The 57671-nt window shown below is 63.0% G+C and carries 44 protein-coding genes, 2 pseudogenes and 1 riboswitch (2 of these 47 running past the window's edge); of the genes and pseudogenes, 18 read left to right on the top strand and 28 right to left on the bottom strand.

Annotation, left to right across the window (positions count from 1 at the left end):
• A pseudogene (locus HV742_RS13030) lies at window positions 1-319 on the bottom strand (hypothetical protein) (its annotated part extends 87 nt beyond the left edge of the window); the annotation flags it as partial.
• A gap of 180 nt (window positions 320-499) precedes the next feature.
• On the opposite strand from HV742_RS13030, the gene HV742_RS13025 reads away from it, so the two are divergent.
• The gene (locus HV742_RS13025; RefSeq protein ID WP_175145493.1) at window positions 500-1219 is read left to right on the top strand and encodes a hypothetical protein; all 720 of its coding nucleotides are present in this window, start codon (window positions 500-502) and stop codon (window positions 1217-1219) included.
• A gap of 227 nt (window positions 1220-1446) precedes the next feature.
• Here the strand turns inward: HV742_RS13025 and HV742_RS13020 are convergent, their stop codons facing one another.
• Both HV742_RS13020 and HV742_RS13015 read right to left on the bottom strand, forming a co-directional pair.
• Complete coding sequence (locus tag HV742_RS13020; RefSeq protein WP_175145492.1) at window positions 1447-1926, bottom strand: hypothetical protein; 480 nt, start codon at window positions 1924-1926, stop codon at window positions 1447-1449.
• Window positions 1923-2912, bottom strand: a complete 990-nt coding sequence (locus HV742_RS13015) for a helix-turn-helix domain-containing protein (RefSeq protein ID WP_175145490.1) — start codon at window positions 2910-2912, stop codon at window positions 1923-1925. The genes HV742_RS13020 and HV742_RS13015 overlap by 4 nt, the downstream gene beginning before the upstream one ends.
• Before the next feature lie 70 nt (window positions 2913-2982).
• Between HV742_RS13015 and HV742_RS13010 the strand changes: the two genes are divergently transcribed.
• The 3 genes and pseudogenes from HV742_RS13010 to HV742_RS13005 form a co-directional block, all read left to right on the top strand.
• Complete coding sequence (locus HV742_RS13010) at window positions 2983-3822, top strand: site-specific integrase (RefSeq protein WP_254601103.1); 840 nt, start codon at window positions 2983-2985, stop codon at window positions 3820-3822.
• A complete protein-coding gene (locus HV742_RS32280; protein WP_254601101.1) occupies window positions 3819-4154 on the top strand; it encodes a site-specific integrase in 336 nt (111 codons plus the stop codon). Before HV742_RS13010 ends, HV742_RS32280 begins: the two co-directional genes overlap by 4 nt.
• A 276-nt stretch (window positions 4155-4430) precedes the next feature.
• Window positions 4431-5609 (top strand): annotated as a pseudogene (locus tag HV742_RS13005) (tyrosine-type recombinase/integrase); the annotation flags it as partial.
• A 120-nt stretch (window positions 5610-5729) separates the two neighbouring features.
• Here the strand turns inward: HV742_RS13005 and HV742_RS32525 are convergent.
• Genes HV742_RS32525 through HV742_RS12990 form a run of 4 tightly spaced genes read right to left on the bottom strand, consistent with a single transcriptional unit; the run spans window position 5730 to window position 8071 of the window.
• Window positions 5730-6374 carry a PD-(D/E)XK nuclease family protein gene (locus HV742_RS32525; RefSeq protein ID WP_367647936.1) on the bottom strand — a complete coding sequence of 215 codons (645 nt, stop codon included), beginning with the start codon at window positions 6372-6374 and terminating at the stop codon, window positions 5730-5732.
• A complete protein-coding gene (locus HV742_RS13000) occupies window positions 6272-6745 on the bottom strand; it encodes a CFI-box-CTERM domain-containing protein (RefSeq protein WP_175145486.1) in 474 nt (157 codons plus the stop codon). Before HV742_RS13000 ends, HV742_RS32525 begins: the two co-directional genes overlap by 103 nt.
• 7 nt (window positions 6746-6752) lie before the next feature.
• The gene (locus HV742_RS12995; protein ID WP_175145484.1) at window positions 6753-7031 is read right to left on the bottom strand and encodes a hypothetical protein; all 279 of its coding nucleotides are present in this window, start codon (window positions 7029-7031) and stop codon (window positions 6753-6755) included.
• Window positions 7028-8071, bottom strand: a complete 1044-nt coding sequence (locus tag HV742_RS12990) for a PRTRC system protein D (RefSeq protein ID WP_175145482.1) — start codon at window positions 8069-8071, stop codon at window positions 7028-7030. The genes HV742_RS12995 and HV742_RS12990 overlap by 4 nt, the downstream gene beginning before the upstream one ends.
• A 1198-nt stretch (window positions 8072-9269) precedes the next feature.
• Here HV742_RS12990 and HV742_RS12985 point away from each other — a divergent pair.
• Window positions 9270-10472, top strand: coding sequence for a phage integrase N-terminal domain-containing protein (locus tag HV742_RS12985; protein ID WP_175145479.1), 1203 nt, complete (start codon window positions 9270-9272; stop codon window positions 10470-10472).
• 277 nt (window positions 10473-10749) lie between these two features.
• On the opposite strand, the gene HV742_RS12980 is transcribed toward HV742_RS12985, so the two are convergent.
• From HV742_RS12980 to HV742_RS12945, 8 genes are all read right to left on the bottom strand, one after another.
• Window positions 10750-12201, bottom strand: a complete 1452-nt coding sequence (locus HV742_RS12980) for an argonaute/piwi family protein (RefSeq protein WP_175145525.1) — start codon at window positions 12199-12201, stop codon at window positions 10750-10752.
• Window positions 12201-13943 (bottom strand): SIR2 family protein, encoded by a 1743-nt coding sequence (locus HV742_RS12975; protein ID WP_175145477.1) that lies wholly within the window; start codon window positions 13941-13943, stop codon window positions 12201-12203. The genes HV742_RS12980 and HV742_RS12975 overlap by 1 nt, the downstream gene beginning before the upstream one ends.
• A 261-nt stretch (window positions 13944-14204) precedes the next feature.
• Window positions 14205-17714 (bottom strand): DEAD/DEAH box helicase, encoded by a 3510-nt coding sequence (locus HV742_RS12970; protein WP_175145475.1) that lies wholly within the window; start codon window positions 17712-17714, stop codon window positions 14205-14207.
• A gap of 116 nt (window positions 17715-17830) precedes the next feature.
• Window positions 17831-18475: a Hachiman antiphage defense system protein HamA gene (locus HV742_RS12965; RefSeq protein WP_254601099.1), complete on the bottom strand. Its 645-nt coding sequence runs from the start codon at window positions 18473-18475 to the stop codon at window positions 17831-17833.
• 460 nt (window positions 18476-18935) lie between these two features.
• Complete coding sequence (locus HV742_RS12960; protein ID WP_175145473.1) at window positions 18936-19796, bottom strand: hypothetical protein; 861 nt, start codon at window positions 19794-19796, stop codon at window positions 18936-18938.
• A 32-nt stretch (window positions 19797-19828) separates the two neighbouring features.
• Window positions 19829-20353, bottom strand: a complete 525-nt coding sequence (locus HV742_RS12955) for an RES family NAD+ phosphorylase (protein WP_175145471.1) — start codon at window positions 20351-20353, stop codon at window positions 19829-19831.
• Window positions 20350-20754 (bottom strand): MbcA/ParS/Xre antitoxin family protein, encoded by a 405-nt coding sequence (locus HV742_RS12950; RefSeq protein ID WP_175145469.1) that lies wholly within the window; start codon window positions 20752-20754, stop codon window positions 20350-20352. Before HV742_RS12950 ends, HV742_RS12955 begins: the two co-directional genes overlap by 4 nt.
• Window positions 20755-20989: 235 nt before the next feature.
• The gene (locus HV742_RS12945) at window positions 20990-22987 is read right to left on the bottom strand and encodes a ParB/RepB/Spo0J family partition protein (RefSeq protein ID WP_217482390.1); all 1998 of its coding nucleotides are present in this window, start codon (window positions 22985-22987) and stop codon (window positions 20990-20992) included.
• Window positions 22988-23273: 286 nt separating this feature from the next.
• Between HV742_RS12945 and HV742_RS12940 the strand changes: the two genes are divergently transcribed.
• Together HV742_RS12940 and HV742_RS12935 are read left to right on the top strand one after the other, a co-directional pair.
• Window positions 23274-23954, top strand: a complete 681-nt coding sequence (locus HV742_RS12940; RefSeq protein ID WP_175145467.1) for a GGDEF domain-containing protein — start codon at window positions 23274-23276, stop codon at window positions 23952-23954.
• A 651-nt stretch (window positions 23955-24605) separates the two neighbouring features.
• Complete coding sequence (locus HV742_RS12935) at window positions 24606-29513, top strand: helicase-like domain-containing protein (RefSeq protein WP_254601097.1); 4908 nt, start codon at window positions 24606-24608, stop codon at window positions 29511-29513.
• An 87-nt stretch (window positions 29514-29600) separates the two neighbouring features.
• Here the strand turns inward: HV742_RS12935 and HV742_RS12930 are convergent, their stop codons facing one another.
• Genes HV742_RS12930 through HV742_RS12910 form a run of 5 tightly spaced genes read right to left on the bottom strand, consistent with a single transcriptional unit; the run spans window position 29601 to window position 36497 of the window.
• The gene (locus HV742_RS12930) at window positions 29601-30770 is read right to left on the bottom strand and encodes a ribonucleotide-diphosphate reductase subunit beta (protein ID WP_217482389.1); all 1170 of its coding nucleotides are present in this window, start codon (window positions 30768-30770) and stop codon (window positions 29601-29603) included.
• Window positions 30771-30811: 41 nt separating this feature from the next.
• Window positions 30812-31483, bottom strand: coding sequence for an anaerobic ribonucleoside-triphosphate reductase activating protein (locus HV742_RS12925; protein WP_175145463.1), 672 nt, complete (start codon window positions 31481-31483; stop codon window positions 30812-30814).
• Window positions 31476-31655 (bottom strand): anaerobic ribonucleoside-triphosphate reductase, encoded by a 180-nt coding sequence (gene nrdD, locus HV742_RS12920; protein ID WP_175145461.1) that lies wholly within the window; start codon window positions 31653-31655, stop codon window positions 31476-31478. Before nrdD ends, HV742_RS12925 begins: the two co-directional genes overlap by 8 nt.
• Window positions 31656-31680: 25 nt before the next feature.
• Window positions 31681-33732 (bottom strand): ribonucleoside triphosphate reductase, encoded by a 2052-nt coding sequence (locus tag HV742_RS12915; protein WP_175145459.1) that lies wholly within the window; start codon window positions 33730-33732, stop codon window positions 31681-31683.
• Window positions 33729-36497, bottom strand: coding sequence for a ribonucleoside-diphosphate reductase subunit alpha (locus HV742_RS12910; protein ID WP_254601096.1), 2769 nt, complete (start codon window positions 36495-36497; stop codon window positions 33729-33731). Before HV742_RS12910 ends, HV742_RS12915 begins: the two co-directional genes overlap by 4 nt.
• Window positions 36498-36662: 165 nt before the next feature.
• A riboswitch (cobalamin riboswitch) is annotated at window positions 36663-36863 on the bottom strand.
• A gap of 845 nt (window positions 36864-37708) precedes the next feature.
• Here HV742_RS12910 and HV742_RS12905 point away from each other — a divergent pair.
• Window positions 37709-37933 (top strand): hypothetical protein, encoded by a 225-nt coding sequence (locus tag HV742_RS12905; RefSeq protein WP_041224349.1) that lies wholly within the window; start codon window positions 37709-37711, stop codon window positions 37931-37933.
• Here HV742_RS12905 and HV742_RS12900 read toward each other — a convergent pair.
• Complete coding sequence (locus HV742_RS12900; protein ID WP_175145456.1) at window positions 37904-38134, bottom strand: hypothetical protein; 231 nt, start codon at window positions 38132-38134, stop codon at window positions 37904-37906. The two genes, HV742_RS12905 and HV742_RS12900, sit on opposite strands and share 30 nt — an antisense overlap.
• Before the next feature lie 127 nt (window positions 38135-38261).
• On the opposite strand from HV742_RS12900, the gene HV742_RS12895 reads away from it, so the two are divergent.
• The 3 genes from HV742_RS12895 (at window position 38262) to HV742_RS12885 (ending at window position 40088) form a co-directional block, all read left to right on the top strand.
• Window positions 38262-38777 carry a hypothetical protein gene (locus HV742_RS12895; RefSeq protein ID WP_175145454.1) on the top strand — a complete coding sequence of 172 codons (516 nt, stop codon included), beginning with the start codon at window positions 38262-38264 and terminating at the stop codon, window positions 38775-38777.
• 284 nt (window positions 38778-39061) lie between these two features.
• The gene (locus HV742_RS12890) at window positions 39062-39304 is read left to right on the top strand and encodes a hypothetical protein (protein WP_175145452.1); all 243 of its coding nucleotides are present in this window, start codon (window positions 39062-39064) and stop codon (window positions 39302-39304) included.
• Between the two features lie 112 nt (window positions 39305-39416).
• A complete protein-coding gene (locus tag HV742_RS12885; protein WP_175145450.1) occupies window positions 39417-40088 on the top strand; it encodes a hypothetical protein in 672 nt (223 codons plus the stop codon).
• An 81-nt stretch (window positions 40089-40169) separates the two neighbouring features.
• Here the strand turns inward: HV742_RS12885 and HV742_RS12880 are convergent, their stop codons facing one another.
• Window positions 40170-40385, bottom strand: coding sequence for a hypothetical protein (locus HV742_RS12880; RefSeq protein WP_175145448.1), 216 nt, complete (start codon window positions 40383-40385; stop codon window positions 40170-40172).
• A gap of 475 nt (window positions 40386-40860) precedes the next feature.
• Between HV742_RS12880 and radC the strand changes: the two genes are divergently transcribed.
• The 5 genes from radC to HV742_RS12855 all read left to right on the top strand — a co-directional run bounded on the left by radC (window position 40861) and on the right by HV742_RS12855 (window position 45504).
• A complete protein-coding gene (gene radC, locus HV742_RS12875; protein WP_175145446.1) occupies window positions 40861-41442 on the top strand; it encodes a RadC family protein in 582 nt (193 codons plus the stop codon).
• A gap of 117 nt (window positions 41443-41559) precedes the next feature.
• A complete protein-coding gene (locus HV742_RS12870) occupies window positions 41560-42792 on the top strand; it encodes a tyrosine-type recombinase/integrase (RefSeq protein WP_175145444.1) in 1233 nt (410 codons plus the stop codon).
• Window positions 42785-43756 carry a tyrosine-type recombinase/integrase gene (locus HV742_RS12865; RefSeq protein ID WP_175145442.1) on the top strand — a complete coding sequence of 324 codons (972 nt, stop codon included), beginning with the start codon at window positions 42785-42787 and terminating at the stop codon, window positions 43754-43756. Before HV742_RS12870 ends, HV742_RS12865 begins: the two co-directional genes overlap by 8 nt.
• Window positions 43753-44784: a site-specific integrase gene (locus HV742_RS12860; protein ID WP_175145440.1), complete on the top strand. Its 1032-nt coding sequence runs from the start codon at window positions 43753-43755 to the stop codon at window positions 44782-44784. The genes HV742_RS12865 and HV742_RS12860 overlap by 4 nt, the downstream gene beginning before the upstream one ends.
• 411 nt (window positions 44785-45195) lie before the next feature.
• Window positions 45196-45504, top strand: a complete 309-nt coding sequence (locus tag HV742_RS12855) for a DUF5983 family protein (RefSeq protein ID WP_175145438.1) — start codon at window positions 45196-45198, stop codon at window positions 45502-45504.
• Window positions 45505-45571: 67 nt separating this feature from the next.
• Here HV742_RS12855 and HV742_RS12850 read toward each other — a convergent pair whose 3' ends face one another.
• Window positions 45572-45808, bottom strand: a complete 237-nt coding sequence (locus HV742_RS12850) for a hypothetical protein (RefSeq protein WP_175145436.1) — start codon at window positions 45806-45808, stop codon at window positions 45572-45574.
• A gap of 34 nt (window positions 45809-45842) precedes the next feature.
• Between HV742_RS12850 and HV742_RS12845 the strand changes: the two genes are divergently transcribed.
• Window positions 45843-46910, top strand: a complete 1068-nt coding sequence (locus tag HV742_RS12845; protein WP_175145434.1) for a site-specific integrase — start codon at window positions 45843-45845, stop codon at window positions 46908-46910.
• Between the two features lie 62 nt (window positions 46911-46972).
• On the opposite strand, the gene HV742_RS12840 is transcribed toward HV742_RS12845, so the two are convergent.
• The 4 genes from HV742_RS12840 to HV742_RS12825 form a co-directional block, all read right to left on the bottom strand.
• Window positions 46973-49462, bottom strand: coding sequence for a DNA repair protein (locus HV742_RS12840; RefSeq protein WP_175145432.1), 2490 nt, complete (start codon window positions 49460-49462; stop codon window positions 46973-46975).
• 51 nt (window positions 49463-49513) lie between these two features.
• Entirely contained in the window at window positions 49514-51958 is a 2445-nt protein-coding gene (locus HV742_RS12835; RefSeq protein WP_217482387.1) for a DNA repair protein, read from the bottom strand.
• 87 nt (window positions 51959-52045) lie between these two features.
• Window positions 52046-53356, bottom strand: coding sequence for a metallophosphoesterase family protein (locus tag HV742_RS12830; RefSeq protein ID WP_175145431.1), 1311 nt, complete (start codon window positions 53354-53356; stop codon window positions 52046-52048).
• The gene (locus HV742_RS12825; protein WP_175145429.1) at window positions 53353-54681 is read right to left on the bottom strand and encodes a recombination directionality factor; all 1329 of its coding nucleotides are present in this window, start codon (window positions 54679-54681) and stop codon (window positions 53353-53355) included. The genes HV742_RS12830 and HV742_RS12825 overlap by 4 nt, the downstream gene beginning before the upstream one ends.
• 139 nt (window positions 54682-54820) lie before the next feature.
• Between HV742_RS12825 and HV742_RS12815 the strand changes: the two genes are divergently transcribed.
• The gene (locus HV742_RS12815) at window positions 54821-57175 is read left to right on the top strand and encodes a heavy metal translocating P-type ATPase (RefSeq protein WP_217482386.1); all 2355 of its coding nucleotides are present in this window, start codon (window positions 54821-54823) and stop codon (window positions 57173-57175) included.
• Between the two features lie 36 nt (window positions 57176-57211).
• Here HV742_RS12815 and HV742_RS12810 read toward each other — a convergent pair whose 3' ends face one another.
• Window positions 57212-57671, bottom strand: the end of a protein-coding gene (locus HV742_RS12810; protein ID WP_175145428.1) for a heavy metal sensor histidine kinase. It continues 857 nt past the right edge of the window; 460 of the gene's 1317 nt are visible here — the last part of the coding sequence; the start codon falls outside the window, past its right edge; the stop codon is at window positions 57212-57214.

The following is a 57671-nucleotide window of genomic DNA, read 5'->3' as shown; positions in this document are numbered from 1 at the left end:
GGTTAAGCCACTCGGAAACGGCGCAGGCGCTCTCGGCACCTTCCAGGCCCGTCCCATACTGCGTCCGCAAGATGTGGAAGCCCACGCTCTCGCCCAGCGTCCGCTCCATCAGCTTGACGATGAACACGGCCTGCGCATGCCACTCATGCGGCGTCAGCCCTGATAGGGCCTTGCGTTCATACTCCACGTCGAACCGCTCGCGCAGGGCCTCGCAGACCAACTGCGTCGGATTCTTCGGCTCGATGGGCAGGGCCAGCATCAGGTAGGCCACGGCAATCGCGTGCTCGGGGCACGAAAACGTTCCGGCTTCACGCGGCATTCTTTACTCCTTTCAAATTCTCCAACTCACAGCCTGGCTGTATCGGCCCGGTATAGAGCTGGCGCCCCGGCATGCGCATACCGAGCGGGAACACACCGACGCCGACCAGGCGGTCCATGTTCAGGCGCTCACCAATTCGGTTACATTCCCTGCGCACAGGGATAACTGGGAGAACCCAGAATGAGAGAGCAAAACTCGTGGTGGCGGCGCATGGGAGCCCGCTACATTTCGTGGAGCCCTTGGCTTGCAGGCATCTTTGCGGCCGCTTTTGCGGGTTTTTTGGCGGCGCGCATATCCGACGGCGTGAAGCAGTTCTTGAAGGATCCAGCGACGATCGGATGGATAAGCGCCGCGGCGACTTTCTCGGCTGCGGTTGTGGCATTGCGCATTGCGAACCACGCCGACCAAACTAATCGCGCTCGAGAGGCGCAACGTGGGCAGTTGGTTGCTGCGGTCACACGCTCGAAGATCCCTGTCATTGGCGACTTGTTGGCGAAGGCCGAATCCGCGCTGAGCGACTCGAACCTTATGGCCGTGGATAGGGTGAAAGCGGCTGTGCCCATGCTCCAAAAGTCGATCGATGTCGTTCTGGCTGTGGATCATGCGAAGATCTATGCGTATAACCCCCACCTCGCAGCCGAGCTGGTCAATATCGCAGACATGCTCAGCATCTGCGTGTATTCGGCAACGAAAGAAGATGCCGATCTCCAGGGACTGCAGGAAATATTGCGAAACGCCGTGATCGGCCTTCGTGCACGCAATCGCCGAATCGATGCACTGACCCAATCTGCGAGAGGCGAAGCGATCGACCCCTGGCTTGAACAATTGAATCAAGACGGGTCTGTTGCAGGTCCCGTAGAACCCAGCGGCGAGCGTCCTTCCCCAGGACGAAAGGCCTGATTGCCTCACTCGGTTTTGCGCACATACCGTCAGGATCCCAGTCATGCTTTGCACTCCTGCGCCACGGCCCAGTGCAGGATTGCCGGGGCTTCGTTGTCGGACTAGGCGCAGAAGCCGCGAGCGCGCGCTCGGGCCTCCATCGCAGCCACGGGCTTTGCATTGCATCGCCATCCAGGCCAGCGTGTCGCCCATTGGGTCGTAGGCGCCCATGAGGTTCTGTGAAGTCTTCATGCCAGGTCACTCACCAGATCCACGGCCCTGAACCAACTGCCAAGTCCGGCACCGGCCGATGCTCCCGCCGTGTCTCCGCGCGGCTGCGGTGACGCGCATTCGTCGCCAAGCACCCGCAGCATCAACGCCCCCAGCGCCTGCGCGGTCACGTTCCCGCTCGCCGCTTCCGCGAAGTCCTCGCGGTTGTGCCGACGCAGCCAAGGAATCACGCTGTCAGGCACAGGCTGGCCAGGCAGCGCCGCCTTCAGGCGCCCAGCCAGGATGAACAGGCTTCGGCGGTTGTGCATGCGAGCCGTGATGCCCGCCTGCTCCGCGTAGGCCGTGCCGTGGTGCAGGTGGCAGTACCAGTCGGACACACCGGTCGTGGTGTCGGCGATAGACCCGGGCAGCATGCAGCCCCTGACGCAGCACATGCCGTAGCCCTGGACCGGATGCTGATGGCGGGTCACCGCCGCGGATGCTTCGGCGTAGCTCATGCGTCTCGCTCCTGCTCGTCACGCCGGCGACGCAGCTCGGCGAAGATCCGATCACGGTAGCTGGCGTAGGTCTCGCCGCCCCGGGCGAACATGCCCAGTTCGCGGCCAACGCGGTCCGTCGCCGCATCGGACTTCCACCAGTCACCCCAGTCCTGGCCCGTCTCGGCACGAGGCCCCGCTGCGTTCAGCACGACGGGAGCGCGAGCTGTTCGCACACGGTTTCGCCATGTCGCCAGCCAGTCGAGCTTGCAGCCCTTCGCGCCTGGCACGGCGGTCCAGTAGTCCCGGAATTCGTCGGCCAGCACGCGCACCTGCTCGGCGGACAGGTCGGGCCGCAGGTCAAGCGCCGCCTTGCCCCAGGACATCGGCAGAACCCAGTCGGCAGGCAGGCGAGATCCACGCTTCGTGGTGCTGACAGTGTTACGGCTTTTGGAGGTATTACCTACGAAGATAGGTATTACCTCTTTCTTATGTTTTATTTCTGTAGGGAAAACTGGTACTGCTTCGGGTTTACCCAGGTGTCCCAAATTTGGTACTGCTTCGGGGTAAGCGGTACCAGTTTTGGGACTGCTTCCCTCAAAATCATCGGAAGGTGTCCCACTTTCGGTACCGCTTAGCTGTCCCAAATCTGGTACTGCTTGGGCTTCGGAAGCTGTCCCGTTTTCGGTACCGCTTTGCTGATCCGAAGCTGTACCAGAATTGGTACTGCTTGCAGGTTCGCACAGCCGGAACACGACCACCGACTTAGTAGCCCCTGCCCGCTCGCCGCTATCGACCAGGAAACCTGCGTCGATCAGCCGGCGCAGATTGGCAAGCACCGTCTTGCGGTCTTGCCCAGTCTGCTGCGCGATCAGGGTGGTGGATGCAAATGCGCTCCATGGCGCTTGCTTGCCGTGCGCATAATGCGCCAGCACCACCAGGATGAATTTGGCGGGAGAATGGCAAACAGGCTGGGCCAAGGCCCAAGCGACAGCTTGAGCGCTCATCAGCGTCCCCCAGGGGCCACAACCCTAGCCCTCGCAGCGAGCGCCGCCATAGCAATGGAGCATCAAGCTTATGGGGCAAAAAACAATCACCGGCCTCACGCTCAAAGACGGCCTCTGGCACATCGACAAAGTCGTCCGCGGGGTTGGCCGAATTCGAGGCAGCACTGGCACAAGCACGCGCGCAGACGCGGAGCAATTCCTCCTCTCGCGCGTCGCCGAAGCCCAGGCGGCCCAAGCCGCGAAACGCCACGGCCGCCGCACCTTCCGTGAAGCCGCGACCCGCTATTTGAAGGAATATGCGCAGCAGCCATCAATTTGGCATACCGGCATCTATCTCAAACAGCTCGACCCGTACATCGGCGAGCTGTACCTGGATGAAGTGGACGACGAAGCCCTGCAGCCCTATATCGAGGACCGGCTGGAATTGGGCCGAGCACCGCGGACGATCAATATCGCGTTGCAGCGCGTCGTGAGGGTGCTGAACGTCTGCGCCAGGAAATGGCGCGACGAAGACCGCAGGCCTTGGCTATCAGTTGTACCCATGATCGAAATGCTCAGTGAAAAATCGCGCCGGCAGCCCTACCCCTTGTCGTGGGAGGAACAGGCAACGCTTTTCAAAGAGCTACCCGACCACCTTCAGGCCATGGCCTTATACAAGGTGAATACCGGGTGCCGCGAGCAGGAGGTCTGCAAACTGCAATGGGAGTGGGAAATCAAGGTGCCTGAGCTGGAAACCAGCGTCTTTCTGATCCCCGCTGACTTTGGCGGGCGGTTCGAAGATTCAGGCATCAAGAACGGCGAGGCGCGCCTGGTGGTGCCGAACGACGTGGCCAGGTCGATCATTCGCAAACAGCGCGGCCTGATCCCGAATGGGTGTTTCCCTACGAGGGCCGCGCGCTGCACAGGATGAACGACACGGCCTGGCGCAGTGCACGCAAGCGCGCCGCGGAAAACTGGAAGACGTCGCACGGCGTGCCAGCGCATCCGGGCTTTGGACGTGTCCGCGTGCATGACACTTTCGGTCGTCGATTGCGCGCCGCTGACGTGCCGGAGGAGGATCGCAAGGCACTGCTGGGCCACACCGATGGAAGTATCACTTCGCACTACTCGGCGGCCGAGCTGACCAAGCTGATCGAGTATGCAAATCGCATCGCAGCAACCGACACGCGCAGTCCGGCGTTGACGGTGCTCAAGCGAGGGGCGGCTTTAATCGGGAAGTCCCCGCAAAAGTCCCCAGAATGAGAAAGGGGGTTAGTGATTACTATCACTAACCCCCTAGGGTATTGCTGGTCGGGACGGCGGGATTCGAACTCGCGACCCCTTGCACCCCATAAACGTGAAGCGACGTATCAGCCGGTCTCATCGCGCCCCACCCAAGCTAAACACCACATTGTTTACAAACAATTATTTAGTTTGAACAACTTCATGACGTGTCATAGTATATCATTAAAGCGCACGCTAAGTGTTCCCCCAATCGTTCCCCCGATTTTACTCGTTTGACATCATCGAGGTGGTCCAATGGCTCTGCACGAACTCAGCGACAAGGAAGTCCGGAACTCCAAGCCCATGGAGCGAGAGTACCTGCTAGCGGACGGTGGCGGGCTCTTCCTGCGAGTGCGCCCAACGGGTGCAAAGGACTGGCTGCTCGTCTATACATTTGCCGGGAACCGCAGAAAACTGGGGCTGGGTAGCCTGGAGTCGGTACCGCTGGCTGCGGCGCGCAGTGAAGCCGCCAAGGCGCGGGAGTCAATCAAACAGCAAATCGACCCCCAGGTGCAACGCAAGCTACGGCAAGCCGAACAGGAAGCACAGCGCAAGATACTGGAGGCTGCCCAGGCACGCCAAACGGTCAAGGATCTTTTCGAGCGATGGGCCGAGGTGGACCTGGTGCGCCGCAAGGATGGTGGGAAGGAAATCCGCCGCATGTTCGAAAAGGATGTCCTCCCAAAGCTTGGCTCCCTCGCCGCGCAAGACGTCAAGAAGGGGAACATCACATCGGTGACTGACCCGCTCCTCGCCCGCGGCGTCAATCGGATGGCAAAGGTCGTCTTCTCGCTGATGCGGCAAATGTTCAGATTTGCCGTCGATCGCGACATCATTGAGGCGGACCCCACGGCCAGCATTCGCAAAGTCAAGATCGGCGGACCGGATGGCGAGCGCGATCGAGTACTGAGCGAAGCGGAAATTGGAGCACTTTGCCAACAGCTACCGAGCGCGGGACTGATGCCGACAACTAAGGCTGCCGTCTGGATTGCCCTCTCGACCCTTTGTCGGATAGGAGAGTTGCTGGGCGCGCGGTGGTCCGACGTCGATCTCGACAACCACCTATGGCGAATCTCTGACACCAAGAACGGCAAGCCACACAACGTCTATCTGTCTGATTTTGCCGTGAAGCAGTTCCGCAAGGTAAAGGAGCTCAACGGCGAAGGGACGTGGGTCTATCCTAGCCGCAATGGCAAGAAAGCAGTCTCCAGCAAGACAATCACCAAGCAACTTGGCGACCGGCAACGGCCCAGCGGGTCGATGAAGCGGCGTAGCAAATTAATTGCGACACTGACGTTGCCAGGTGGCAAATGGGGGCCACATGACTTACGAAGGACCGGTGCCACCATGATGACTCGCTTGGGCGTATTGCCCGAGGTCGCTGACCGATGCTTGAATCATGTCGAGGAAAATAGAACGAAGAGAATCTATCAGCGGCACACCTACGAAGCAGAGATGCAAGAGGCTTGGCGGTTGCTGGGCAACCGTTTGACGTATCTTACGAAGGATTTTCCTGACAACGCTGCTGCCAATTCGACTAACGAGAACCGCCGATCAATGCGAAAACCCGCTGCAGCGTCCCCGAAACGAACAGGTATCGCACGTTCGCAGGGACAAGGGCCGTCGAGGCAAGAGGCGCCCGGCGAGAAGATCATCCCGGCGCCTGATCAAGGCAATAACTTGGTCGTCTGACATCAGTTCGACACAATGTGCGGTCGGCAAACTCCGCCCAGCCTGAGTCTTCACCATTACATATGCGTGGGATGCCACGGCCTGCCCCGTCTGCCCCATCACCGCCATCCGCTGGGCGGACAACTGGATCACATCCGACAGGCACGGCTGGTTGCTCGAGCGAGTCTTGAACTCCACCAACACGAGCAGACCGGAGGGCAGGCGGTATGCCCGGTCAAGTTTCGCCACCAGTCCGACGGGCGTGGAAATCCGGAACAGCTTTTCCAAGTAGACCAATTCGGCGTCCCGCAGCGCTGCCGGTCGCGAGGCCTGCTCAGCCCGTACGGCATGCGTCTCAAGTGATCGCCACCGCGCCACGGCCAGCAAGAAGCCCACGACGGCAACGGCGCAACCGACGCCCCACGCTAGCGCCGACACTTGCCGCCTCCACGCAAACCTGACCACCAGCGAAGTCCGGTCGCGATCGCCCCCAAGACCATGCGCATAGGAACCTGCAACGAGGGCCATCGGCGCAGGACGACGCAGATACCGGGTGCACCCCGATAGTAGAGGCGGATCACCCGGCGTCCCCAAGCGCTGGGTCGCAGCGCCTCGTCCCTGAACCGGCGCAGCACCTCCCTCTGCCAGGCCTCGCCGAACACGCAGGTGGCGATGAAGCAACGCCCCTTTCGGGCGGCCTGCGCGGATGCCGCCAAACCTTCCCTATAGAAGTGCTCATGCTCGACCAGCCCGCGTGCCCGGGCTTGTTGCTGCCAAACCGTACGCCGGCTTCCATGGAGATGCTCGAACACCACCAATCTCTCGCAGCGGCCCATCTGCGCCAGGTCCGAGGCGCTGACCATCCGGCCGCTCACCGGCCGGCGCGATCGCTTGTCCATGGCCGGCTCACGCGTCGATCGCCGGCGCGAAGAGGTCGTTGGTAATGGCGCCATTGCCCTCCTGCGCGCTACTTGCGGAAGGCAGATGAGGCAAGCCGCGCCCTATCCCGGCGAAGACACCGCTCTGCGCCAGCAAGCCATCGTAGGCCAGCAACCGCAGGCGATTGATTCGTTTAACGCCCTTCTGAAACTGGATCAGATCGTCGTACAGACGGGGATGGTCGGCACGCGCCAAGACGAAGACCAGGCGAATGGGCGCGGCGTCCTTCACGGTATCGCTGCTCATTCGAGTTCTCCCGATGCCCCCTGAACTTGCTCCTTACCGGTGGCGGTCATCTTGCTGCTCGCGTAGTTCTGCCCGGCCAGCTGAAAGCCCCGCACATTGGCGAACATTGGTTCCTTCACCTCATGGATGCGGTGCTTCGGGAACGCTGCCTTGACCGCCTTGCGGAACAGGAACGCCCCACCACCGACCAGGATGATGTTCTGCAGGCTGTGCGGTGCCTCGATCCACTCCTTCATCGTCGACACAGCCTGCTCGGCGACGGTCTCGGCCAGGGGCAGCAGCCGCTTCATGTCGTACGGCTTCTGGAAAATCATCGGCTGCTTGCCCGTGCGCAGCGCCAGGTCGATGGCGTCGTAGTCCCGGTACGGCGAGCCGATATCCTTGGTGATCTCGGCCGCCAGCAGGCGCAGTACATCCGACATGCCGCGGTTGAAGGAGTAGCTCTGCTTCTGCACGAGGCGCATGCCCCGGGCCACCAGCCAGTCGAAGGTACGCGAGCCGGGGTCGATGATCAGGCTCTGCTCATTGCCAATGATCGTCATCTTCTGGTGCTCGGAGGCGAAGTGCGCCAGCGCCCCTTGCGGCTGAGCGACGGCCATGGCCTTGCCGACCGTCACGACCTTACTGCCCCCGATGTCGTGCCGGCCGGTCATAGCTTTCTCCAGCGCCGCTTTCTTGACCGCAAAGAGCGCCACCGGCAGCCCCACCACGAGGAGGTCGATGTGGCTCACCTTCATCATGGAGAGCGCCCCCCTGAGCAACGCCATGTACTCCGGCGTCTCGGTGTATTCATCATGCAGTTGTTTGGCGCGGAAGGTGTCGGCGGCAAGGCTCACGTCCGGCCCGACCTCGTAGAACAGCGGGCCGATGGGGATGCACACCGTTTTCTTGCGCTCGCTCGCCGGCCACGACGGCGAGTCGTCGCTTGACGGATAGGCGACGGACGGGAAACTAGCGCAGCGGATATCGGTACCGGCTGCGGCCGTGACGAATTTGGTGTTGCCGGATCCGACATCCACCGCTCTGACGATCAATTCCATGACAAGGCTCCGAGGCAGGGTTGAGGTCAATCAGCATCGACAGGGCGACCTGATCCCGCCACACGAAATCCCCACTCAAAGAGGCCGATTTCGGCATCGGGCCCGGCCCGCTGTCAGCGAACCGGCGATGCACGGACATTTCGCTGACACCTGAAAGCCTCATCCCCTGGGCGGGGTGCGTGTGTGTCACTACGCTCTCATTCAAATAGCGGGCATCAACCCCATGCGCGGCAGTTGCCGCCGGAGCGGTCCGCGCGCGAGCATCGCCCTGAGTTGCCCCGCTCAGGACCAGAGGCAGAGATTTCCCCCGTCAAGCCCGCCCGCTGCCTCGTTGCCCGCCGCTTTGCGACAATAAATGCGCCTTACGGCAATCTCCCGGGCGCGCAAGTGCCACCCGCAATCCTCCGCAAATCGCCGCGCTTTCGCGCCGCCCGCTTGACCGCCCTACCCGCTTGGCGTCAACTACGGTTTCCCGAGGGCCATCCTGGCCCCGCTCCATCGCGGAGCAAAAGGCGTCGCAGTCGTTACCTGCCCTTGAAGCGCTGGTCTCGAACCGGCAATGCCGTCGCCCTTGAGGCGGCGGTCCCGCGGTCTTTCTCGTAGTGCATGTCCTTGGCTTGGCCAGCGTTCATCGCTGGGCGTTCCCTGAAGCGCACCACGGCCAACAGAGCACCCGGTCGGCACCCGATGCCCTCCTCTGTTCCCGCCATCCCTTGAGCACGCGTTTTACGCAGCGCGCGGTTGTGTTTGCCCCTTTGGGCTCCCCGCGCGTCTTCGCTCACACCCTCGACACCGCCCTGGACTTTCGGTCAGGGGCGGACCCATGCGAGTGGATGGCGCTACGACTCCAGAACCGATCCACCAGATGGCGCGAGGCCAGACCTCGCCGCCGATGCCCAAGCCACGCCCCTGAGGCCGGCCGGCATCACCACCCCCATGGCTGCAGAAATGCACGGATGGGCCGGATCAACCCGTTTCGTTTTTAAGACCGACCGAGTTGGCGAGCGCAGACGCGCTGGCCGACGAACCCCTGGGTAGGTGCCGCGACGCCGTGGTCGCGCGCGGTGCCGAAGTTCTTGACCACTGACCGGCGCGGGCAACGGAATCCGTCCCGCCGGGGGCTGCCCTGGATTCCACTTTCATCGCCAACATCGGCTTGCCGTTCGGGCGGCGGGCCTCCGACCAAGGAGCTATGACCATGTCGAACGCAATCCCCAGCAACACCGTTCACCGCACCTCTCGCCGCCGGCTGCAGGAACCTGCCAGCCCCGGTCGCTCGAGCCAGCAGCAGCCCGTTCGCCCCCAGGGTTGGGCGGGTAAGACCCCCCAGGAAATCCTCGCCCGCTACCAGCCGGGCAAGGCGCCGCCGCTCAAGGTGCTGGAGGTCTTGATCAAACTCTTCAACACCCAGCACACGGCGCTGGAGAAAACCGTCTCGCATAAGACGCGGCAGGAACGCGCGCAGTTTCTGCGGCGCTTCTTTCGCGACTTGAAGCAGAAGGCGGGCTTCAAGACGGTGCCGGACCCGCGCAACCTTGGGCAGAAGCACATCCACGCGATGGTGCAGGTCTGGCAGCAGGAACATCTGGCACCGGCGACGATCCAGACCTACCTGAGCTTCCTGCGGGGGCTGGCGATGTGGATGGGCAAGCACGGCTTCGTGCGCAAGCCGGGCCACTACGGCCTGAGTCTGGAGGAGTACCAGCGCCACGAGTCTGCCCAGCGCGACAAGAGCTGGACCGCCCAAGGGATCGATGCGGAGGCGGTAATCGCTGAAGTATGCAAGTTCGACCTCCGTGTCGGCGCGTCGCTGCGGCTGATGTCGGCCCTGGGGCTGCGGCGCAAGGAGTCGGTGCAGTTCCGGCCATTCCAGCATGTCATGCCGTTCAGCGAGACCGGGCTGCCAGAGAACCAGCAGCAGGCGGATCGGTATGCATGGGTCAAGGGCAAGGGCGGCCGGGTGCGCTGGATTGCCCTGGACAGCCCGGCCCACTTGGCGGCGCTGGAGTTTGCCCAAGGCGTGGTCGACAGTCGCGACGCCCACATGGGCGATCCGCGTCGGGACCTGAAGCGAAACCTGCGGCGGCTGGACTACGTCCTGGAGAAATTCGGCATCACCCTGCGCAAGCGGGGCGCGACAGGTCACGGCCTGCGCCACGAGGTGTTGAATGATGCCTATGAAGATGTCGCTGGCGTGCCGTCGCCGGTCCGAGGGGGCGGGCCGGTATCACCGGAACTGGATCGGGCGGCGCGGCTGGCGGTTTCGCAACTGGCGGGGCATGCGCGCGCAAGGGCCGCAGGTGCCTATTGTGGAAAGTTGGCTCGGCAAGTCGATTTACGAGTACAGCAGACTGATGTGCCCAAGGCACGTGGCGACGGAGCCACGCCCGAGGGCCATTGATGGTGAGCGTTCTGCTGTCACTCAAGAAAATCGGGGGGCCCTCGCCCCGATTTTCTTGCGGATGAATCAATGCGTCTGATACTGGCGTGCTATCGCCGCATCAATAACGTGGCTTGAAATTCGCAATGCCGAAGCGCGACAGCACCGCACAGCGCTCCAGCGACTGTTTTCAACTCCGTGACCAGCCCCAGATGCAAGCACCCTGCCCTCGCGCATCACGCTCTACCCGGTGCTCAGTCCGCTTCCGCGACCGCCTCTACCAGGTCAATGCCGCCCCTTACATGAAGAGCCGATAGGGGTAAGTCTTGCCCGGCAGGTCCGGCACATTGGCAATCGTTCTTGCAAGTTTCTGAGAGTAGCGAATGCTGACTGGAACAGGGTCATACAACGCGTCATTGTTCCAGTCCATCTTGGTCAGGGCCAGCGCTTCGTGAGCAATCACCTCGAGGGGGCCCCTACCAGCATGTCGAATGAGTTGGAGCGGTCTCGGGATGCTCTTCTTCCCCTGATAATAGTCGCCTGTATTCGACACGCCCGGGGCGTTGCCTGCCGCCCATAGCAATGCTGAAGTACCAGAGCGAATCACGACCGTTCCGCGAGGGACCGGATATCCCGAAGGTTTGCTTGGCGGGTTTTTTTTACCAGAGTCTATGAGCCACACGCCACGCCAGCTTGAGTTTGCTCCAACTTCGATGCACTCGACTTCGGGGATACCAGCAAGCGCATCGAAGGCACCGTCAATTTCATCCGCCTTGAACGCCGTCGTCTTATGGATGACAAGGCGCTTCGGTAGGTTGCCACCGTTTCGTCCCTGATAGAGTTCCAGGCTACGAGCAAGCACCGCCCGCATGTCATCTCGACTCAGGAAGGGATTTCTGCGCGCCTCAGCAAGGTCGGCGACAGGGTCCCGCGCCTCAAAGGCAACGAACTGCATGCCACCGCCATCCATGTCAAAGACTTGGGAACAGCAGGTTACATAATGTGCCTCGCGCTGATCACCGCGCAGTGCATAGGCCAGACCAATGTATGCAGTGTCGTCGTGCACACCCCGTACGCGTGCCAGCTTCCACGGAATGCCTCCTGCCTTGACGTACAGCGCTATAGCGAGACGCCAAGCCAACGATGCCTTGTAGTTAAAGGTGAATGCCCGGTCATTGATTACCTGGGTTGGGATGTTGTATTTGGCACCGAGAGCCTTCAGGGCGTCGTGCGCATCGAACCCCTTGGTACGCGTCGCTGGGGCCCAAGAGTCAGGGAAGTGCACTAGGACAACGTCGAACTCATTGCGAACAGACTCCAGCCGACGCAGTGCTGCGTCCATAGCCTCGAACAGGCGGGCCTCCGCCGAGCCCTGTCCGGGTAGCTGGCCAAGCGAGTCAGGCCAACGAATATGCGCAGTACTCGGCGCCGAGACCAGCTCGACCTTGAAAAGATGCTCGAAACCTGGGTACTTCGGAACGTACTCGGAACGGTCCGACGGATCATACGTTTCCCTAAGGGATGCCATCAGCGCGCCGCGCCGCTTGAAAGCGCTTTCAGGCCCAACGGTGGCCACCCTCACTTTGGAGGTGAAGCCGGCAAATGAGCCTTTAGAGAAAGGGCCGTATCTGACCAAGCCTCTCAATGGATGGACATCGACCTCATCCGGGTTTGCCGGCGAGAAGGCCAATAGCGGTTCCTCAAGCAGTGTGAACGGTGGAAGTTTGGAAGCCACTGCGGGATGTGCCATCACTTGGCCCTCTCAAAGTAATCGTGGTGATGAGACGGCCTGCTCCAACCAGTAACTTGAGAAATCGAGAAGACCGCATCGATCCCACTTCCGTCCTCCAGACCAAAGGCCCGTACCCTGCCCCCGTCGGTAGAAGTCAATAATGCTGCCCACGCATTGATGATGCCGGCCCATTGCTTGTTGAACTTCCTCGCCCAACGTTCGCGCCGCCAGTCACCAGCCGGGTCGCCTCCACGGCCGATAACCGGCCTCTCCAACTCGTATCTGTCTTCAGGTGCCAGCACCGGCAACACCTCTCGCGGGACATCCACGAAGGTAAACGGCTCGAACCCACACCACCAGCGGTCCTCGATTCGCTCAAGCTTCAAAAAGACCCCTTCTTGATACGGATACCCGAGCTTCGGCACTGCGCCGGTCAAGCTCGCATCGTAGGCAAATCGAAGCTGAGCAAGTTGGGTCTCCCGTTTGCGAGCCCATTCGGCTTCCTCTCCTTCGCGAGACCCAGCCACGACCAGCGAGTGTCCTGTTCGTTTGTAGCGCGGCAGCAATGGCCTGTGACGTGACAGCGCTTTGATCAAAGCGTCATACAGCAAACCCAACGCCCAACTGTCTCGAATCGGGTTCAGGTCGAAAGTGCCAGCGGGCTGTGCCCCAAGTGAGCCGAGCGCAGCAATGACCTCCGCATCTTTTCCAAACACCGCCAGCTCTCGACCGATGGCCGCGACCACAGCTCGACACTTCTGGTTCTTCAATAGTTGCCGAACCTCTGGGGAAGTAGCAGCCTTATTCAACGTCATCCGCCTCGCCACGCCGGGAAGCGCCTCGACCAGCAGTGCGGAGTATCGAAGTACAGGAAATGGCCTGGCCTCGGCCTCCGGGAGCTTTACGGGTTGAAGCCTTGCCGGCGCCCGTCTCTGCATGACGTGCTCGCTAAGGACGTCTGGTAGCCGAATTTGGTTCACGACGTCTGCAGCCAACTCGTCAAAGGTCTTGGCTTCAACGATGGCTACATCAACGCCGGCAAGCGTGGCGTGTTCCAGGAATTGCTGTACGGCAGGCAGAAGTTTCGAGGCTGACGACGTGACCCAATAGAGCCCACTCGGATACGGATTCGGATCCTTCAACACGGACTTAAGCGCCTCCATGACGGAAGCGTCTCGACCGCTGTAGCCCACGACAACCAGTCCGAAGCGCTTACTCGCCTCAACCAGGACATGGCGCATGCGTTCGTCCTGGCGCTCAAGTTCGCTTCCAGTGTTTTTGATCTCGATCGACTGGTAATCGCCATGGAGCTTTGCCACCAACGGCCAGTCCGACTCCTCTAGGCACCTAAGCGCTCTCTCCGCAGAGTCGAGCGCCGCGACTGTGGGCTTAACCCTTGACTCGGCAGGCAATAACGAGTTGGCGAGCGTCGCTGAATCCTCGACCAAAGGGTCGAAGTTGGTTGTGAATACACAGCTCAGTTGCCTATTCGACATCAAGGCTGCGAGCACCCGGTGACCAAAGCAGGGCGTACCTTTGCGGATGGCATCGTCTATGTACTGCCGTCGTTGCCTCTCGTTCGGATAGACCGCTTCGAACGCAGCCGAATACTCGTTGGGGTCGCCATCCGGCGGTAGTAGCGACGTTCGCCGAAAAAAATCGTCAATTCGCTCGATCCAGAGTTGGTCGCCAGAATCGACCTCACGATGCGAGTAACCGGTTTCTCGGCAAAAGATTCGTGTCTTAAAGTCGCGAATCATGGCGTAACCGGTTGGTATCCCTGAAGCCGCCGACGCTCCGGCGCCGAGAAACCAAGCGAACAGATGCGGACGAAGGGCAAATGCAGACGCAAGATCCGCGGCCGACATAATCTGTATTGGACTCGACACTGCACTACCTTCAGTTAGATTCAATCGTTATATTTCTTTAGCATCTTGCTTTACGGTATCAAAATCGGAACTATGCGTCTCTCGCGTTTCATATATCGTCTGCAACAAATAAGACGATTTCGCTCAGTAGTTTCAGGACGTCAACATGTCATCCGGCCCGATATACTCCAAATCGAACTTATCTTGCGATCCGTTTGAAGTAGCAATCATCACCCCCGTTGCCACAGGGTTTGGCATCCATCCGATCATCCCAACTTCCCTGTAATCGGCAGAGAAGACGCTTTGTTCCTTGCCCGGCCCTCCACCGATACGCAAGGCCACACCGGGTGGCATTGGCACGTCATGCCAAGTCACTTGGCTAGAGTAAGTAGTTGCCGTCCAAGCCTTCGCGGCGAGTGCTCCCGACGGGCCGGTGATGAACTCAATCCAAAGCTGATGCGATTCAGGTGTGGGCCAATCCGGCTTCACGGACAAGGCCCGTATCTCGTCAGATGAAAGCCAGGCCATCAGCCCCTTCATCGACTCAAAGTTTGCACGGGTCGAGGTAACAGCCTGAATTGCCGCGAGCCTCGAACCGAAACCAGCCTGAATCAAAGTCGCAGCAGCGATGGAAAGGGTCCCAGTCTCCAGCGCCACTACTGCATGGGCTTGGGAAAAATCAGACAGCTTCACCTCGTCCGAAAAGGGATTCTCATGTACTTCGGCGCGGACCCGAACTGCCTCCATCGCCCATGGCAGGTTGTAGACGAAAGCCTGCTCGATAAACTGGATGGCTTCATCGTTGTTCCCCGACAGAACATTGGTGACAGGCTGCCCCAGCAGCCAAAGTCTGAGCAGCGACTCCCAGTCATCAATCAGCGCCTGGGGGCTGAACGGGGGGATGAGAAAGGCAATCTGGGCAAACGCAGTGATGGCGTCGACAGCCGTATCCTGCTCCCCGGTGAGAACCGCTGCATTCGCCGTAAGCAGCAGTTGCTCCAATTCGGGCGCTCGCGCATCAAGCGCCATGCCGGTAGCAAGGCCTACTCCGGCCAAGAAGTAGCCGCGCCGTTGCTGAACGGTGCTGTTGCTCCAGATGTATTGGGCTCGGGCGTGCAAACCCGCCATCAGCAGCGTCCGCGAATCCTCGTTGTACCGAACAAGCCTTCGTTCGAACAGCGAGGACCCGAGAATCTCGTCGAGTTTGCTCCCCAGTTCCTCATCCGGCACGGGCATATCTCCGAGCAAGCTGAAGATCGCCGTATCCAGACTCATCAGGTGGGTCTCCCAGCGCTTGCGTGCTTCGACGGCATCCCGTTCCTGCTCGGCAACGACAACGGGGAACTCCCAAGCGGCTTGCCCTGCGATGTACTCGATGAACTGATCGCTGTCGACGTTCCCCAACTTATTCCGCATCCGCTGCAGAAGCGCAACGATCAATCGAAGTAGGCCGCTCTCCATCTCTCGGCCCTTCTGATTCGAAATCAATGCCTGCCAGTCTGCATTTCGCTTCCAGTGATCATCGAACATCGGATACAAAACGAGTCCTTCAATGTCGATGTAGGCTCGCCCTGCGCGTCCGACGACGTTGCGAAACTCGGCAATGTCGATCAAATCGCCGTTGCGTTTCACGCCATGAAAGACCAGAGAGGTCGCGCTAAGGTTGAGCCCCTGGGCCAAGGTCGGAGACGAAATCGTCACCTTGAGCACGCCATCGCGCAGCAGGCGTTCGACTTCTTTTCGATACGGTGTCGGCAGGGCACCGTGGTGTACCGCCACTCCCAGCTTCAGGCACTTCAGGATGTCATGGTCTGGCCCGAACCACTCGGCACCGACGGCTAGCGCGGTTGCCAACACCGATGGAGGGTGCTCCAGAACGGACTCTATGTGCCCGCGCTTGTGCATCTGGATGACCGTCGAAGCGAACGGCAGCACGGAGCGCCGTAACGGACAGAAGACGAGCACGGTCTGGCCATCGTCCACCAGACGCCATGCCGTCGCGATGCAGAGTTCCCTCTGGTCGGCAGGGAATGTCTTTGTAGCTCGCCCCTTAGTCGGTTTCTTGGCCACCAGGAATTTGAGGATGTACGGCTTCTCATCACCGACGCTGACGTTAAGTTGGGCATGCTGCCCTTTCCACTCCACCTCCCCGAAGCGCAACCGGGTCGGGCGCCAATCATTCTTGATCAGCCCATCGGTCTTGTCGTAGGTCAGCCAGGCTGCGAAATCCTCGAGTTGATCACCATCCGGGAGAATGGCGGACAGGCAGACGATGCGTCGCCCCGCGGCATCCGAACGACGCAGCAAGCGCTGGATCTGTGCCTCGTAACGGACCTCCCGTTCTCCCAAGCCAATCATGTGTCCTTCGTCGAGCACCACAAGGCCAACGTCATCGAGCAGTGTCGGATCGCTTCGAAGAGCGAAGTCGAGCTTCTCCGGTGTCGCAACGACGATGTCTCTGGAGCGAAGGGCATCCACATCGGCACCACTGGCACCGATGCTGCCGTACAGGCTCGACACGGTCTTGCCCAGCGGAGTAAAGGTACGGCGTAATCCAACCTCGGTCTGCGCGGAAAGCGCGCGCAACGGAGTCACGAAAACGACCCGTTTCTTCGTTGCAAGACACGCCAGAATGCACAGTTCGGCAATACGCGTCTTGCCCGCACTCGTAGGCAGGGACAGCACCAAGTTGGCGTCAAAGTCGAGCGCCCGTCGAGCCGCCAGGAATTGCGACGGCCACAAGTCGATCTCTGCCTTGCTCCTGCGATACAGCGAGCCTATGAAAAGTTTGCGAAGCTGTGCCCAGTCACCAATGTCGACTCCTGGCGGCCCCTCAAGAGGCAATATCTTATGGAAGCTGGCGTCCCACAGGCCGTCCAGCAAATGGATGGCCAACCTGTGGCACCACCATTGCGATACCAAATTGAGTTCGCCCGCAACGTCCAAACCATTCTTGAGACGCGCCCGTACCTGCGGCAGCAAGCCGTCCTCTCCGCGTTCCAGAGCAAGCAAGCTCATGGCTAGCGCTGCCATGAAGTTCTCTTCCAACGCCACGATCAGGACGTCGAGAACACGGTTTTCCGAATCCCCTTCCTCCCATGATTCCTCGCCGTCGGGCACCTCAGGAATGCGGGACAACCCAGCGATAAGCGCATCGTCATTCGCCTTGCCGGCCTTGAACCAGGTCTCGATGTCCCGAGAGAGGCCATTGAGGTCACGAAGCATAAGCTTGGCCAGTCCTCTCTCCACGGTGGACAGGTTTGCTTTGGTGAGTCCCTTGTGCAGCAGCGAGTAAGCTCGCGCCGAGAAGCGCCCCAGATGATAGGCAGCGGCAGCAACGAGACAATGAAAATCCCGCTCCGGGTCGGCCACGCCCTTTGCTGCTACGGCTTCAAGGGCCTCGGCAGCAACCGCGAAGGCCGAGCGCCCCCTATCGGCATCACCGCCCAGCTCGGTGTATCGCAATCCGTGAAGCAACAGTGAATACCCATAGGACAGAAGGTCATCCGACAGTTCCGAACCGTAGTTCGGCGCATCTTCGGGCAATACCCCATCACGCCAGATCATTCCGCGCGATTGTCCCCGTGCGAGCAGCTTGTATCGGAAACCCGGAGTGATGGCCGAGTCGATGTTTGCTTGCAGTTCTTCGAGTGTCGACGCCATTACGCGGTCACCGCCTCAAAAACCTCCTTGATGAAGGCCTGATGCGTTGTCACGCACAGCGCAACGTAGTGCTGCGGAATCGATCCTGCATAGGTTTGCAAGTTTGTCTTCAGGGGCTAGGAGGGGTCATTCCCGGAAAACGTGAACAGCATGTGCGAGACATGGGCAGGTTTGATGCCGTCCTTGAGCTGGGCCTTATCCAAAGCATCGCCAAGAGCAGTATCACCGGCTTCGTTCAATCGGTCCGCAACAAACGAAATCGCGTGGGGCGACGGCAATCCGCTGTTGGCCGAAAGCGCTTCCCTGGCTTTCCCGATGATGGTGCTCGACATGGTGGCCGCGCTCTTGACCTCGGCCTTGAGTATTTTCAGGGAGCCACTTTTGCCGCTCAGGCGAAACGCCAATACGTCTTCACCCCGCATCGACATGTTGCGGTGATCCTTCCAGCGAAGGCGCTTGATGCCCAGGTTGAAAGGCGTTGCCTCATGCACATAGGCAGTGCAGAGAATTTCGCCCAAGTCACCGGAGCGGATGGTGACTTTGGTCGGGAGTTTTTGTTCGACATAGTTCGCAGCCGCTTCCTTACCCAACTTCTTGAGCAATTGCGCGATACGGACTGGGGCCGCATAGTAGTCTGGAACTGCCTCGGCGAGCGTATCGACGACCTGCGCATGCTTTGCCGGATCGGCCGACAGCCGACACAACTTGTGCGTCGATACCGCCTCTTCGGTCTCATTGCACCATTCCATGAACTTGATCATGCATCCCCTCCCCAACCAGTACATAGGCATCACTCCGTATCGGAGTTTTATTCATTCGCATGCCATTGGAGACGCGCAACATAGGTGTTAATCGCGCACTTTCTCCACAGAGAGCCTACCGCAGGAAGTCAATATTAAGAAGCAATTGTGGATCAAATCTCATGCAGTTTGAGTGATCTCACCAGCGCCAGCACCTCGACGCCCTGCCGCTTCCTGTCGCTCGCTGACCGGGGCGTGCGCTTGGGCGGCGCGAATTACATTGCGTTCGACCGCTCCGACCTATCGTCCCCCAAGGGCGGCAAGGGGTTCAGTACCGATGACGACCTGCGGGACCGGCTCGTCACTGCGGGCATTCCCGCATGCGGAATTGTGGAAAGACCAAAGAAACCGAAACCGTTCAAGAACTGCGGACCGCGGGCGCAGCTTGGTCGTAAATCGTGGAAAATTTGGCGCGTCAAGGCTATGACCTGCAGCTGTGCCCATCCCGGGACGGCGAGCACCGTGCAAGGATGCGTTTCCAGCCGTTCCGGGCAGCGACCGCTTCGCGCAGGATGTCGAGGTATTCATTCACATCCAATCTGTCGTCCGCTGGCATCGGCCCCTGCGCGTATTCCGCGAGCAGTGTCTGCCGAGCCCGCAGCCCCGGGCCGAGGTCGTGAATGCGGCTGTAGGTCTCGCAGGCATAAGCGAAGGTTTCGCGCTTGGCGAACTCGATCTCCAGCAACCACTCACGCCGGTGGGTCTCGCGCAATCCGATCGTGCGACGCTTGCAGTTGTGAAAGATATGGGCTGCCTCATGGACCAGGAAATCGTCGAAGCGGCCCGGCGCGCCGAAGTATTCGGCCGACAGGTAACAGGTCGTTCCTTCGCTGAGGCCGAGAAGGTTGGGCGCGTCGTCAGCCAGGAGTTCCGCGCCGATGCCGGCGAGATAGAGATTCGCCAGATCCCAGGCGGTACTGAGCCATGTCGTCTGCTCGAGCACAGCGTCGATGGTCGCCGGCGTGAGAAAGACGACCGAGCGTCCGAGCACGTCAAGGACGGAGTCATGTTCGTGGCCCGGGAACAATCCCCGCACCATGGGGGCCACTTTGCCGCGGGTGAAGGCAAAGACATCAATATCGGGCAGGACTGCAGGGAGTTCGGTGTCCGCAGTTTGATGGCGTACCGCCGAGATCAGTGCTTGACGCAGCGCGACACTCCCGTACCGGGCCTGGGCAACGTAGTTATCCCCCGGCCATGGCCGGAAGTGTGCATCGTGCTCCCCGCTGCGAAGATAGCGTTCAATCGCTTGCTGAGGAGATTCCTGCATGGGTTTCTTCACTCTTTTCCGGCCTGCAGAGCAATGGCTGACGATTACCTTGCCCAGGAGTCCTGGTTTTGCGGCAAGGACCGGCCGGGATCGTAGACCTGGAGCGAATCAGTCGCCGTCAGCGCATCGACGAACAGGACCAGATTGGTGCCGCCCGCCCTCGCCTGCGACGGAAAGAGAATCCCTTTGCTCCCCGCCGCGATCACCGTGTCCCCGACGATCCAACTCGGCGGCTCGATACGCTGGTTGAACCACAACTCTCGCCAGTCGCAGTAGAAGTCCTCCCAGATCGGTGGCCACACCGAGGCATCGTAGCCGGCGGTGAAGTCCGCGACCGACTCGACCGTCAGTTGATAACTAGTCAGGGTTCCAGGCGGGAGCAGGCTCGACACCTGCTGGTATTCCCGCACCGCCGTTTCGGTATCGAGAGCCAGATAGAGCGCCTCGACTCCAGGCCGGTTGGCTCGCCCGCCGTGTTTGGCCGCCCCGGCGCCGCTCGTCGGCGCAACCGCCCACTTCGGCATATGCAGGCGATAGGCGGTGACGCCAGCCAGCCGGATCAGCTTCATCCCGCCGCGCCCGCTTCGAGGGACTCCACGTAGCGCAGCACATCCTCGGCCCGCCCTTCCGACACCAATTGCTCAGCCGTCTTGTAATTGAAGGACGGCAGGGGTTCGTTGCGATACCAGAAGATGGCTCGGCCGACATCGCCGGTCAGGTCGTCGGCGGCACGCAGCACGCGCAGGGCCTCGCGCATGAAGCGCTGCACGCTCTCCGAGGCGGGCGCCCGGCTCAAGGTGTTGCGGTGCACATGGGCCTGCCCGGCAAGCGTCTGGAGGTCGATGCTCAGCACGTCGCTGAATCGTTTCGGCGAGAGCACGGCCGGCCCGGCTTCCTGATCGCGCAGAAAATCCAGGAAGCCTTCGAAGCCGTGGTTCAAGGCAGGGGCATAGGCAGCGGTCATTGGCATGGCGTCTCTCCGGCAAGCAAGTTACAGCATTGCAACTCTTACGCACATTATATGCACTCTATTGGCACAAATCCAGGTAACGCAAGCTGGCTGGTCTTTGGACTGCCCCTCTACCCCCACCTCTCAAGCCTGGATTTCCTCCTTGCTGACCCCCACCGAGGCGGGCGAGTGCCGCGCAACGCGCCAGCGCCCAGTGTCTTCCCGCATCGGTTCAACGGTATGGCATTGCGGCGGCTTACTCGGCCAATGCCGGTTCCTTTTCTTCGCCTTGCAAGGATTCTGAGCACTCGCCTGCTGTCGGTAGAGCCTGAACTCGCAACACCGCCGGCAACCAGCCGGTTCCCGCCATCGTCTGTTCCGCCCCTGTCACTACGGCATCCTTTTTGAGCGCGGCCAGTGGGCTGGCGGCATTGGCATCGACGGCCTCGGTGACGACCTCGAGGACACGTGCCTTGGAGACGTGGTTGAAGTAGGAAGCCCCCGTGGCCGTCCACCATTGGCTCATGTCCAATCCCAAGGCCCGCGCCAACGCCTCGTTGCTTTGCCGCTCGGGTTCGGTGCCATAGATGCCGGCGACGGTGACCGCAACGACGAAGGTCAGCAGGTGCAGCACCACCGCCTGCTCCTGGGCGAACAGCCACGGGAAGATGTCCTCCAGGTTCTCCGGTAGCCGCTCGGCCCAGGCGGTGCGCTCGGCCTGAAGCTTTGCCCAAGCGGCACTGGCCTCCATGTCCTCGGCGGCGGAGCGCAGTTCGGATTGGCTGTCGGTCGCGCTGATGGCGAAGACGTTCTCCGAGCGGCAATAGTAGAGATCGTTGCCCCGGAAAATCTTCTGCGCCAGATGCGCGGTGATCGCGGCCAGCGCCACGTCGGGGCGGTCGAGCAATTCGGCCTGGACGACGGCGACCCGGTGGGCAGTGAGGCAACGCACCAGCTTCTCGGAATGCACCGGGCGGGTTTTGGGCGACGGCAGCGACACCAGTGGTTCGTCGGTGCCGTTTTCGGCGGCTTGGCGTGCGGCCTGGACCATGTCGCTGCGATCCTCGGGGCGGATCAAGCCGTACTTCACCGCAACGGCGCCGTTGTGGCCGACATGGACGACGCAACCGGCCTGGGCCATCAAGTCGGCCGGCCACACGCTGAGGGCCTCGTCGAGCGCCTTTCGTTGTTCCTCCAGGGCTTCGGCTTCGCCTTCGAGTTGAAAGAAGGCATCCTCGTCGCCGTCTTCGTCGGCCAGCTTTTCCATCTGCGCGTGCAGCGCCGCGATGCGACCATCCATGTCCTCCTGGGCGGCTGCTTCCTCGGCATCCGGTTGGCGCTTCGTCTTGCGCAGTTCGCCGTACTTGACGTACTCGTCGAAGGCATAACGGACTCGGACATCGACCCATTTCCAGCCTTCGGCCGCGATCTGCTTGGCTCGCTTTTGCAGCTTGTCGGTCGCCAACTTTTCCAGGAGGGCCGCATCGAGCAGGTAGACCTTCTTGTCGTCGTCGCTGAACAGGTCGCGCCGTAGCGCACCGCCGGCCTTCTCATAGGCCTTGAGGGTCACGTACTGGGCGACGGCATCGCGGTCGGACTCGATCTCGCCCTGGGTCAGCAGTTGGCGCAGGTAATCGGGCCGGCGGTTCCACGACGGCAGCGCGGCCCAGGTCTGCTCCTGCTTCTGGTGATCGTCCACCGAGGCCAGCACCATCAGGCAGTCCAAGCCGATCTGGCCTTCGCGAAAAAGGGTCATCAGCTTGGGCGAGACGGTGGCGAGCTTCATGCGGCGCTTGACCACCAACGGGGTGATGCCGAAGGCAGCGGCCACGTCCTCGACCGACTTGCCTTGCCCGATCAGCTTGGCGAAGGCCGCGAACTCGTCGGCGGGATGCATGGGGATGTGGAAGCAGTTCTCCGACAGGCTGGCGATCAACGCCCGGTCGGCCGGCACGATCAGCACGGGCACGGGGTAGTTGTCGGCGAGGTCGCCGTTGCCCACCAGCAGGGTCAGCGCTTCGAACCGGCGACCACCCGCGCAGACCTCGTAGCGGCCGCGTGCGCCCTGCACGACGACGAGGTTCTGCAATACGCCGCATTCCTTGATCGAGGCCGCGAGTTCGGCGATGCTCAACTTCGGAGTGCCACCGGCGCGCGCCTGATAGTCCTGCGAGAGGACCAGCTTGTTGAAGGGAACGAAGGTACGGGGCGACGCTTCGACGATGGCGTCGATTTCGGCTTTGGTGAATTTCATGCGGAGGCTCCTGAACGGTTGAAGGAGGCATGCCGATGGGCATGTCCATGAGTCCAGAATCTCACCCCAACCCAGTCCTTCAAGCCTCCGGGCGTCTCTGTCAGAAGCCAAGCGCGAACACGGACGGCAGAGCCAATATACGTCGAATGGCATTGTCCCCGATCCATCGGCTCGCCGGTGTCGCGCCTGATCTCGAAACGGTACCGCCAAAGCGGCCGTTGCTGCTGGGCGCCCCTGTCGCCGACCACTACGCTGGGGCCCTCTTCCTCTCCCCACACAGGCCTTCATGCATTCCAATTCCCAGCGGCGACATCGGCGCGCGGTCGTCATGCAGCGCATCGCGGGTCTGGAGCGGGCGCTGGAACAGGCGCAGCACCTCCTCCACCAGGACGATCTCACGCCGCTCCTGAACCGCCGCGGATTCCGGCGCGCCTGCGACCGGTGGGCCGGCAACGGCCCGATGGCCATGTCGGCCTGCTGCGCGATGATTGACCTGGATGGCTTCAAGGCCATCAACGACCGGCACGGCCATCCGGTCGGCGACGCCGCGCTGGTTCACTTCGCCGCCACGCTGCGCCGGCAGCTGCGTCCCGCCGACACCATCGCGCGGCTGGGTGGCGACGAGTTCGCCTTGATCCTGATGGATTGCAGCGGCGGCGATGCGTGCTTGCTGCTGGAACGCTTGCAGCAGGTACTCGCCGGATCACCCCTGTCAGTGCCGGGTGGCGCCGTGCCGTTGCGATTCTCTGCCGGGGTCGCCGAGCTTCATGCGGCTGAATCGCTGGGGCAGGTGATGGAGCGTGCCGATGCCGCCTTGCTCGATGCAAAGCAACTGGGCAAGGCGATGGTTCGCCTGAGCGTTCCACCGGCGCGGTCTGCGCGGGCGGCCACGGCGAGCGCGGGCGACCGACAGACCGCTTCAGCGTGCGTTCCCATCGCCATCGATGAACGGGAACGCGACGGGTAGTCGGATCCTCGGCCGCATGTCCCACCAGATGCCGGCATCGTTGGACACCACCCGATTGGACGCGCATCAAACCCCTCACTGCTGGTGGCCCATGGCCGCCCAACCCATTGCCACCCGCAACCTGCCTGCTCCACCAGGGATTTCGCAGGCGAATGGCCGACCGGTGCGCACGGCCGCTCGCCGGACGGCACACTGTTAGGGCATCTGGCTTCGGCCAACGCGCGCTCGTTCGAGCGCTCCCGAGTCGCCTCGGGCGTTGCGGTCGTTACCCGCATTCTTGTTGTGGCAGCGTTCAATGGCTGCCCCTGGTTCCGCGCACTACGCTGAACTGAGCCCTGCGCCGACCGACGCTCGTCGGCGGGTTTCCAAGCCCTTGGCGCTCGCCGCCTCGTACCCGATATGCCGGTTTCGCCATGAAGTCCGGCGCAGTCGCGTACGTCTGGCCTTTGCCAACCGGTCGTCCACGACCGTTTTCTTGCCCATCCCACCCGGGGAGCCCGCCTCCCCGATGGGGCGTTGTGTTCCCCGTTTTCCTTGGAGAACACACCGATGGCCCGTCCTACCGCGCCTTCCCTGTGGCTGCCCGGGTTCGACCCGGCGGCCCCGGCCCTGCCCCGCCCTGCAGAGCAGGTTTGCCTTTCCGTTTCTTGCGTGCCCGCCGAGCCTGTCGAGGCCATCCACGTCGAGAACCTCATCGACGTAGCGCAAGAGCAGTTTGTGGACACCGTCCGCGCCAACTGGCGGGTGGTGGCCACCGCGCCCGAGGCCGCCCCGCGCATCCTCTGGCCGCAACTGACCCGCGCCGACCTGGAGCACCTGACCGGCCCGATCGCGAAGTTCGAGGCCAACCTGGCAGCGATCACGCTCCTTCGGGAGATCGAAGCCGAGGGCCGGCCGGCCAGTACGGATGATCGCCAAGTTCTTCGGCGCTACACCGGCTGGGGCGGCCTGCCCGCCACCTTCAATCTCGAAGCCGCAGACAGCACCTGGGTCGAACGTGCCCGTCGCTTGCAGGCGATGCTCAGTGCCGAGGACTACGAATCGGCGCGCGCCTCCGTCAACAACAGCCACTACACCGAGGTCCCCGTGATCGAGGCGATATGGCAGGCGGTGGAGCGCTTCGGTTTCACCGGCGGGCGCATCCTGGAACCCGCCGCCGGCATCGGCCACTTTATCGGCGCCATGCCGCGGAATCTGGCCGAGCGCAGCAGCATCACTACAGTCGAGATCGACCGGGTTTCCGGCCGCATCCTCAACGCGCTCTACGCGCCCGGCGGCGTCGATGTGCGGATTTCGCCGTTCGAGAAAACTCCCCTGCCCGACCACTGGTTCGACCTGGTGATTGGCAACGTCCCCTTCGGCAAGTACAAGGTCGCCGACGTGAGCAACCGGGCCTATGCCCGCTTCAGCATCCACAATTACTTCTTCGGCCGTGCCCTCGACCTGGTGCGCCCCGGTGGGCTGGTGTGCTTCATCACCAGCAGCCACACGATGGATGGCCAATACGACGCGGTGCGCGAGCACATCGCCGCCCAGGCTCACCTACTGGGTGCCATCCGGCTCCCCAAGGGTACCTTCGCCGGCATCGCGTCCACCGAGGTGCAGACCGACATCCTGTTCCTGCGCAAGCGGCAACGGGCCGAGGCGGTCGAGGCCAAATGGTTGAAGCTGGGCACGGTGCCCGATAGTCTCCGGCACCCCCAGTGCCACGAGCGCTACCTGCCGATCAATGCCTGGTACGCCGAACACCCGCAGTTCTGCATTGGCCGCATCCGTCGCGAGAGCAATGGCTACGAGGAAGTACCGGTCGCCGTGTTCGAGGGCGACCTGGAGGCGGCCCTGGCCGAGCGCATCGCCTTGCTGCCGGCCGGCGTTTACCGGCCGGTGGAACACAAGGCAGCCCCGCTGCGGGTGGTGGTCCCGGCCGAGGCCGGTGCCCGTCCTGGCAGCTACCGTCTCCACCAGGGACGGGTACATCGGGTCGAGGGCAGCGAGCTGGTCGATGTCCATGACCAGCTCAATGCCACGCAACGGGCTCGCGTCACCGGCCTGTGCGCCATCCGCGACCACGCCCGGGCCCTGCTCGACGCGCAGTTGGCGGATGCGGGCGACGGTCGGCTGGGTCACTTGCGAGCCATGCTCAATGGGACCTACGAGCGCTTTGTGTCGCGCTACGGTTGCCTGTCCACGCTCGCCAATGCGCTGGCGTTCCGGCGCGACCCGGACTATCCGCTGTTGCTGTCGCTGGAGCATTACGACGAAGAGGCCGACACGGCCCGCAAGGCTGCGCTGTTCACCCGGCGCACGCTGACCCGGGTCGTCGAACCGAGCACCGCGAGCGAGCCGGCCGAAGCGCTGGCCGCGTCCATCCAGTGGCGCGGCCGGGTCGATCCGGCCTACATGGCCGAACTGCTTGGGGCACCCGAAGCGGCGGTGCTGGAGGCACTGGCCGGAGCGGGGCAGGTTTTCCTCGACCCGGCCGACGGGGAATGGAAGACCGCCGACGACTACCTGTCGGGCAACGTGAAAGCGAAGCTCAAGCAGGCGGTGCTCTCCGGGAGTACCTACCAGCGCAACATCGACGCGCTGGAACAGGTGCAACCGGAAGACCTGCCACCGGCGGCCATCGAGCCGCGCCTGGGGGCGGTGTGGATTCCGGCCCTCGACGTTGAGGCGTTCGTCCAGCAGGTCCTGGAACTGAAGGACTGCCAGGTGGGCTACTCGGCCGAAGCCGGCGCCTGGTCGGTGAAGTACGGCGAGTGGGAAGCGCGGCAGAACGTGAAGGTGACCCAGGAATTCGGCACCTCGCGCATGAACGCGATCGAGCTCGTGCAGTGCGCGCTCAATGTGCAGGTGCCGACCGTGCGCGACCGCGATCCGCTGACCGACAAGTACTTCGTCAATCCCGACGAGACGCTGGCGGCGCGGGAGAAGCTGGGCCTGATCAAGGAGCGGTTCGCCGGCTGGGCCTTCGAAGAGACCGAACGGCGCGAGAAGCTGTGCAGGATCTACAACGACCTGTTCAACACCACGCGGCCGAGGCGCTTCGATGGCTCGCACCTGAAGCTGCCGGGATTCTCCCGCTGCTTCGTGCTGCATCCGCACCAGCTGGATTCGGTGTGGCGCATCGTGCAATCCGGCAACACCGGGCTGTTCCATGTGGTCGGCGCGGGCAAGACGGCGGTATGCGTCATCGCCAGCATGGAGTTGCGCCGGCTGGGTTTCGCGAGCAAGCCCTGCCATGTGGTCCCCAACCACATGCTGGCCCAGTACACGGCGGAATTCGTCCGGCTCTACCCGAACGCCTCGGTGCTGATGGCGAGCAAGGAGGACCTGGAAGGCGACCGCCGGCGCGAGCTGGTGTCGCGCATCGCCACGGGCGATTGGGACGCGGTGGTCATCACGCACTCGAGCTTCGAGCGCATCAGGATGTCGCCGCGATTCAGCGAGCGATTCATCAAGGAGATCATTCATGAAATAGAGTTGGCGGTACGCGCCGAGAAGAGCAACGACCGGTCCAACCGGATCATCAAGCAACTCGAGGCGATGAAGAAGAACTGGGCGGTGCGGCTGGAAAAGCTGTCGGCCGACCAGAAGAAGGACGACTTGCTCAGCTGGGAGTTGCTGGGCATCGACGCCCTGTTCGTCGACGAAGCCCACCTGCACAAGAACCTCTACCGGTTCACCAAGATGACGCGGGTGGCGGGCCTGCCGCTGACCAGTTCGGAGCGCGCCTTCGATTTGTTCCTGAAGACGCGCTACACGATGCAACTCCATGGGCATGCGCAGCGGGGGGTGGTGTTCGCGACGGCGACGCCGGTGGCCAACACCCTGGCCGAGATCCACACCATGATGCGCTACCTGCAGCCCAACCGGCTGGAGGAGCTCGGGCTGCAGCAGTTCGATGCCTGGGCCGCCACCTTTGGCGAGAGCGTCACGGCGCTGGAGATCGCGCCGGACGGCAGCGGCTATCGGATGCACACGCGCTTCGCCCGGTTCATCAACGTGCCCGAGCTGATGGCGGTGTTCGGCGAAGTGGCCGACATCCGCACGGCGGAGATGCTGGACCTGCCGGTGCCGAAGCTGCGCGGCGGCAAGCCGCGCATCGTCGCCTGCCCGGCGAGCCCGTCGCTGAAGGCCTTCGTGCAGACGCTGGTCCAGCGGGCGGAAGCCATCCGCAACGGCGACGTCAAGCCGAACGAAGACAACATGCTGGCGATCACCACCGACGGCCGCAAGGCCGCGCTGGATTTCCGGCTGGTGGCGCCCACGGCGCGCTTCGACGAGCACGGCAAGGTCGCCGCCTGCGTGCGGGAGGTCCATGCCATCTGGCAACGCACGGCGGACTTTCGCGGCGCCCAGTTGGTGTTCTGTGACTTGTCGTCCCCCAAGGGCGGCAAGAGCTTCAGCGTCTATGACGACCTGCGGGACCGGCTGATCGGTACGGGCATCCCCGAGAAGGAGATTGCCTTCGTCCATGATGCCGAGACCGATGTCCAGAAGGCGACGCTGTTCAAGGCGGTGCGCGAGGGTCGGGTCCGGGTGCTGCTGGGCTCCACCGCCAAGATGGGGGTGGGCACCAACGTGCAGACGCGTCTCACGGCCCTGCATCACCTCGATGCGCCCTGGCGTCCCTGTGACGTCGAGCAGCGCGAGGGGCGCATCCTGCGCCAGGGCAATGAGTGTGAGGAAGTGGAAGTCTTCCGGTATGTCACGGAAGGCAGTTTTGACAGTTACATGTGGCAAACGCTGGAGACCAAGGCGCGCTTCATCGCCCAGGTGATGAAGGGCGACCAGGGCATTCGGTCGCTGGAGGATGTCGAACTGGCGGCGCTGTCCTATGCCGAGGTGAAAGCCTTGGCGTCAGGCAATCCGCTGGTGATCGAGAAAGCCGGCGTGGACGCGGAGGTGGCCAAGCTCTCGACGCTGTTCTCGGTGTGGCGCAACCAGCGCTATGCCAACGAAAGCGAAGTGGGCCGACTGCCGATGATGATCGAGGCGCTGGAGAAGAAAGTCGCACTTTACGCGAAGGACGCGGCCCGGATCGTGCCGCAGACCCTGCAGGGCATCGCCATGGAATTGGCGGGGCGCCAGATCGCGGGCCCCGATGCGGTCGGCGAAGCACTGCGCGGGTTGGTGAGGACGGCCAAGGAAGAGGTGCGCACGGCCAGCCGGATGATCGAACGGATCGTCGGCCGGTTTGGCGGCTTCGACCTGGGCATCCTCGCGGCACGTGGCGACCAGACGCCCAGCCTGTACCTGGCGGGACACTGCCTGTACAACGCCGAACCTTATCAAACGGGTCCGGCCCTGGTGGCCGCCTTGCTGGGTGCGCTGGAATCGGTGGGCAAGCATCACGCCGACGCCGAGATCCAGTTGGAAACCCGCCGCAAGCGGCTGGAAGACCTCCGGCTGGAACTGGCCCGGTCCTTCGAGCATGAAGGCCGACTGACCAACCTGCTGGTCCGGCAACGCGAGTTGCTCAGGCAACTCGACCTGGACAAGGACGAAGCCGGTAGCGCGAAGGTCGACGGCGACGAGGTACGACAGGCCGCTTGAGTTGATTTCACCCCCATGGCCGAAAGGCTGTGGGGGATTTTCTTGGGCGAAACCGACGCTACTACTCAAGCCGCTTGGACGTGGGATTCACTCCCAGGCCAGTGCGCCACCCGTCTGGTACTCGGTGACCCGCGTTTCGAAGAAGTTTTTCTCCTTACGCAGGTTGGCCTGTTCGTCGAGCCAGGGCAGGACGTTCTCGGCGCCGGGGAAAGGCTCGGCGACGCCGACCTGGCGGGCTCGCCGGTTGGCGATGAAGCGGAACTGGGCGACGTGCATTTCGGCGTTGTAGCCGAGGATGGGCTCCTTCAGGATGTAGCCGGCGTAGGCGGTTTCGGCCGCTTCTGCTTCGTCCCACAGTGTGCGCAGGGCGGCCGGGTCGAGGCTCAGGTTTTCCTCGATCATCAGTTCGCGGATGACGCGGATGCCGAAGGCGCAGTGCAGCACCTCGTCGCGCATGATGTACTGCAGCTGCTCGGCGGCACCTTTCATCAGGCCGCGCCGTTGCAGCGCGAAGACGGGGGTGAAGCCGTTGTAGAACCAGCAGCCTTCGAAAATCACCGCGAAGAAGAAGTAGGAGAGCGCGAATTCGTGCAGGTTGGCGCGGTCTTCGAGGTCGAAATCGGCGCGCATGACCCGCTCCAGGCGGCGGTTGGCCAGCGCGATCTTGCCGTGGATTTCCGGCACGACGCGGTAGCGGTTGTAGATTTCCTGCTGGTCGAGGCCGAGGCTTTCGATGCAGTGCTGGTAGGTCCAGGTGTGCAGCGCTTCCTCGTAGACCTGGCGGGCCTGGTAGATCTGCAGTTCCGGGGCGCTCATCTTTTCCATGACGGCCAGGCCGATGTTGCGCATGGCCAGGATGTCGGAGGTCGTCAGGTAGGCCAGCACGTTCTCGAAGACGTGGCGCTCGGCGCCTGTCAGCTTGTGGTGGTAGTCGTGCACGTCCTGCGCCATGCCGATTTCCAGCGGCGTCCAGTGGTTGCGGTTGGCCTTCAGGAAGAACTCCCAGGCCCACGGGTACTTGAACGGGGCGAGCTGGTTGATGTCTGCCTTGCCGTTGACGATGCGCTTGTCGGCGGCATTGATCGGGGCGAGATAGGCCGACTTGGTTGGCACGCCGTCCGCCGGGAGCTTCGCCTGAAGCGAATGGTCGACGGTGGTTTTTGCCTGTTTTTCGGGGTCGACCGTAGCATTCGCCTGCGGCGCGGCAGATGGCAGGTCCCAGTCGTTCAACAGGGCGCCGGTGAATGGTGCATTCATTTATGTGTTCCTTCGGTAAAAATTGATCAGGCCGGCTGCGTTCAGACGTTGCGTATCTCGATCTGCGGCAGATAGGCCGCCGCTGCGTCGAGCAGTGCGTCGGGCAGTTGTGCCGGCTGCCCATTACGGCGGCAAGGCTGCAGAACGAGCCGGGAGACGCCCCGAGCCGCCAGTTGGCGTGCCAGCCGGGCAATGGCGTCGACATCCAGCAGCCCGGTATCCACGGTGCAGCGTATTTCGTGGTCCGTCCCCGCATCGAGCAGAACATCCAGCGCAGCAAGCGCCGTTTCTCCGGCGCCGGCACCGGTGATGCGGCGGTAATCGTCGAACGGCCCCTTGACGTCGAAACCCACCCAGTCGAGTGTCGGCAGTACGGTAGCCAGACGCTGCGGGTAGATGCCGGCGGTATGCAGCGCGGTGGCAAAGCCTCGCGCCCGAACTTCGCCGAGAGCGGCGGCGAGGCCGCGTTGCAGCAGCGGTTCGCCACCGCTGAAAACGACGCCGTCGAGCAGGCCCCGCCGGGGCTCCAGCCAGTCGAGCACATGGCTCCAGGGCCTTTCCCGGCCCTGCGGCGAATGCAGGTGCGGGTTATGGCAATAGCCGCAGCGCCATGGGCACCCCTGGCAGAAGACGACGGCGGCCAGCCGGCCGGGGAAGTCGATGGTGGTGAATGGCGTCAGCCCGCCCACCACCAGGGTTTTCCTGTCAGCCACAAGCGGCCGATGCCTGGCATGGTTCGGCGAAGTGCCGTCGTTCGCCGTGCTCGCTCTGTTTGCCCGGGTTGAACTCGGAAACCGGCCGGTGGTAGCCCATGACGCGGGTCCATACCTCGCAGCGCTGGCGTTCGGAGTCGTTCAGGAGTGCTTGAGATTTCGTTTCAGACATGGTTTCTTCCTTTCGCATGGGGGTATTAATGGGCGTGGCCGCGCCGGGCGAGGATTTCGTCATCGCATTTCGGGCAGAACTCGTGCTCGCCGGCCAGGTAGCCATGTTTTGGACAGATCGAGAAGGTTGGTGTGATCGTGATGTAGGGCAGCCGGAAACGCGACAGCGCCGTGCGCACCAGTTGCCGGCAGGCGGCCGGGGTCGAGATGCGTTCGCGCATGTAGAGATGCAGCACGGTGCCGCCGGTGTAGCGCGTCTGCAATTCGTCCTGCCGCATCAGCGCCTCGAAAGGGTCGTCGGTAAAGCCGACCGGCAACTGCGACGAATTGGTGTAATACGGCTTGTCCGCCGTTCCGGCCTGCAGGATGTCGGGCCAGCGCTTGCGGTCCTCCTTGGCGAAACGGTAGGTGGTGCCTTCGGCTGGCGTTGCCTCCAGGTTGTAGAGATTGCCGGTTTCTTCCTGATAGTCGCGCATCCGGTCGCGCAAGCGGTCGAGGAGGCGCAGCGCGAGCACGTGACCCTCGGGGCTGGTGATGTCGGCGGCGCCGGCGGTGAAGTTGCGCACCATCTCGTTGATGCCGTTCACCCCGATGGTCGAGAAATGGTTGCGCAGCGTTCCAAGATAGCGCCGGGTGTAAGGAAAGAGGCCGTCATCCATCAGCCGCTGCACGACCTTGCGCTTGATTTCCAGGCTGTCACGCGCCATGTCGGCGAGACGGTCGACGCAGGCCATCAGCGCCGCCTCGTCGCCGGCATGCAAATGGCCGAGACGAGCGCAGTTGATGGTCACGACGCCGATCGATCCGGTCTGCTCGGCCGAGCCGAAGAGACCGTTACCGCGCTTGAGCAACTCGCGCAGATCGAGTTGCAGGCGACAGCACATCGAACGGACATGGTTCGGCTTCATGTCCGAGTTGAGGAAATTCTGGAAGTAAGGCAGGCCGTACTTGGCAGTCATGGCGAACAGGCGCTCGGCGTTGTCCGACTCCCACGGGAAATCCTCGGTGATGTTGTAGGTCGGAATCGGGAAGGTGAAGGCCCTGCCCCGTCGGTCGCCTGCGCTCATGACCTCGATGTAGGCCCGGTTGATGAGGTCCATCTCGGCTTGTAGCTCACCGTAGGCGAAAGGCATTTCCGCGCCGCCGATGACCGGCACCTGGTCGCGCAGGTCTTCCGGGCAGACCCAGTCGAAGGTCAGGTTGGTAAACGGCGTCTGGGTACCCCAGCGCGAAGGTACGTTGAGGTTGTAGACGAATTCCTGCATGCCCTGGCGCACGGCGTCGTAGCCGAGGCCGTCCTTGCGGACGAAAGGCGCCAAGTAGGTGTCGAAGGAGCTGAACGCCTGGGCTCCGGCCCATTCGTTCTGCAGCGTGCCGAGGAAATTGACCATCTGGCCGAGGGCGCTGGAGAAGTGCTTGGGCGGATCGGCCTCGGGCTTGCCGGGCACGCCGTTGAACCCCTCGAACAGCACCTGGCGCAGCGACCAGCCGGCGCAATAGCCGGAGAGCATGTCGAGGTCGTGGATGTGGATGTCGGCATCGCGGTGCGCCTGGCCGATCTCCGGCGGATAGACATGCGACAGCCAGTAGTTGGCGACCACCTTGCCCGACACGTTGAGGATCAATCCGCCCAGCGAATACCCCTGGTTGGCGTTGGCCCGCACACGCCAGTCAGCGCGATCCACGTACTCGTCGATGGCGGCCGCGACGTCCACCAGCGTGCGGCGATCCTCGCGTAGCCGGTGGTGCTGGTCGCGGTAGGCAACGTAAGCGCGGAAGGTCCTCAGGTGGTTGGCGTCGACCAGCGTCTGTTCGACGATGTCCTGCACCTGCTCGACCGTGGGCGCCGAATCGGCATAGCGGTGGCGAATCACCTTGAGCACCCGAGCCGTCAGCAACTGCGCCTCGGCCACATCGAATTCACTGCTGGCGGCACCGGCGCGAGCCAATGCCGAAGCGATGCGCTCGACCTCGAAAGGGACATCGGAACCGTCACGACGCAGGATGCGACGCGGCAGCGACGGGGAAACCAGGGGTATCGCTTCCGATACGGTCGCTTGCAGTTCGTTGGTACTCATTGGCAGGCCTCGCACTCGGGGTTGTCGATGGAACAGAATTTCGGTTCTTCCGACGTTACGGCATCGTCCCTGCCCCCCGCTTTCTCGGCCTGGCTGGCACCCAGCGTGCGCAGGTAGTAGGTGGTCTTCAAACCGCGCAGCCAGGCCAGCTTGTAGATTTCGTCGAGCTTCTTGCCGGAAGGCAGCGCCAGGTAGAGGTTCAGCGACTGGGCTTGGTCGATCCATTTTTGGCGGCGGGCGGCCGCTTCGATGAGCCACACCGGGTCGATTTCGAAGGCGGTGGCGTAGCGCGCTTTCAACTCGTCCGGCACACGCTCGATGCGGGCCAGCGAACCGTCGAAGTACTTGAGGTCGGCGACCATGACCTCGTCCCACAAATCGAGCGCCTTCAAGTCGCGGACCAGCGCCTCGTTGACCACGGTGAATTCGCCGGAGAGGTTCGATTTGACGTAGATGTTCTGGTAGGTCGGCTCGATGCTGGCCGAGACGCCGACGATGTTGGAGATGGTGGCGGTTGGCGCGATGGCGACGCAGTTGGAGTTGCGCATGCCGTGGCGGGCGATGCGTTCCTTGAGGCCGGCCCAGTCGAGCGTCGACTCGCGGTTCAGGTCGACATGGCCGCCCCGCCCTTCCTCCAGCAGCCGGATCGAATCGAGCGGCAGGATGCCCTGGGCCCACAGGCTGCCGGGGTAGCTGGAATAGCGGCCGCGCTCGCGGGCCATATCGGTCGATGCCCCGTAGGCGTGGTAGCACACGGCTTCCATGGTCCGGTCTGCGAACTCGACCGCCGCGGTCGACGCGTAAGGCAGGCCGAGTTCGTACAGGCAATCGGCGAAACCCATGATGCCCAGCCCGACCGGGCGGTGGCGCAGGTTGGCGTTGCGCGCCTTTGGGGTGGCGTAGAAATTGATGTCGACGACGTTGTCGAGCATGCGCAGCGCGGTGGTCACGGTGCGCGCCAGCTTGGCCTGGTCAAGTGCGCCATCCTTGAGGTGGGCCAGCAGATTGACCGAGCCGAGGTTGCAGACGGCGGTTTCCTCGTCCGAAGTATTCAGCGTGATCTCGGTGCATAGATTGGAGCTGTGCACGACGCCGATGTGCTGCTGCGGCGAGCGCAGGTTGCAGGCATCCTTGAAGGTGATCCACGGATGGCCGGTCTCGAACAGCATGGTCAGCATCTTGCGCCACAGTTGGACGGCGGGAATCTTCTTGTGCAGCTTCAGCCGGCCGGCGGCAGCCTGCGCCTCGTAGCCGGTGTAGGCGGCTTCGAATTCGGCACCGAACTTGTCATGCAGATCGGGCACGTCGACCGGCGAAAACAGCGTCCATTCGGCGTTGGCGATGACCCGCTTCATGAACAGGTCGGGAATCCAGTTGGCGGTGTTCATGTCGTGCGTGCGCCGGCGCTCGTCGCCGGTGTTCTTGCGCAGGTCGAGGAATTCCTCGATGTCGAGGTGCCAGGTCTCCAAATAGGCGCAGACCGCGCCCTTGCGCTTGCCGCCCTGGTTGACGGCGACCGCCGTGTCGTTGACCACCTTCAAAAAGGGAATCACCCCCTGGCTCTGGCCGTTGGTGCCCTTGATCCGGCTGCCCAGCGAGCGCACCGGCGTCCAGTCGTTGCCCAGGCCACCGGCGTATTTCTGCAGCAGGGCATTTTCCTTGATCGACTGGTAGATGCCTTCGAGATCGTCGGCGACGGTGGTCAGGTAGCACGACGACAGTTGCGAATGCAGGGTGCCGCTGTTGAACAGCGTCGGCGTCGAGCACATGAAATCGAAGCTGGAAATCAGGTCGTAGAACTCAATGGCGCGGGCTTCGCGGTCGATCTCGTTCAAGGCCAGGCCCATCGCGACGCGCATGAAGAATATCTGCGGCAACTCGATGCGGCGGCCGTCGATGTGCAGGAAATAGCGGTCGTACAGGGTCTGCAGGCCGAGGTAGCCGAATTGCAGGTCACGTTCCGGCTTCAGCGCGGCGGCCAGGCGCGGCAGGTCGAAGGTAGCGAGGCGCGGGTCGAGCAGTTCGGCGGCGATGCCCTGCTTGATGAAAATCGGGAGATAGTCGGCGGTGACTGTTGCGAGTTCATCCAGCGTCACCGGCCGGCCGAGCACCTCGCGGCCCAGGCTGGCCAGCAGCAGGCGGGCGGTCACCTGGTTGTAGGCCGGCTCGCGCTCGATCAGGGTGCGCGCAGCGAGGATCAACGCCTGATGCACATCGGCCAGCGGCACGCCGTCGTAGAGATTCTTCAGCGCCTGGTCGAACACAGTGCGGGCCGAAACGACCTCGCCCAGTCCGTCACAGGCGGCCGCGCAGATTTTCAGCAGCGCGGCGCGGTCGAGTGGCCGGCGCTGGCCGCCATCGAGCACATGCAGTTCGGCGACGCTGATTTCTGCCGCATGGCTGACGGTGCGCTCGGCTGTCCGGCGCTCCCGGTACAGCACGTAGGCCCGGGCAACGTCGTGTTCGCCGGCCCGCATCAAGGCCAGTTCAACGTGATCCTGAATATCCTCGATATGCACCGTGCCGCCATCCGGCAGGCGGCGCGTCAGGGAGCGGATCACCGTCTGCGTCAGGCGCGCCACCACCTCGCGAACGCGGGACGACACGGCGCTCTGGCTGCCTTCGACGGCGAGGAAGGCCTTGGTCAGCGCGACGGCGATCTTGTCGGCATCGAAAGCGACGAGCGCGCCATTGCGGCGGATAACCTGCAGAGCGGCAACGGCGAAGTCGTTACCGGCGGAATGGATCAGGACATTGGATTGCAAGGCGATTCTCCGTATCGGGGGGCGGAGAACCGAGAGCGTGGGCCGGACGCAGGCCAACGCCAGCCAGCCGGGGGAAAATATCCCGAGACCGGATTAGCACAGCAGGCAAACGGCAAATGAACACGCAATAAACCTCTCGTCAGGGACACCCCGCCCCAAAACCATGAAAGAAAGTTCGTTGCGGCAGGTCTCCTGGCTCTCGGTTCAACGCGCTTCACCTACCTTCCCGGACGCATCCAGTGGCATGTGTTGGCGAAGCGCTCGCCGATTACAGTTGCGGGGGCAGCCCCGGAATTCAGACCTTGCGGTCCGGCACCGGATTCCCGTTTTAATCCCCGGAAGGGAACCATCAACGGCATCGAGTCTAGGCTTAACAGACTCGGGGTGTCAAGGAGGCAAATATACTATATACGGTGTTTCGATGACTTGATGCCACTACCTGTAGTGGTCGTGGTGCGCAAACCCATCAGCGCTTTTCTGTTTTCCCGGTCGTTGCCACCATCGGTTTAGTGCCATCTGGATGGCACGCACATGCCTCGCCGTGGGTAAGGCACATTACCCGCACAAAGCTCGCACCCCGCCAAGAAGCTCGGAATTCCCGACGCTTGCGTGTGGCAAACAAAACCGCTGTCTTGAATCCCGGATAAGTCCAGCGCGATACTGCAAGGGCTTTCTGTGGACATCGTGTCTACACAGCCTTCATCGGCGGCCTCGGCCACCCTGAAGTCCAGCCTCGCTGGCGTCGCAGTCGTTACCTGCCTCTTGAATCCCCGACTTCGGTCGGGTCCGGCCATGTCCCTGGCCGAGTGTCTGGTTCAGCCGCCCGGCTGAACACTGTGTCCTGCCGCGCGATCTTCGGGTCAATCGGCATCGAGCGAAGGCCCCGTTCGCAAAGAGCCGTGGGCCTCCATCCTGCACGTGCCGCCTGGCGCGTCGCTGAGCCGCTCTGCCGTCCACGGCGGAGCATCCCGAACGGGGAACCCCAAGTTCCCCGCCAGGGATCGGTGTTCCCTTTCATTCCTGAAGGAGAACACCATGTTCGCAATCCCTGCGACGAGAGAGTCGCGCCCGGTCGCCGTGCTGCTGGGTGGTTCCGGGTACGCCCGACCGTCCCTGCGCATGCCGATTGTGCCGGCGTTGTTGAAACCGAGGCCTACCGTCCCCGGACGGTCTGGCGGCGCTTCCGAGTACCGCGCGGCAGGAGCCTGATCATGCCGATCAGCCTCTACCGCCGGCGCATTGCCGCCACTGTGATCCAACTGGCCAAGGACGATCCGTCCCTGGTCAAGGAGGTGATCGCCCGCTTGCGAGAGTCGGGCGAGATCGAAGCCGACGATCTGGTCTACCTGGACCGGATCGCCGACCGCTGGATGAAGATTGCCGAGGACAACGGCAGGCACGCCGCATCAACGTATCCGCGTCAAGCGCGCGGGTAGCGGGATGCCCCTGGCCTTCGCCATTGCCGCAGCGATCTTTTCCAGCAGATCGGGACGTTCATCGTTCAGCGTATCGGCCCATCGGGCCAATGCCTGGTCGATGTCATCCTGTGTTCGCGCCCCGTCGAAGTCGAGACCGAGTTTTCGGAAGTCCTCGATTTCGTCGGGCGTGAACCGTAGCGCATCGCCTGCACGCAGCATGGTGTGGGCACCTCTTGACCTGTGAGCGTTCAGCTTAGCAGCGCCGCATGTCCGTGCAACCCCGGGGAGTCCACCGCCTCCCCGACCAGGGACGGGTGTTCCCTCTATTCGTCTTTGGAGAAACATCATGTCCCTTGAGAAACCCCGTCCTCGCCCCCGGCGCTCCGGTATCGAGTCCGAGGAAGAGCGTGCCTGGGTCGGCTTCTACCAGCGCGTCGGCCGTGATCCGGCCATCGCGACGGAAGTCATGGCCCAGCTCGAGTCCGATCCCGAAATGAAGCGCACCCATCTGGCGTTGTATCTGTGCTGTAAGGAATCCCTGCGTCGGCACAAAGCCCGCCAGGCACGCAACAAGCGGATCGGTCAGTTTGTCCGCTGGCTGTGCCACGGCCTGTTCGTCCGGCCGCTGCACAGTCTGCAGAAGGGTCTGCGGCACGGCAGCGACATCGCCGTCGAATGCCTGCCCGAAATGGTCAAGGAGCCCGCCGTCGCCCAAGTGCGCCGCCTGGCTCGGGAAACCGAGTTCACGGCGGCACACACGGCCTTCGAGCAACAGGCGGCCCAGCCTGCGGCCGACCCGTTACCCGCATCCACTGAAGCCCAGGCCTCGCCCAGCGGAAAATCAACGCGCTCGGCCGCCTGACCCGAGAAGCGCCAGGCCATCACCGGCCCGGCCTGTGATGCGGCGGCACTTGCCGTCGCATCCGGATCGCCGAACGCCCACGCCCGCTGTTCCCCAGCGGCGCGTGCGGTGCTCGCCCCGATCCCCGCACACCTCATCGAGTGCCCATGAACGCCGGCAAGCCGACTTCACGGGGCGCCCCCACCCGCCCGCTACGCCGTCTGCGCCCGCCGGGCCAAACCTCGCCCGCCGATCTGCCCCCGGCATGCCGGCCCATTTTTTTCAGCAATGAAAGGAATCCATTGATGAGAACCGCTACTGAAATCCTGAATGCCATCGAAACGCGCGCCGAGCGCGCCATCGTCCAAGAGCTTCGCCTCATGAAGAAGGAGGTCCTGCAACTGCGCCCCTCCCTGAGCCCGGAAGACCAGGACCACGCCGACGCCCTGCTGCTGAAGCTGGGTCGTCTGGAGTCCGACCAAGCGATTCTGACCGCCGATGCCGGCGTCCTGGAGCAAGGATTCCAGGCAGTGGCGCAGGCGGCCTGAGCCGCAGCGACACCACCGGCTCGCCGACCTCCGGCCTGCTGGATACCCAACAACCCCGTGGGGCTCACGCCCGACGGGGTGGGGTTCCACGATATTTCGAAAGGAACCCGAGATGAACAAGGTGAGCATCAATGCGGCGCAACAGCGCTACGTGATCGATTGCGGCGAGGGCTATACCTGCCTTGGCTTTGCCAATGCCCGGGATCACGCCAACCAGATCGCCTGCAAGTTGGGCCGTGCCGACCTGTCGTTCACGGACGAGGACTACGCAACCCTCACCGGCTACGAAAAGTACGGCCGAGCCGTCCAGGCCTGGAGCGAGTCGCCGCTGACACGCACGACCTACTTCGATCCCGGCACGGATGCCAAGGCCACCAGGGTCCTGGAATCCTGCCGCACCCGCGAACGAAAGGTCCGCCTGATCCTGGGTGAGACGAGCACCGGCGAACCCTGGCTGGAAGAGCACGACGTCGTCGGCCGGATTGGCCGCTCGACGGGGAGTTTGAAGGTCCCCTTGCTGATCGAGCCCGGCGAGCATGGCGGCAGTGCCATCCTGTGCGCCTGCCTCCTTGCCATCGTGGATTGGGAATCGGGCGACTTCCTGTATCGCCATGCCGCCTACCGTGAAGCCGACTTGAGCATCAGGCCTTCGGGCGACGCCGACCGGTCCTGGAACGTTCTGCGGCGCGAGGAAGTCGTCGCCAGTTTCCGGGACATCGGCAAGGCCGGCGCCTACCTCGCCTTCATGCGCGGCGCGACGATCGAGCCGCGTGTCTTCCAGTGACTTCGAGGGCAGTACCCGATGGCGCGGCGCCTCCCCGGCAGAAACGCTGGGGAGGCTGTCGCCCCCAGAAAACCAACCGCGCTATGCTGCCAGGCGGCACTGGGCGTATTCGCGGTCGATGAGCCAATGCAGGAACTGGGTGTCCCTGGAGACGCCCCAGTAGTGCGCCTTGCATCGGGCGATGTAGGCGTCCAGGTCGTCGAGCGTGCGGAGGTCCACCGGCTCGATGTCGGTGATCTTCCGGAAGCGCTCGACCTCCCGGCGAGTGAGTCGAATTTGCGAGCCGAGGCGGATCATCGTCGTTCTACGTGAAGGGTTGAGCCTTCATCTTGATCAAATTTTTCAGGCTTGTCCTGGGTTTTACGGCGGTCACGCAAAAAATTTGTGCGGTGCAATTAGGCTGACATCCCGATCACACTGGAGTGCAAGTAGGCCCTGTTGACCAAGCCGACCGCACCCTTGCGCCGCAGGAAGCGATCGGCACGCCCTCATCATCGACGCCATTCGCAAGCCCGTCGGATTCCGGCCGCTTGAACATTGCGTCCTCTACATCCCCTTGAATCCACCCTACTGATGCCGGAAACTGACTGGGCATACCTGCATTCCATCTTGGGATGTAGCCCGGCTCTGGCCGGCGTCGCAGTCGATACCTGCCTCATTCATCGTGCCGACCGATGTTACGTACATTCGTCCGCACCTTCATCCCAAGCGGGGACCTCGTCCCCTTTGGGATCGGCGTTTCCGCTTTTCTTGTTTCATAGAGGAGAACGCCATGAATCTATCTGCCTTGCCCCGCGCTGATCTGGTCAGTGAATTACTCTCGCCCCTGGTTTGCGCGTCGAGTACCAACCGTTTGCACGTCAGCGATGCCGTGGCGCAAATGGGCATGCTCGGCACCACCGATACCTTTCTCGCCCATCGCTTGGGCATTGCCCGCGAACTGCTGCTGCGCAATCTGCGTGAGCAGATGCGCAGCGGCCCGCTAATGACTTCGCCGCAAGTCCTGCGCGATTGGCTGCGGCTGTATTGCGCTGGCCTGGAGCACGAGGTGTTCCTGGCGCTCTACCTGGACGCCCAGCACCGCCTGATCGAAGTCGAGGAATTGTTCCGGGGGACATTGACCCAGACCTCCGTCTATCCTCGGGAACTGGTCAAGGGGGCGCTCGCCCGTAACGCCGCCGCGCTGGCCGTTGCGCACAACCATCCCTCGGGGGAAGCCGAGCCCTCGCGGGCCGATGAGCTGCTGACACAGAGCCTGAAGCAGGCGCTGAGCCTGGTGGATGTGCGGGTGATCGACCATTTCGTCGTCGCCGGCGACACGGTAGTGTCGTTTGCCGAATGTGGACGACTTTGATATGTGCAGTGCGGGAGTCCACGCGGCTCCTGCCGCCGCGCTGGCGTCGGCGAACTGCACATAACTCCGCGTCGCACGTACCGTACGGTGTCCATCCACTGCATGAGGAGAGACACCATGGCTATCAATTTTCCCAGCAATACACGCACGCTGTTGGCGCGATCAGCGTTCGCGCCGGAGTTGAAGGAGTTTGCGCTGTGGCTCGGCTGCGAGCGCTACACGCCGTTCGTCACTCATCTGCACTTGCTGCGGCTGGAGCAGGTCTTGCCTCGACTTGCAGGCCCGACTTGCCGCGTGGAAGACGTGCACAGTGCGTTCGTGGCTGTCGGCCGAGGGGTGCCGAGCCGCTTCCATCGGTTTCATGCCACCGAACGTACCTATGGCCGATTCCTGCTTGCGCACGGTCGGCTGATCAAGGACGAGGACAAAGGCCGCCACACCCACCTGTGTATCGCTTACGAGCGGCACCTGCGGGAACTGCGCGGCCTGTCCCTGTCGTCTTGCCAGCACCATGCGATGACCGTCGCCGATTTCCTGGCGCGTGGCCTCGGGGCTGGGCAGGAGTTAGACGCGCTCAAGCTCGAGGACATCGAACGATACGTTGCCCTGCGCAGCCGCGAGGTGACTCGCCACTCGCTGCAGCATGTAGTCGCGTACCTGAGGAGCTTCCTGCGCTACTGTCACGACCACGGCGCGATCGGACGCGTGCTCGATGCGATTGAGACGCCCCGAACCTACCGTGGCGAGTTGCCTCCACGGGCGCTCGATTGGTCGATGGTCCAGGCGCTGATTCGATCAATCGACCTTCATAGCAAGGCGGGGCGGCGCGATCAGTGCATCCTGCACCTGATGGCCCACTACGGCCTGCGGCCGTCCGAAGTCGTGGCGCTGCGCGTAGACTCGATCAACTGGGAGGCCGCCGTGCTGCATGTCGTCCAATGCAAGACCCGGTCGGACCTGCTGCTGCCGCTGGCGCCCCAGACCATGCGGCTCTTGCGCGACTATCTGGCGCACGAGCGCCGTGCACAAGGCACGGATTACCCCGAGTTGTTCCTGCGCGCACGCTGCCCGAGCGGCCCACTGGAACATTATGCGATCGGCGACATCTTCAAGAAGCGCGTTCGGCAGTCCAATCTGGAACTGCCGGACCACAACGTCTACCGCCTGCGACACACGTTCGCGATGCGGTTACTCACGCGGGGCGTGGGCGTCAAGGCCATCGGTGACCTCCTCGGCCACCATAGCCTGGAGAGCACCTGCACCTACTTGCGGCTGGACACTGAGATGCTGCGCGGCGTCGCCCTCGAAGTGCCCGAGGCAGATCTCGGTCAGGGAGACGGCCATGCATGAAACCCATTGCCTGGACACCTGGGACGCCGCCGTCGCGGCCTATCTGAACAGCCGCCACGCCATCGGCCGCGCCTACCGTAAGGAGGAACTGATCCTGCGCGAGCTGCGCAGCTTCCTCATACGCGCTGGCGCCACTGATCTCGATCCGGCCCTCTTCGACTGCTGGCGCGCGCAGTTCCACCACCTCAGCTCGAGTACGCGCGTCGTACGTGAGCACACCGTCTACAAGTTCTACCGCTATCGCCGACGCAGCGATCTCGGCTGCTTCCTGCCGGATCGGGACTCGCTCGCGCGCCAGAAGCCGCATGCGCTGCCGACCATCATCGAGCCCGGGCAGGTGGCGAAATTGCTCACCTACGTATCGCAACTGCCCTCTGGGAGTCGATCCCCCGTGCGGGCGCAGGCCATGCGCCTGGCGGTCGTGCTGCTGTACACCGCCGGACTACGGCGCGGTGAACTCGTCCGTCTGACGCTGGGCGATGTGAATGCCGACGCCGGAATTCTGCGGATCCGGGAGTCGAAGTTTCACAAGTCACGCTGGGTTCCCCTGTCGGTCAGCGCGCATGCTGAGCTGCGGTGTTACCTTGCGGTGCGGCAACAGGCCCATTTCGATGAGCACCGAGAGGCGCCGCTGTTATGCACCCGGGGATCGCGTGCCTACACTGGCGAGGGCTTTTACAGCAGCTTCAAACGCCTGCTGCGTTGCGCTGGCATTCACGACAGCGCCGGCCGGTGTCCACGTGTGCAGGACTTTCGGCACAGCTTCGCGGTGTCGGCGCTGCTGCGCTGGTACAAGGCCAACGCCGATGTCCAGTCCTGCCTGCCCAAGCTCGCACTCTACATGGGCCATGTGTCAATCGTCTCGACCGCGTACTACCTGCGTTGGATGCCGGCGGTCATGTCGCAGGCATCGGATCGGTTCGCGCGCTCCTGCGCGGGGGTGATCGAAGGAGGTGCCTCATGAAGCCGTTCACCCCAACCGATCTCGGGCGCGAACTGGTACGCTTCTTCGAGGAGTTCCTGCCAGCGCAGCGTGGCTTGAGCCCAAACACGGTGCGCAGCTACCGGGACGCCTTGCTGCTGTTGCTGCAGTTCGCCTCAGCTAACGCCAAGCGACCGATCGAGCGACTGGAGGTGTCCGATCTGACCGCCGAGCGGGTGATCAACTTCCTGAACTTCCTCGAGACGGACCGTGGCAACGGGATCGCCACCCGTAACGCCCGCCTCGGTGCCATCCATGTCTTTGCACGCTTCCTAGCGACGCGCCGGCCGGAGTATCTGGGTTCGCTGCAGCAGGTGATCGGCCTGCCGTACAAGCGTGGCGCGCGCGAGGTGCCGATCGACTATCTGGAGCGCGCCGAGATCGAGGCGATGCTGCAGAGCATCGACCGTGACACCGCACTGGGCCGGCGCGACTATGCCCTGTTCGCCCTGATGTTTAACACCGGCGCGCGCGTGCAGGAGGCGTTGGACGTGAGGCGGCGCGATGTGCGCTTGGATGCGCCGCCCCAGGTGTGCCTTCACGGTAAGGGCAACAAGGTGCGACTGTGTCCGATCTGGCCAGCAACGGCCAAGCTGCTGCGCGCCTTCATCGCTGAAGCACCGGCGCCCGACGGGGATCCCGCGGATGCGCTGCTCTTCACCAATGCCCGCGGTGGGCCGCTGACGCGCTTTGGCGTGCGCTACCTGTTGCGCCGGTACGTCGCCGCTGCGGCGCAGCGGACGCCGAGCATACGAGACAAGAGCATCCACCCGCATTCACTGCGCCATAGCACAGCCATTGCGCTGCTGAAGTCAGGGGTGGACTTCGCTACCATCAGCCAGTGGCTGGGGCACGCCAGCTTGAATACGACGATGCGCTATGCCCGGGCCGATATCGATCTCAAGCGCCAGGCCATTGCGCAGGTGTTCCCAGATGCGCTGGCGCCACCGCGTGGCGGTCGGTTCCAATTCGACGGCCGTGACTTGCTCGGTTGGTTGCGGCGGATGTGAGCCGGAGATGTGGAGTCAACAGCTTTGGTAGCCCCCGTTCTCCTGGGAGGGCGCGGTGCGACTCCACATATCAAAGAAGTCCACATTCAGCAAACTATGTTGTGCTCCACATAGTTTGCCGAACGTGGGCTGGTGTAACGCCATGCGCCGCCGGCCAACCGCGTCGCGTCCGATGCTCAAAGGCATGCCCACCTCATTGGGTCGGGCTGCCTTTGCTGTCACATGAGGAAATCATCATGGCGACGAGAATCCCGCCTCATTGTCCAGCTTGCGCGGGCGACGGCGTGCCCTTGGGTACGCTGGGCCGCCTGCGCTGGTTCCGGTGTCGCAACTGCGGCATGAACTTCAGTCGTCAGACTGGCACGCGCCCCAAGACCAAGTCGACGGCTCATCAAAATGGAGGAGAAGCGCATGGAAGCACCCGCTGTGGCAACCCTGCAAGCGCAGGCTGAACCTCTGGCCTCGTTATCGATCTCGCATCTGAGTTCAAGCACCCGCCTGAAACTGGCCGATGACGACTTGTCGGTCAACGCCTACCCGACCGACTGCGGCGGCATTATCTATGTCGGCTCCCCCCGTTACCGGATGCCGACGGAAGCCGATCTAGCCACAATCTTCGAAGTCGCGGAGCAAGCCGGTATTGCCTGGCTGAAGTTCGATAGCGAAGCGGCCGTGATCGACGGTCTACCGGTTTTTGATTTGCAGGAGCCCGAGCCGTGAGTCGGCAATCCAGCTCTCACAACGGGACCACACGATAGTGGCGGTGGCCGAACATGCCCGGCCACCGCTATGCCAGCAGCGTTTTAAGCCGTTCCAAGCCCGCTTTGATGTCATCGCCAAGGCGTAAGGCCTCCGGGCCGCCTTCCGTTGCTTGCTGGGCCGCCCAGCTGCAAAACTCCGACATCAAAGAAGCCTTCTCGACGGTGATTTTCGACTGGCGAAGGCCATCCTCAATGAGGGGGATCAAGCCGGCCGCTGCGCGCAGCCTGTTCAACGCGGGTGTGGGTTCGGGGATTTTCGACATGCAGACATTTTAGCGGCGGGGCGCCGGACAAGCCATGGCAATCCTACAAGCGGCCCTGAAGATCCATATCAATCACCGCATCCGCCATGGCGGTCAGGTCCGGCGTCTGGGACACGAAGAACTCCCGCTGATACTCGAGGGGTTCTTCACGCGCCGGCTTATGCAGCAACAGCGGCCCAGTCCACACACGATCGCCTCCTATCGAGACACCTTCCGCCTGCTGCTCAAGTACATGCACAAGCACTTTGGCACGTCACCCTGCAAACTGGCCTTCGAGCAACTCGACGCAGTGGTGATCACCGACTTTCTCGGTGACCTGGAGCGCGAGCGTGGTGTTTCGACGCGCAGTCGGAATCTGCGCCTGAGCGCCATCCGTTCATTCTTCCACTACGCCGCGTTCGAAGCACCGGCGCATTCCGCCCAGATCCAGCGCATCCTCGCGATCCCCAGCAAGCGTGGCCCACGCAATCAGGTGTGCCATCTGACGCGCCAGGAGGTCGAAGCGCTGCTCGCCGCACCCGACTTGAGCTCGTGGGGCGGTCGGCGCGATCATGCGCTCCTGCTGCTGGCGGTACAAACGGGGTTGCTGCTCTCCGAACTGACCGGCCTGTGTCGCGAGGATGTCAGATTCGACACCGGCGCTCACGTTCATGTCGTCGGAAAGGGGCGCAAGGAGCGGTGCACGCCGTTGGCGAAGCAGACCCGCCACGTCCTGCAGACATGGATGCGAATCGACTTGCCTCCCGAGTGTAAGGTGTTGTTTCCGAGTGCGAGGGGCACCCGGCTCAGCGCAGACGGTGTCCAGTACCTTCTGGCCAAACATGTCGCGACCGCGAGTACGGCCTGCCCTTCGTTGCTGGGCAAGCGCGTGACGCCCCACGTGCTGCGCCACACGACAGCCATGGATCTGCTCCTGGCCGGTGTCGATCGTTCCGTCATTGCGCTGTGGCTGGGGCACGAGTCGGTCGAGACGACGCAGATCTACCTGGAGGCCGACATGACATTAAAGGAGCAAGTCCTGGAGAAGACAGCGCCGCATGTCGGAAAGTCTGGCCGCTACCGACCAGACGATCAACTACTGGCGTTTCTTGCCGCTTTGTAGTGGGTAGCTGGATGCCCGCCGCCAGCTTCCTCGGCAGCGGACATCTGCGCCACGATGGTGGCTCATGCTTCGGCCAGCGCAGCAACTTCATTGGCCTGGTCAGAAGCCTGCCAACACAGACGGTCCAAATCGATCATTACATCTGCCATCGCCGTTAGTTCCGGGGTCTGCGAGATGAAGTATTCCTGCTCATAACCGCCCAGGCGCAGCACCTCACGCTTCATCGCCATGAACATGCGCTTGCGCTCGGGGTCAAGCGCCCCGTCGGCTTCATCGGAGAACAATGTCGTGTATTGCCGCCCCGAGTGTTGTGCGAGGTAGAGCGCAATCGCACGGGTCAGACAGGACTCCACGATGTTCTTCTCCCCACCGCTCATCCACGTAACGCTCTTGCTTTCCCCTGTTTCACCGTCGTGCACGACGATGTCGAAGCCTTCTTTCTGTTCCCCCTTGCCGGTCTCAAGCAGGGTGTGGATCGACACTGTGAATCGTGGTCCGTAGCAAGCGAGCAGCAGATCGTTGGCCAAGGCCGACAGCGCCGGGCCGGCATCGTCGATAGCCAGCGCGATCAGGCCGTCGTTGCTCATGCAGCGGGCGAAGAGGTTCCAATTGCCCAGTTCATTCTCGACCTGCTCCCGCCGCGCGTCGATCAGGCTTCTGCGTTCAGCCAGCGCCGCCACCTGTCTCGACAGCGCATCAAGAGACTGGGCGTCGCGCACCGCTGCCAGATGCGACTGTTCCGCTGTCGCCAGTGCGGCGCGTGCCAACGCTAAGGCCTGGGCAGACGCGGCCAGCCCTTGCTCATCGTAAGGAGGGGGCAGCGCGGCAAGCGTGCTGGCCAGGCGCGCCAGTGCGGTACTCGACTGCTGTGCATGCTGTTCCAACTGTTTTGCGATCATCCGCCGCGACGTAGCGATCTGGCGGCGCTCGGCTTGTTCTTCAGCCACCTCGACGCCCTTGCACTCTGCGTCGCCTGGGCCCATCGCGGCCAGTTCCTGATCGATATCCGCCAACACCGTTCGCGCTTGGGCGCACATCTGGGCTTTTGCGGCCAGAGCGCTCAGCTTGGCCCCCCGGTCTCGCGCAATCGCTTCCCGGTGTTCCGCCCAAGCCAGTGCCTGCGAGGCACCTGCCAACACCTTGCGCTGTTGCCGCGCAATGGCAAGCTCGCCTTGCGCGGCCAACTTCTGGCGAGCCAGCCGAGCAATCTCGGCTTTTGCACTCGGACCGAGTGCTTGCGCTTCGTGTGCATCGCCTAGCAGCTTGCACTGGCCCTGCAGGTCAGTGCCGGCGCAAGGTACTTCGCCCGCCAACCCGAACCGGTGGGCGAGTTCTTCTGCCTTCAGCGCGGCCTTGCCCGCATCGCGCTCGATGTCAGCCAATTTCTGTTCGGCCAGCCGCTCAGCAGCTTGGCATTGCATCAGTGCGTTGGTCTGATCGCGGCAGGCGCGCGTCAGCGCGAGGCGATGAGACAGCACGCGCTCGGCCAGCGGCAGGCGAACCGTCGCCCATTGCACGGCACGCGTGTCGGCGAGCGTATCGAGGTTCCGCTGTCGTGACTGCACCAAGGCCTGCCGCCTGGAGCGCTCCCGCTGCAGCCGATTGGCAATGCGCTGATCAAGTCGTTCGAGGCGCTCGCATTCACCGCGATCCTGTACCTGTAGCGTCCGTTGAGTCTGGACGTCTGCATCGACCAAGGATTTGCGCTCAGCCAGCAACTGCGAACGCCGTACCTCGATGCCTCGCGACTGCTCACGCTCTACCGACAAGCAGGCATGCGAGGCGTGGGCCACTTCGACTGCACGCTGCGCCTCTTGGCGCGTCGTTTCGCAGCGCGTGACGAGCTCGGCCGCACCGTCGAGTCGCAGGCGCTCGCCGCGCAGTCGTTCACCGTCAAGGTCCAGTCCAGCCAGTTCCTGCCGAATCAGCATGAGACCGCTCTTGAGCAGGCGAGCGGTCTCCGATGCTTTCTGACCCAGCGCACGGATTTCGTCCTGTCCCAGCAGATCAGCAAGCAAGGTCTTGATCTCGGCATTGCGGTAAGCGCTCAACGGCCGCTTGCCTTGGGCCGAGAACACGGATGTGAAGAACGTCTCAGGACTACCGCAGATCGACTCCACGCAGCGGCTGTACGTGTCGACCTTGCCGTCAGACACAGTGCCGTCGTTGAGTCGCACGGGCTGCCAAAAGCCGCGCTCGTCGACGATATGGAGAAAGGCTTCCGTTCTGCGTCGACCGTTGAGACGGATGACGATTTGCGACCTGTAGCGGCGCCCCTCGTGAACCCAAATCAAGTCTTTGGTGTTTTCCGGCAGAAAGACATGGTCGTAGTAGGAGAAACCGCCCGGTCCGGCAACAGTTGCTCTCGATGGCATGGTCAGGAACGGCGTCATGTTTTCCATGATGGTGCTCTTGCCGCGCCCATTGGCGCCAACGAGCGCCACCAGTTGAGCGTCACCCGCCAGTTTCTCGAAGTCGAGCGTCAGGGCATCGAGGCCCAGGCCATCGCGGATGCCGCGGAAGCCCTTCAGGGTCAGTGTGAGAGGTCGCATGAGGTGTCCTTAAGAAAGGTTCAGTTCAGGCTATCACGGACTTTTTCGTCTTCAAGTCCTGTTCGGCAACGTCGAAAAATATTCCGTCGCCCTACGGTTCTGCGAGGGGGTTATTGAATGCGCATGGTGTGTTGCCGACAGATCAGGGGCACTGACGCGCGTTTTATGCCGACCATCGCGGCACGACGTCGGTCCGCGTCCACTGGCGCGGAAAACTCGCCGTCGAAGGCTACTCGGCATAACCCGGTTCGCGGCATAGTGGATCTCATGCCGAGCTCGGCATGAGATCCACACCCTTTCGCCGCCGCTCATCAGACCGACGCTCTTGCTCTCGCCCGACTCGCCATCGTGCACCAGGATGTCGAAGCCTTCCTTCTGCTCGCCCTTGCCGGTCTCCACCAGAGTCTGGATGGATACCGTAAAGCGGGGACCGTAGCAGGCGAGCAGGAGGTCGTTGGCCAGTCCCGACAAGGCCGGACCGGCATCATCGATGGCCAGCGCGATCAGACCGTCGTTGCCCATGCACTTGGCGAACAGATTCCAGTCGCCCAACTCGGTTTCGACCTTGGCGATGCGGTTGGCCACGTGCGCTTGACGACCGGCCAGGGCCGTTGCCTGCTGCACCACGGCACCCAGGGTTTCGGCGTCCCGCACCGCAGCCAGGTGGGCCTGCTCGGCGGCAATGACCGACCGCGCGGCCTGCTCCATCGCGGTCTGGGCATCGATCAGGCGCTGCTCGTCGTAAGGTGCCGGCAAGGCCGCCAGCACCTGTTTGAGGCGGTCCAGGGCGGCGCGATGGTGCTCGGCCTGCTGTTCGTGCTGGACGGCGATGGCCTGCCGTGCCGCTCCTATCTGCTGGCGCTCGGTGGCCTCCTCGGACGTCTCCGCCGGCTGATCGGCGGCATTCGGTCCCAGAGCCGTCCGCAGTTCCGTCAGCTCCTCCTCGATCTCTGCTAGCGTGGCTCGCGCCCGCACCATTTCCCCGGCCTGGGCGGCTAGCAGCGCAAACCGCGAGGCACGTACCCGGGCACGCTCGGCCCGGTGCTCGGCCCGTACCAATGCCTGCGGCGCACCGGCGAGGGCCTCATGCTGTCCGCGCAAGGCGTCCAGTTCCTTCAGCACCGTCGCTTTCTCGCGCCCCAGGCGCTGAATCGTCCCCTGGGCGCTGGGAATCATGGCCTGGGCTTCCCGCGCATCGCCCAGGAGCTGGCATTGCCCCTGCAGGTCGCTACCCGCACACGGCACCTCGCCGGTGAGCCCGAAGCGCCGCGCCAACTCCTCAGCCTTGAACGTTGCTTGCCCGGCCTCGCGCTCGATCCCGGACAATTGCTGCTGGGCCACCCGTTCCGCTGCATCGCACCGGGTCAGGCGTTGAACGTGCTCCCGCCACGTTCCGACCTGCGCCGATCGTAGCGATGAGACTCGCTCGGCCAGAGGCAGACGGCGCTCTCCACGCCGCACGGCTTGCGCCCCGGCCAGCGACGTGAGGCACTGCCGGCGCTGGTTCTGCAAGACTTGCCGGCGGTTGCGCTCCTGGTTGAGACGCTGGGCGATGCGCAGCTCCAGCCGTTGCAGCCGCTGTTGCTCGCCCCGATCCTGTGCCTGCAAGGCTTCGATAGCCCCTTTGCCGGCCTGGACCACCGCCTGGCATTCGCCCTGAAGTTGCCGCCGGCGCGCTTCCACGCCTTGCGCCTGCGCGCGCTCGGCGATCAACTGGGCATGCCGGGCTCGCGCCGACTCCTGCGTGGCCTGAGCCACCTGTCGGGTCGACAGGCTCTGCGCGACGCGAGCCTGGGCGCCATCAAGGCGCCGCCGTTCACTCTCGATCCGGTGCGCTTCCTCATCCAGCGAGGCCTGTTCCTGCCGGATCGCCGCGAGGCCCATCTTGAGCAGACGCGCCGTCTCGCCCGCCTTCTGGCCGAGCACGCGGATCTCCTCCTGCCCGAGCAGATCGGCCAGCAGGGTCTTGATCTCGGCATTGCGGTAGGCGCTCAGCTGCCGCTTGCCCTGGGCCGAGAACACCGAGGTGAAGAAGGTGTCGGCGCTACCGCAGAGGGCCTCGACGCAGCGGGTATAGGTGTCCACCTTGCCGTCGGACACGGTGCCGTCACCCAGTGCGACAGGTTTCCAGGCGCCATCGTCGGCGAGGACGAACAGGAAGGCTTCGGTCTTGCGCCGGCCGTTAAGGCGGATCACGACCTGCGATCGGTAACTGCAGCCGTCGTGGGCCCAGATCAGGTCTTTCTCGTTCTCGGGCAGGCACACGTGGTCGTAGTAGGAGAACCCACCCGGCCCCGCCACAGCGGCACGTGAGGGCATCGAGAGGTACGGGTGCATGTTGTCCATCACGGTGGTCTTGCCGCGCCCGTTGGCGCCGACGATGGCGACCAATTCGGCACCGTCGGCCAGTCGCTCGAAATCCAGGGTCAGGACATCGCGTCCCAGGCCATCGCGAATGCCGCGAAAGCCCTTGAGAGTGAGTGAAAGAGGTTGCATGGCGATACTCCAGCGGGATGACCAGATCAGTCTCCCGCACGAAAGAGGGTGTGCAAGTCCGTCCCCAAGTGACAGGCCCTGGCCAGGTCAAAACGACAGCGCGAGCTCAAGATCGGCCCTTGGGGGCGACAGGGTGTCTGCGGTGTCGATGCATTCCCCGCCATCGGGGACTTCCTGCCCACGCAGCACACGCTCGGCGATGACTTCCGGTTCCTGGCCTGACAGCGACCGGAGGCACTCGAGCAAGGGTTCCACCCGCGCCTCGGTCACCTGCGCCCAGACCCGCACCTTGTCCGCCAGATTCGCCAGTTGCGAGATCCCCGCCGCCCGCGTGCGCACCACCGGCACGATGCGCCCCTCCAGCTTGGTTTCCGCCGCCCCGTCCAGCAACCGCTCGATCGCCGCACGGTCGACCTGATGGCGGTCTTCATCGGCGACGGTCCAGCGCACGCGCACGAACGCACCGGCGATGTCCTGCTGCGCGACGGCTGTGCGCAGGGCGTCGAGGTCGGGTTTGCCGTCGAACACGATATCGACAGTCCGGCACGCGGGCGTGGGCTCCAGGGTGAAACGCGCCTGGTCGGCGTCGACTTCCCAGAGCAGAAAACCCTTCTCCCCTTCCTCGCCGTAATGAAAACGACCGATCGAGCCCGGATAGGCGATGCACTGCCGCCCTACCCTGCTCTGCTGTTCCCATGCCTGATGCCGATGAATGTGCCCGAGCATGAAGGCCTGGGCCTCGGCACCGAACAGGGCACCGGTAGTGAACTCGTGATCGAAGCCGGCCATCGGCACGCCGTGCTCGCTGACGCAACCGAACACCGTGCCATGGGCGACGCCGATGCTGGGCACGCCCTGCCGGCGGGCTGCGCGATTGATGGGCGCGTAGCCGCGCAACAAGAGGGCCAGCTGCTCGCCGACCGCCTGGGCGGCTTCCGTTGCACCGACCGCAGCGGCGACCGCAGCCTTGTTCACCGTGGGCACGCAGGAAAACAGCGCGTGAGCATTGCCCGGCAGCTGATCGAAGCACCAGCCCGTCGAAGAGAGCCATTCGCCCTGGGCCGTGAGGGCGACCTGCGCGATCCGGTCGGCCACGTGCACCGGGTGCCGTCCGCCGAGCAGCCGGAAGATCGCCAGGGTGCCCGGCGGTTCATGCGAGAACGTCCCTTGAAGCATCAACACCTGGCAATGGTCGGCCAGTCGCCGCACCTGGACCATCAGCCGTTCGGCGGCCGGGGCGTGCAAGTCCAGGCCATGGTCGGTGGCATCGCCCGAGAGGACGGCCGCCTCCACGCCCAACGCGATAGCCCGGTCGATGGCGGCACCGAAGCAGCGGTCAGCTTCCGCCAGGTTCTTGGTGCCGTAGTGCAGGTCGGAGAAATGCGCGATACGGATCATGCCGTCCTCCCCCGCGAGGCTAGTTGCATCTCGCTCTCGATCTTGTCGAGGTAGCCCTGCGGATCGTTGCCGTAGCGCTCGAGTTCATTCCAGGCCAGGACGCGGCCGTTCGGGTTGATCTTCCAACCCCGTCCCCAGCGCCGGTCGGCGTAGGCCTGGTAGCGTTCCGGCACGATCCCGTAGGCCTGCACACGGGCCATCAATTGCTCGAAGCTCGGACGACCGTCGTGCAGCGGCGGCTCCTCGGCAGACTTTGCATCGACCACCGTCGGCGCGTGCGCAGCAGCGGCCTCCGGCGACAGCGATTCGGCACTGGCTTCTGCCGGGCAGCCTTGAAGCACCTGCGTCGCCAGTTGCGCCTGCACCAAGGCTGTCTCGGCATCTTCGTTCTCGCGCAGCAAGGCCGTCACGTCCACCGGCGCCGCCAGGTCGATGATCCACTGTGGCACGCGAACGGCCCGGCCTTGCTCGTCGATGTGGGCCACCTCCATGAGCTTCTTGGTCAGGTAGAACGGCGTGCCTTGCCGGTCGAGAAAGCCGGAAATGCGCCCGCCCCGCAGGAAGCCCACTGTTTCGAACTTCTGGATCGCCGCGTTCATCGCATAGAAGCTGTTGGTATGCAGTTCGAATGCGCTGATCGACCGTATGCCGGGGATGAAGAACAGGAAGCGCCCGGTAAGGTTGCACTGGCGCTGCTGGTACTCGCGGCAGGCCTCGGGCTCGCAGAGACCGCCGTTGTCCTCGCGGATCATGGTCTTGCGCCCGCCGAAGAGGCGAATCATGCGCCGCCCCGTATCGTCGACCGGCACCGGCGCATGGCACATGCAGTGGCGCACTCGGCCATCGGCCGAGTATTGCGACCAGTAGTGCTTGTCGTGGGTGCCCCAGGCCGCCAGTTCGTGGGGCATCACGGTCTGCCAGTAGTCGGAGGGGAAGACCACCGGGAAGCGGTACAGGCGCCGGCCTTCGCCCCGATCCTCGCCATAGATTTCCAGAATCTCCCGGGCGATCTCGGGATTCGGAAAGTCCTGCGCCCGCACGGTGAACCACGGCACGTTGCGCGGCACCAGCGGCGTCTTGAGGTCGGGCAAGGCCGCCGTGATGGCACGCTCGATCTGCTCGAAGGACTGGCCCGCGGCCACCCCCTGGTCGTAGATCGCTTTGGCGCGGGACTCGCCAGCGGCCTTCTTGGTGAGCACCTTGATACCGGCGCGGATTTTGCCACCGGTGGGAATTCGGGCGGGGCCTTGCCCCAGCAGGGTCGCCGCAGCGGTAGCGCCGGCGCCTTGCACGGCAATAACGGGGTGTGCGTTGGGATGGGCCATGACGGCGCGCCTCCATGAACATCGGGACATTCCGACAATTCATGCTCTCGCGCCTTCCCCGCGATGCAACCCCTTGGGCGGCACTCGGCTCTCCCAGGGATGCTGCTCACTCGAAAGCAGTCTCCGTTAAAATATGACCATGACTCGCTCCGAACTCGTCGTCCTCCTTGCCCAACGTTTTCCGCAACTCGTACAGAAAGATGCCGAACTGGCGGTAGCGGTTTTAAATGGCGGTAACGAACAGGAGATCGCTGTGGCCACTCATGCTGACCAGCAAACATCCAATGACATCGGACACGGTGGTTGTTCAGGCAGTTGTGCCTCAGTAACCGTAGTGCCTCAAGAAGTCCCACAATCGTTCGCGCCTGATCCAACCAGCACCGTGAGCGTTTTCCGGATTCCTGCCATGGACTGCCCGAACGAGGAAAACGATATTCGCAAAGCCTTGGCCGATATCGACGGCATCCGCTCGCTACGCTTCGAACTCGCTGCCCGGACCTTGAGCATTGAGGCTCCGCCGCCCATACAGGAAGTTGCGCTGGCTGCGATCCGCAAGCTGGGTTTCGAAATCCAGCCAGTCAAAGCAACGGGAGAATCAACTCCCCCTTCCGGCTTCGGAGACTTTGGCAAGGCGTTGCTCGCGCTCGGCCTGGCCATTGCCGCCGAAGGGCTCGATTTTTTCGCCCCTGACACGCTGTGGTTCAAGGGGCTGGGGATGGCCGTGGCTGCCATTGCCATCTGGTTTTCCGGGATTTCAACCTATCGCAAGGGGTTGGCGGCATTGCGCCGTGGGCAACTGAACATGAACGCCCTGATGGGGGTTGCCGTGACCGGCGCCTTCCTGATTGGCCAATGGCCGGAAGCGGCGATGGTCATGGCGCTCTACGCCATCGCCGAACTGATTGAGGCCCGCTCCGTGGATCGGGCACGCAATGCCATCAAGGGCCTGCTCGCCCTGACGCCCGAAACCGCCGAGGTTCGGCACGAGGATGGTTCCTGGGAAGAAATGCCGGCCGCGAACGTCGTCCTCGGTGCCGTGGCCCGCGTCAAGCCCGGCGCCCGCATCCCTCTGGATGGCCGCGTGACGGCCGGCAGCAGCGCGGTGAACCAGGCGCCGGTGACCGGTGAGAGCATTCCGGTGGACAAAACGGTCGGCGATCTTGTCTTTGCCGGCACCATCAACGAAACGGGCACTCTGGAGTTCGAGGTGACGGCAGCTGCCGACAACACCACGCTGGCGCGCATCATCCACGCCGTTGAACAGGCACAGGGTACCCGAGCACCGACCCAACGCTTCGTGGACCGTTTTGCTGCCTTCTATACTCCAAGCATCTTCGCCATCGCGGTGGCGGTGGCCGCACTTGGCCCCTGGCTATTCGCCTGGAGCTGGATGCAGGCGCTCTACAAGGCACTCGTGTTGCTGGTCATCGCCTGCCCGTGCGCCTTGGTGATCGCCACGCCGGTTACGGTAGTCAGCGGATTAGCCTCGGCCGCCCGGCGCGGCATCCTGATCAAGGGCGGCGTCTATCTGGAGGAGGCCCGCAAGCTGCGCGCCATCGCCCTGGACAAGACCGGCACCATTACCGAGGGCAAGCCTCGACTGGTTGCCACGGAAGTGCTGGCGACCGCCGAACCTGAATCTAAGATTCTTTCCTGGGCGGCCAGCCTAGCCGGTCATTCGGATCACCCCGTCTCGAAGGCCATTGCCACCAGCCTGAACCTGCCGGAAAACGACCTCGCCGACTTCACTGCAATTCCCGGTCGCGGCATCGAGGCCCGCCTGGACGGCCATACCTTGATTCTTGGCAATCATCGCTTGATCGAGGATCGTGGACTGTGCAGCACCGAGATCGAGGCACGTCTTGCAGTTCATGAAAATCAGGGGCGAACCGCCACTCTGCTGGCTACCGAGGATCGGGTACTGGCCATCTTCGCGGTAGCCGACACCATCAAGGAAAGCTCGCGGGAAGCGATTATCGATCTGCATCGCCTTGGTGTCACGTCGGTCATGCTCACCGGCGACAACGTAGCAACCGCAACCAGTATTGCCCGCCAGGCGGGAATCGACGATGCACGAGGCAATCTGCTGCCTGAGGACAAGCTGGCTGCCATCGAGGAACTGCAGGGGCGCTATGGATCGACGGCAATGACCGGCGACGGCATCAACGATGCGCCCGCCCTGGCACGCGCCGATATCGGTGTCGCCATGGGAGCTGCCGGCACCGATACCGCCATGGAGGCAGCCGATGTGGTGATCATGAACGACGATTTGCGGCGCATCCCGGAAACTATCCGTTTGTCTCACCAGACACATGCCGTGCTCTGGCAGAACATCGCACTGGCCTTGGGCATCAAGGTCGTATTTCTCGGGCTCGCGGTGTTCGGAAATGCCACCATGTGGATGGCGGTGTTTGCCGACATGGGCGCCAGCCTGCTGGTCGTCGCCAACGGTCTGCGGATGTTGCGGACCTCTGCAGCGCAAACCAAAGACTAAAGCCCCGTTGTTGGTTGGCAAAAAGCAGCGGGGCCATCAGCCGGCCAGTCGTACGCCTATTTCTGTCTCACCATGGGCGGATTTTGCGAAGGCCTCCCCGTCATGCATCCGGGCAATCGCGCCAACGATGGCGAGACCCAGTCCATGATTCTGATGACCGTGGCTACGTGAGGCATCTACGCGGAAAAAGCGGTCGAAGATATGAGGCAGACTCTCGGCAGAAATCGGTTCCCCTCGATTGATCACCGAGAGCTTGATGTGTCCATGAGTTTCCGCGGCGATACGAATCACGATTGAACTTCCGTGATCGGCATACCGAGCCGCATTATTCAGCAGATTGGACAGCACGCGCCGGAGCAGCGCCGCGTCGTACTGGCCTGATGCATCGCCTTCGATAGACCATTGAAGGTCAGATTCGATCAGCACCGCTTCGTAGTAGTCGGCCACTTCGGCGCAGAGCTGGGCAAGGCTTTGAATAGGCATCCGCCGGGCTTTA

The sequence above is a fragment of the Achromobacter ruhlandii genome (assembly GCF_902859695.1).
In the GTDB taxonomy this organism is placed as follows: domain Bacteria; phylum Pseudomonadota; class Gammaproteobacteria; order Burkholderiales; family Burkholderiaceae_B; genus Achromobacter; species Achromobacter ruhlandii.
This window is presented reverse-complemented; position numbering and strand designations above follow the sequence as displayed.

Bases quoted from the DNA above. Each gene is read 5' to 3' on its own strand.
- HV742_RS12915 (WP_175145459.1), bottom strand. From the start codon at position 33,732: ATGAGTACCAACGAACTGCAAGCGACCGTATCGGAAGCGATACCCCTG.
- HV742_RS12980 (WP_175145525.1), bottom strand. From the start codon at position 12,201: ATGGCACATCCCGCAGTGGCTTCCAAACTTCCACCGTTCACACTGCTT.
- HV742_RS12885 (WP_175145450.1), top strand. From the start codon at position 39,417: ATGAACAAGGTGAGCATCAATGCGGCGCAACAGCGCTACGTGATCGAT.
- radC (WP_175145446.1), top strand. From the start codon at position 40,861: ATGAATCTATCTGCCTTGCCCCGCGCTGATCTGGTCAGTGAATTACTC.
- HV742_RS12830 (WP_175145431.1), bottom strand. From the start codon at position 53,356: ATGATCCGTATCGCGCATTTCTCCGACCTGCACTACGGCACCAAGAAC.
- HV742_RS12855 (WP_175145438.1), top strand. From the start codon at position 45,196: ATGGAAGCACCCGCTGTGGCAACCCTGCAAGCGCAGGCTGAACCTCTG.
- HV742_RS12950 (WP_175145469.1), bottom strand. From the start codon at position 20,754: ATGCCAATGACCGCTGCCTATGCCCCTGCCTTGAACCACGGCTTCGAA.
- HV742_RS12865 (WP_175145442.1), top strand. From the start codon at position 42,785: ATGCATGAAACCCATTGCCTGGACACCTGGGACGCCGCCGTCGCGGCC.
- HV742_RS13010 (WP_254601103.1), top strand. From the start codon at position 2,983: ATGGGGCAAAAAACAATCACCGGCCTCACGCTCAAAGACGGCCTCTGG.
- HV742_RS12945 (WP_217482390.1), bottom strand. From the start codon at position 22,987: ATGAAATTCACCAAAGCCGAAATCGACGCCATCGTCGAAGCGTCGCCC.
- HV742_RS12835 (WP_217482387.1), bottom strand. From the start codon at position 51,958: ATGCAACCTCTTTCACTCACTCTCAAGGGCTTTCGCGGCATTCGCGAT.
- HV742_RS13025 (WP_175145493.1), top strand. From the start codon at position 500: ATGAGAGAGCAAAACTCGTGGTGGCGGCGCATGGGAGCCCGCTACATT.
- HV742_RS12965 (WP_254601099.1), bottom strand. From the start codon at position 18,475: ATGATCAAGTTCATGGAATGGTGCAATGAGACCGAAGAGGCGGTATCG.
- nrdD (WP_175145461.1), bottom strand. From the start codon at position 31,655: ATGTCTGAAACGAAATCTCAAGCACTCCTGAACGACTCCGAACGCCAG.
- HV742_RS32280 (WP_254601101.1), top strand. From the start codon at position 3,819: ATGAACGACACGGCCTGGCGCAGTGCACGCAAGCGCGCCGCGGAAAAC.
- HV742_RS12900 (WP_175145456.1), bottom strand. From the start codon at position 38,134: ATGCTGCGTGCAGGCGATGCGCTACGGTTCACGCCCGACGAAATCGAG.
- HV742_RS12970 (WP_175145475.1), bottom strand. From the start codon at position 17,714: ATGGCGTCGACACTCGAAGAACTGCAAGCAAACATCGACTCGGCCATC.
- HV742_RS12825 (WP_175145429.1), bottom strand. From the start codon at position 54,681: ATGGCCCATCCCAACGCACACCCCGTTATTGCCGTGCAAGGCGCCGGC.
- HV742_RS12815 (WP_217482386.1), top strand. From the start codon at position 54,821: ATGACTCGCTCCGAACTCGTCGTCCTCCTTGCCCAACGTTTTCCGCAA.
- HV742_RS12860 (WP_175145440.1), top strand. From the start codon at position 43,753: ATGAAGCCGTTCACCCCAACCGATCTCGGGCGCGAACTGGTACGCTTC.
- HV742_RS12895 (WP_175145454.1), top strand. From the start codon at position 38,262: ATGTCCCTTGAGAAACCCCGTCCTCGCCCCCGGCGCTCCGGTATCGAG.
- HV742_RS12940 (WP_175145467.1), top strand. From the start codon at position 23,274: ATGCATTCCAATTCCCAGCGGCGACATCGGCGCGCGGTCGTCATGCAG.
- HV742_RS12995 (WP_175145484.1), bottom strand. From the start codon at position 7,031: ATGAGCAGCGATACCGTGAAGGACGCCGCGCCCATTCGCCTGGTCTTC.
- HV742_RS12880 (WP_175145448.1), bottom strand. From the start codon at position 40,385: ATGATCCGCCTCGGCTCGCAAATTCGACTCACTCGCCGGGAGGTCGAG.
- HV742_RS12890 (WP_175145452.1), top strand. From the start codon at position 39,062: ATGAGAACCGCTACTGAAATCCTGAATGCCATCGAAACGCGCGCCGAG.
- HV742_RS13000 (WP_175145486.1), bottom strand. From the start codon at position 6,745: ATGGACAAGCGATCGCGCCGGCCGGTGAGCGGCCGGATGGTCAGCGCC.
- HV742_RS13015 (WP_175145490.1), bottom strand. From the start codon at position 2,912: ATGAGCGCTCAAGCTGTCGCTTGGGCCTTGGCCCAGCCTGTTTGCCAT.
- HV742_RS12870 (WP_175145444.1), top strand. From the start codon at position 41,560: ATGGCTATCAATTTTCCCAGCAATACACGCACGCTGTTGGCGCGATCA.
- HV742_RS12930 (WP_217482389.1), bottom strand. From the start codon at position 30,770: ATGAATGCACCATTCACCGGCGCCCTGTTGAACGACTGGGACCTGCCA.
- HV742_RS12905 (WP_041224349.1), top strand. From the start codon at position 37,709: ATGCCGATCAGCCTCTACCGCCGGCGCATTGCCGCCACTGTGATCCAA.
- HV742_RS12845 (WP_175145434.1), top strand. From the start codon at position 45,843: ATGGCAATCCTACAAGCGGCCCTGAAGATCCATATCAATCACCGCATC.
- HV742_RS13020 (WP_175145492.1), bottom strand. From the start codon at position 1,926: ATGAGCTACGCCGAAGCATCCGCGGCGGTGACCCGCCATCAGCATCCG.
- HV742_RS32525 (WP_367647936.1), bottom strand. From the start codon at position 6,374: ATGGCCCTCGTTGCAGGTTCCTATGCGCATGGTCTTGGGGGCGATCGC.
- HV742_RS12850 (WP_175145436.1), bottom strand. From the start codon at position 45,808: ATGTCGAAAATCCCCGAACCCACACCCGCGTTGAACAGGCTGCGCGCA.
- HV742_RS12975 (WP_175145477.1), bottom strand. From the start codon at position 13,943: ATGATTCGCGACTTTAAGACACGAATCTTTTGCCGAGAAACCGGTTAC.
- HV742_RS12955 (WP_175145471.1), bottom strand. From the start codon at position 20,353: ATGAAGCTGATCCGGCTGGCTGGCGTCACCGCCTATCGCCTGCATATG.
- HV742_RS12840 (WP_175145432.1), bottom strand. From the start codon at position 49,462: ATGCGACCTCTCACACTGACCCTGAAGGGCTTCCGCGGCATCCGCGAT.
- HV742_RS12985 (WP_175145479.1), top strand. From the start codon at position 9,270: ATGTCGAACGCAATCCCCAGCAACACCGTTCACCGCACCTCTCGCCGC.
- HV742_RS12990 (WP_175145482.1), bottom strand. From the start codon at position 8,071: ATGGAATTGATCGTCAGAGCGGTGGATGTCGGATCCGGCAACACCAAA.